Origin of the sequence: Pseudomonas sp. PB106 (assembly GCF_009764645.1) — a bacterium.
Taxonomy (GTDB): Bacteria; Pseudomonadota; Gammaproteobacteria; order Pseudomonadales; family Pseudomonadaceae; genus Aquipseudomonas.
In genome coordinates, this window is sequence record NZ_RWIM01000099.1 from 57,019 (window position 1) to 113,791 (window position 56,773).

The following is a 56,773-nucleotide window of genomic DNA, read 5'->3' on the forward strand; positions in this document are numbered from 1 at the left end:
AGCACCGCGCATGCCATCCACTCAGTGCGGTGCGCGCGGAATGGTTTTGATCAGGTCTTCGGGGCTGATGTGGCCGACCACGCTGCCCGGTTGCGGCAGGTTGAGGATGTGGCCTTTCATCTTGCCGATGATGTGCATCTCGCACGGCTTGCAATCGAACTTCAGCGTCAGCACTTCATCGCCGTGGATCAACTGCATCGGTGCGACTTTGGTGCGCACGCCGGTTACGCCTTTGGCCTGTTTCGGGCACAGGTTGAAGGAGAAGCGCAGGCAGTGCTTGGTGATCATCACCGGCACTTCGCCCGGCTCTTCGTGCGCTTCGTACGCGGCGTCGATCAGCTTCACGCCGTGACGGTGGTAGAAGTCGCGCGCCTTCTGGTTGTAGACGTTGGCGAGGAAGGTCAGGTGCGAATCCGGGTACACCGGCGGCGGGCTGGTTTCGGCTTTACGACCGCCACGCGGGTGAGCGGCAACACGGGCGGCGGTCAGGTTCTCGATCACTTCACGGCGCAGGGCTTTGAGCTGCGAGTTGGGGATGAAGAACGCCTCTGGCGCATCCAGTTTGATGTCGGTGGCGTGGTACTGCGTGGTGCCGAGCTGGCCGAGCAGATCGCGCAGCTGTTCCAGCGCTTGCTCAGGTTTGTTGGCCACACCGAACGGACCGGGCAGGGTGGTGCTGGCACTGATGCCTTCTTCACTGGTGGCGGTGACTTCCAGCTGTTCTTCACGCAAACGCGCGACCCAGCTCAGGGCCACGCGACGCTCGGACGAAGTCTTCTGCAGCGCCTGTTGCCAGTTGTGGTCGAGGTTGCGATTGAGCGGGTGGTTCGGGCGCAGCTTGAACAGGCCCTCGGGCATTTCGTTCGGCTCGACGCGGTAGCGGTAGCGCTTCTCGCCGTCTTCTTCGAACTCGCCTTTGGCTTCGGCGATGTTGGCGCGGAAACCCACGACTTCGCGTTTCACCAGTACGTTCAAGCCGTCGCCGTTGGACAGCGGCTCTTGGGTGACGACCTGCATGTCGCGTTTGCCGACTTTCTCGACGGTGCCGACTGGCAGACCGGTGAAGGTCGGCGAGTCGAAAGCGCCGATGTCGATCTTGCGATCAGTGACGAAGTAATCAGTGCTGCCACGGTGGAAAGTCTTTTCCGGGTCAGGCAGGAAGAAGTGCGCTGTGCGGCCGCTGGAAGCGCGGGCCAGGTCCGGGCGATCTTCCAGAACCTCGTCGAGGCGCTGGCGGTAATAGGCAGTGATGTTTTTCACATAGCCCATGTCCTTGTAGCGACCTTCGATCTTGAACGAACGCACACCGGCTTCGACCAGCGCGCGGATGTTGGCGCTCTGGTTGTTGTCTTTCATCGACAGCAGGTGTTTTTCGTAGGCGATCACGCCACCCTTTTCATCTTTAAGGGTGTACGGCAAACGGCAGGCCTGGGAGCAGTCGCCACGGTTGGCGCTGCGGCCGGTTTGCGCGTGGGAAATGTTGCACTGGCCGGAGAAGGCCACGCACAAAGCGCCATGGATGAAGAACTCGATGGCGGCGTCGGTTTCGTCGGCGATCGCACGGATTTCCTGCAGGTTCAGCTCTCGGGCCAGAACAAGCTGCGAGAAACCGGCCTGATCGAGGAACTTCGCTCGCTCAAGGGTGCGGATGTCGGTCTGGGTCGAGGCGTGCAGCTCGATCGGCGGAATGTCCAGTTCCATCACGCCCAGATCCTGAACGATCAGCGCGTCGACACCGGCGTCGTACAACTGATGGATCAGCTTGCGCGCCGGCTCCAGTTCGTTGTCATGCAGGATGGTGTTGATGGTGGTGAAGATGCGCGCGTGATACTTGCGGGCGAATTCGACCAGTTCGGCGATTTCGCCGACTTCGTTGCAGGCGTTGTGGCGCGCGCCGAAGCTTGGGCCGCCGATGTACACGGCGTCGGCGCCGTGCAGGATGGCCTCGCGGGCGATGGCGACATCGCGGGCAGGGCTGAGCAATTCCAGATGATGCTTGGGCAAGGACATAGTTTTTTTAGTCAGGCTGTCACGGTTAGGCGCGCATTCTACCCCCGAATCGCGCGCCCGGCACGCCTGTGCTGCCCGATGGCGCCTGACACCGCGCAACCCTGTGGGAGCGAGCTTGCTCGCGAAAGCGTCAGTTCAGTCTCCATTGATATTGAATGCCCTGCCGCCTTCGCGAGCAAGCTCGCTCCCACATTGGGTTGTGCAGTGAGTCTCAGGCCTTGGCCGCCATCGCAGTCACTTCCACGCGCATCCCTTCAACGGCCAGCGCGGCCACGCCGACGGCGGCGCGAACTGGCCACGGCTTGGCGAAGAAACGCTTGTACACCTCGTTGAACGCGGCGCGGTCAGCCATGTCGGTGAGGTAGATGGTCAGGTGCATGACGCGATCCATCGAACTGCCGGCGCGTTCCAGCGCGACTTTCAGTGCTTGCAGGGTGCATTCGCTTTGCAAGGTGATGTCGCCCAGTTCCAGGCTGCCGTCGGCGCGGGTTGGAATCTGCGTGGAAACCATGATCCCGTTGAAGGTCGTGACGTCGGAAGAAATCGAGTCGGCGTCCGGATCCGGGGTGAAAGTGATGTCTTGGTTAGCCATGCTGATCCCTTGTGTGAGCGAGTGAATTGCGCCGCAGTTTACATCACTACGGGCGGCTTCAACGCCGTCGCCTGATACACCAGCAACTGCCACTGCTCACCGGTCTTCTGCCACGCTGTCAGCGTTCGGTTGTGCAGGCGTTTTTTGACCCCGCCGGAGGTCACCGTGGTGATCAGTTCACCGAACGCGATAGCCAGCTCGCCCACCCGGGTGATTTTGTCGATCTGGTGATTGAGGGCGTGATAGATGAACTCCCCGGAGCGACATTTCTCCAGATAGCTTTTCAGGTCGTCGATTACGCCGCTCGAATGAATGTAGGTCAGGTCGGGATGAAACAGGTGGCTGAAAATGTCCAGATGACCACCGAGCATCGCGGCGCTGCGTTGGGCTTCGCAGGTACGGATCACCAGATCGATCTGATCGTTATGCGCCATCTGCCGATCCTCGCACCGCCGTAACGATGATTTCGATCAGTAATTTGCCGCCCAGATCGACGCCGTAACAGGCGCGTTGCGGCCAGTGCTGCGGGTCGTCGCCGATCCATTGCGCCCAGATTTCATCGACCAGAGGCTTGTCACGCATGTCGGCCAGCAGCACTTGGGCGGACAACATGCGGCGGTGGTCGGAATCCAGGCCTGCAAGACTGGCGCTCAGGGTGTTCAGGGCCTGATGGGTCTGGCCGGCGATGTCCAGTGAAGTGTCGGGGGAGGTTGCAACGGTCCAGATAAGGTCGGCGTATGCGCAGGAACGGCTACGTCCTGCGTGGCCGCTTGGGACGCGATCTATTGTCTGCATGGGATCTTCATCCAGTTGAAGTGGGCAGAAGCCAGGGAGGCCTGGCTTCTGACGGTCCGAAGTTAAACCGGCTGGGTGGCCTCTTCGGCGGCGATGGCGGCCTGTACGCTCGGGCGCGCTTCGACACGGGTCATGAACGAGCCCAGTTCCGGCCAGTCATTGACGTCGATGTTGAAGAACGGCAGCCACTTGAGCACGGTGAACAGGTAGGCGTCGGCCAGGCCGAAGGTGATAAGCAGGTAATCCTTGTTCACCAGTTTCTTGTTCAGGTAGTCCAGACGCTTGAACAGCTTCTGGCGGAAGATTTCCTTGGTCGGCTCGGGAATGTCGGCATTGAACAGCGGCGCGCTGCCACCGTGGACTTCGGAGGTGATGAAGTTCAACAGCTCTTGCAGGCGCGAACGTTCCCAAGTGCCGTTGGCAGGTGCGAGGGCGTTGCCCGGCACAAGATCAGCCAGATACTGGACGATGGCCGGGCCTTCGGTCAGCACCTCACCGTTGTCCAGTACCAGCGCGGCGACATAACCCTTGGGATTGATGTCGCGGAAATCGCGGCCGTCGGCGGTGCGTTTGGTCTTGTTGTTGACCCGGATCAGTTCGAAGTGCAGCCCCAGTTCACGCAGAACGATGTGCGGGGACAACGAGCAGGTCATCGGGGCGAAGTAGAGTTTCATGTGATCTCCTTATATACGGGTAGCGACTACCCGGATGTGGCGCCGTTCCGATGGCGATGAAACGGCTGTGAACCTTGGTTTAGACATACTGGTGCGCTGTAACCATTCGGTAAAATTACAATTTCATGCACCCGTCATTAGGGTGTCTTATGGTGTCTCAGGCGACTTTGGCCTCGGTGCTGCGCACGGTCATCGGAATCTCGGTGGTCAACGTCGACTTCCTGATTTCGTTCAAAAAGGCCTGCGCCGATGGCGTGCGTTCGCCGGCCTGAGAGCAGACCAGACCGAACTCGCGGTAAATCGGTTTGCTCAGCTCGAACACACGCATGCCGCGCCGATCCACCGGCAGCGTCGAGGCCGGCACGATTGAGATGCCCATGCCTTCACTGATCAGGGCGAATGCAGTGGTCCAGTCGCGCACGGTGATTTTGATGTCACTGAGGGAAAGGCCCTCACGCTCGACCAGCGACTGGCCGTGCAAATGACAGCCGCCGGTGGCGAGAATGAACGGCTCGTCCACCAGGTCTTTGAGGGCGATGGTGCTGGCGGAAGACTTGCGTGCCAGCGCGTGGCTCGCCGGCACCGCCGCCACCCACGAATCACGCCCCAGCAAAACAGCGCCGCGCGACGGGCAAGGGTTCATCACCACGCCAAGGTCGACGCTGCTGTTGTCCAGCCACTGTTCAACCTCTTCGTCAGTGCCCTCGAGTGAGACGATTTCGATCCCCGGATGCAGGCGGCTGAAACTTTGCAGCAACGGTGGCAACAACGAGGCAAACACCGAAGGGAAGCTCGCCAGTTTGATTCGCCCCAGATGACAGCCGCGCGACGCGTCGACGAGGTTCTGGATCGATTCGAATTCGCTGAGCATGCGCCGCGCGCGGTCGATGATCTGCTGGCCGATGGCGGTCGCGGTGGTCTGGCGGCGATCGCGCACGAAGACCTTCACGCCCAGCGCTTCCTCCATTTGCGTCAGGGCCTGGCTCGCGCCGGACTGGGTAATGCCATAACGCTCGGCGGCGCGGGATACGTTTTCAGCGTCGGCGACGGCGACCAGTAGTCGCCAGTGCATCAGGTTCATCATCTCAGTAGTTCCTCTTATGCTCGGGTAATCGATATTTAATTTTACGAAGCACCTGCACGCCCTCAGGATCGCCCCTGAATACACAGTGAGGTGTTGCCAAGTGAGTGAAGTCCAGTCAAAGGAGCTGACGGCCAGAACGGCCTCGGCGGTTCCTGTTCTCATCAGCGTGGCGGTGAGTTCGTTCATGGTTGCGCTGGATGTCACGGCGTTGAATGTGGCGCTGCCCAGCATCGGTCAGGACTTGTCGACCGGGATGGATCGCCTGCAATGGATTGCCGGTGCCTACACGTTGGTGTTCGCCAGTTTGCTGTTGTCAGCGGGCGCGTTGAGTGACCGCTTGGGTGCGCGCAAGGTGTTCGTGTTTGCGTTGTTGGTGTTCACCCTGGCATCGGTGGCCTGTGGACTGGCGCCCAACGTGGTCGCTCTGATCGGCGCCCGCGCGGTGCAAGGCATCGGTGCGGCATTGATGCTGCCGGGTTCCATGGCATTGCTGGTCGAAGCGTTCCCGGATGCCCAGCGTCGGGCGCGGGCCGTGGCTCTGTGGGGCGGTATTTCGGCATTAGCGTTGGTGGCCGGGCCGTTGCTCGGTGGGGCGCTGGTGGAATGGTTGAACTGGCGCTCGATTTTTTATCTGAACGTACCGTTTTGTCTGTTGGCGCTGGCCTGCTGCCTATCGCGTAGAAGTGCCTTGGCGGTGCAGCCGCGATCCATCGATTGGGCAGGGCAAACGCTGTCGGCACTGGCGTTGGTGTCATTGATCTTTGCCCTGATCGAGGGGCCTGTGTGGGGCTGGCAACATCCTTGGGTGGTGGCGACGTTGCTGGCCGCGCTGGCGTTGGCGGTAGCTTTCATTTATTCGCAGAAAAAACAGCGTGAACCGATGTTGCCGTTGAGCCTGTTTGCCTCGAGGACGTTTTCCGCCGCGATCGGTGCGGGGTTCCTGCAAACCCTGGCGTATTACGGCAGCCTGTTCGTGCTGCCGTTTGCCTTGCAAGGGCAGGGGCGCAGCCCGGTCGAGGTCGGTGTGGCGATGATCCCGATGACCATTGCGACCGGCGTGATGGCCAGTCTGTCGGGGCGTCTGTCGAATCTGTTCGGTGCGCGGACGGTCGGTGCCGCTGGCATGTTGTGTGGCGCGCTGGGCGCGGCGTTGTTGGCGTTGTATGGCCTGGATCGGCTCAGCCTGTTGATCGGTGGCCTGTTGATCGGCCTCGGTGGCGCGACGTTGCCGGTGATTGTCGGCGCATGCCTGGCCAGCGTGCCGAGCGGCAAGGTCGGGGTCGGCTCGGGCGTACTCAACGCCGCGCGGCAATGTGGCGGCGTGACCGGCATTGCTTTGCTGGGGGCCGCCCTTGAGGGGGCGGGACGTTCCAGTGGTGCGTTGTCGATCATTGCCCTGGCGTTTCTCGCTGCCGGCCTGTTGACGGTGTTGCGGTTGTACACCGTCGAGGTCGATACGGTGAGTGAATGCTGAGCGGTACAGGACCGCGGAGTGTTCGAATGGGTCAACGATGGGTTGCCGGGTCGCGAGTGTGCGAGCAGGCAACCCATCGTTGCGATGTAGCGTTCGATTGTGAAAGAGCGGTTTCGGCAGGGGCTAAAGCGTCCCTGCCAAAGGTGTTTCATAAAACGTTGTTCAGGCTCGAATCAGCGGGTTACTCACCAGCATCCAGCGTGTTGTCGAATGCAGTAATGGCAGGTGCTTCACCGGACAAGCCGAGGTTGCTCCAGCGCTCACGAACACGTTCGTAAACGGATTCGCGCAGCAATGTGCGGGTCGGGAAATTACGGATGTTGCGGTAATCCTTGCAGGCGTTGATCAGCGCTTTGGAGCCGAAGAAACGCTTTTCCGGAGGGTTCTGCGCCGGGTCCAGCGGTGAGCCTCGGGTATTGCGCAGAATATCGATGTCATCGCTGGGCGTGGCGCGGGTCGCCATGGCCCAGAGCACCTGGTTCATGTCGGTCGGATCGACGTCCTCATCCACCGCGACAATCCATTTGGTGATGTAGGCCCCGCCTGGCACCTGACCGGCGAGTGCCAACGCCTGGGCGGCGTGGCCGGCGTATTTCTGTTCCAGACTGATCACGATCATGCCGAATGCACCGGCAGCCGCCGGCGGGCAATACACGCCCTTGATACCTTGAATGCCGAGCTTGTCGAGGTCATTCCAGATCTTCGCCGAACGGATTGTCGAGAAAAACGCGCTCTGCTCGTTCGACGGGAAATCCGCCATTAACGCGTTGGTCAGGATGGGCCGGGTGCGGTAGTGCAGGGCGGTGACTTCGATCAGCGGGCAATCGATGTCCTTGTAGCCGTAGTAGCCGGTGAATTCGCCAAACGGCCCTTCTTCGCGAGTCGAACCTGGACGAATCACGCCTTCAATGACGATCTCCGCCGCCGCCGGAATCAACAGGTCCGAGTGTTGGGCGCGCACCACTTCAATCGGCTTGCCTTTGATGCCCCCGGCGAAATCGAACTCCGATACACCCGGTGGCAACGATTGCGAGCCCACCACCATCATCAAGGGGTCGACGCCCCACGCGGCGGCGACGGGCAAGGCTTCGCCGCGCGCCCAGGCCTGATGAATGTGGCGCAGCGCATCCTTGCCCGGTGCCAGCGACAGGCCGACTTCGCGCGGGCCCTGAATCATCATGCGATAGGTGCCGACGTTGAGGTAGCCGGATTCCAGGTCGCGGGTGAACACGGCATCTGCGGTGCCGGCATAAGCGCCGCCGTCCCGTGGCCAGTGCTTGGGGATCGGCAAACGGGTCAGGTCGATGTCGTTGCCGGTCAGGGTGTTCTGGTAGATCGGAGCCTCGTCGGCGCGCACTTCAAGCGGGGCGATGCTGTTTTTCAATTTATCCTTGGTGCGCCGGATCAACTCCATGGTTGGCGTATCCGTTGGCTGCTCAAGGGTGATCGCGGTGCGCGCGACACTCGGCCCGAAGATGTTCCATAAATGTCGCAAGCCCAGCGGCGAGTCGGCCTGCTCGAACAACACGGCGGGTGAGGCGGGCTGACGGGCGACCAGATAGGTGATCGCGCTCATTTCCTCTTCAGGGTCGACGGGTTGGGTGATGGTCTGCAATTCGCCGATTTTTTCGGCGCGGGCCAACCAGTCGCGAAGGTCGGCAACGGGTTCAATTTGCTCATTCATTGTGTGTATCCACTGGAAACGGAAAAAGCGGCGCGCGGATGACTCCGCGCGCCGCTGCAAGGATCAACGTTTGTCGAACGAGTACTTCCCGGGGCCCAACAGGCAGAGGAAAAGGAAACCGCCGGCAATGCTCACGTTCTTGAAAAAATGCACGAACAGCGTGTGATGGTCGGCCGGGTTGGATGCGTTCCAGAACGCATGCCCGATGATTCCCGTGCCAATCGTGTAGACCACGAAAATCGCCGCGATGGGCCGGGTCCAGAAACCGAACAGCAGCGCCAGGCCACCAAAGAATTCGACGAGGGTCGCCACGATTGCGGTGAACTCGGGAATCGGCGCATCCACCGATTTCAGGTAGGTGACGAAGCTGCCGTGGTCAGTCACGTAGGTGAAGCCGAAGTAGCCGTAGAGGATCAGAATCATGATCCGCGCCAGCAGAATCATCACATCGCGTTGGTCGTCGAAGAGTTGATAACGTAGGTACATTCCATTGCTCACTATCAGATTGGAAAAGGGATGGTGCTGGCCGGGGCCGTGACCGGCTTGCGCGCCGCAAACTCAAACACTTGCGGGTTCACCGCGTTGTCTGGATTCGGCTGACCATCGAACACATCGAGAAGGTTGCCGGCTGCCAGCACGGCCATGCGCGTCACGGCCTCACGGGAAACACCGGCCAGGTGCGGCGAGCAGATCACGTTGTCGAGGCTCGGCAGACCGCTGGCGTGCGGCGGTGGTTCGGGCAGGAACACGTCCAGGGCCGCGCCGGCGATGCGTTTCTCGACCAGCAACTGATACAGCGCCTGCTCGTTGACAATGCCGCCGCGCGCGGTGTTGATCAGGTAGGCATGGGGTTGCAGCAGGGCCAGCCGCTGCGCCGACAACAGCCCGACGGTTTGCGGCGTTTTTGGGCAATGCACGCTGATGTAGTCCGCCGACGCCAGACCAGCCTCCAGTTGTGCCACGGGTTGCACGCCGAGGGGCAGATCCTGCACGTCGATATACGGGTCGTAGACCTTGACGCGCATGCCGAACGCCAGGCACAGCGTGGCCACCCGACTGCCGATCCGCCCGCAGCCGATCAACAGCACTTCACGACCTTCCAGTTCACTGGGCAGGTAGTCGTAGCGCTGATGCCAGTCACCGCCGCGCACCAGGCCGGTCAACGCTTCGGTGCGTTTGGCCAAGGCAAGCATGAAACTCAGGGTGTGTTCGGCGACGGCACGGTGATTGGCATCGGCGCAGACCATCACCGGGATGTGTGCATCGGACATCGCCGCAATATCGACAGCGTCAAATCCGACACCAATACGCGACACCACTTGCAGTCCGCGCGCCAGGGCCAGTTCGGTGGCGCCGAAACGGGTCAGTCCAAGCACCACGCCGTGCACGGCATCGTAGCTGTCGAGCAACGCCTGGAACTGGCTCTGCTCCAAGGTGTTGTGAAACTCGACCACTTCGATGTCGTCGCGCTCATGCAGCATCCGTTTGCCTTCGGCCCCCAGGATATGGGCGATCAATACGCGTTTTTTGCTCATGCGACATGCTCCTGTGCCACGTCGGGTGCGAAGAACGCACCGTCGTTGACGCCGATGCGAAACATCACCCGTTGCGCATCACGCGGCAGTGCCGTGGCGCAGTGCAGTACCGAACGGTTGTCCCAGATCAACAGATCGTTGGCTTCCCACTGATAGTTGAAGACCCGTTCGGAAGTCAGGGCAAAGGCAAAAATCTCGTCGAGCAGGGCCCGGCTTTGTTCTTGTGAATATCCGTTGATATGCGTGGTGTAGCCGGGGTTGACGTACAGGCTTTCACGCTGAGTGCGCGGGTGGATGGCGACCGTTGGGTGGGTACTGGCGGGGAAGGTCTGTGCCAGGCGACTGAAAATCTCCTGGATCGATTCGCCGACATCGTCTGCCTTGACTTTGTAGGTCCAGCGCACGTCATGGACGGCCTGGCGATTTTTCACCCGCTCGTAGAGATCCTTGGGCAGATCGTCGTACACCGATTGCATGTCGACGAACAAGGTATCGCCACCGGCCTCGGGGATCTGCTGGGCATGCAGCATCGTCAATGGCAGTGGTTCGGCCAGGTAACTGGAGTCGCTGTGCCACATGTTGCCGAGTTTGCGTGCGCCCACCGCACCGTCGCCGTTACGGTTGTTGATCACCAGGATGTTCGGGTACGCCGGATCGTGATAACTCTTGAGCTTGAACTGCTCAAGCTCACCGAAGCAGGCGGCGAACTGTTGATAGCCCTCGCGGGTCAACGTCTGGTTTTTCACCGCCACTACTTTACGTTCGTAAACCAGCTCCTGAAGGGCACGGATGTCGCTCAGAGAGGCTGTATTGATGTCGAAGTCCGTCACCGCCGTGACGAAGCTGTCTGCTAGATCCGTTCGCTTCACGCTGAATATCTCCCCGGATACGTCGATCAGATGGTCAACGCGGCAGCGGCTTGACCCGCCGACACGAGGCCTGCGTGATCACTGCTTTTGAGCATCAGACTCAGGTCGAGGATGTCCGCCGGGTTGTGCGCCGAGGTAATTGCCATGCGCAGTGCGGCCTGACCGCGCGGTACGGTCGGGAAGAACACCACCGAGGTGTAATGACCCTGCTGCAACAGGTATTCACCTTTGGCAATCGCTTCCACTTCGTTGCCGATGCGTACGATGCGGATCGGCAGTTCGCTGCCGCTGGTTTCGGTCGGGATCAGGCTGTCGAACAGCTGGATGTTGTTGCGCAGCGAACGCTGCAACTTGTGCAACTCAGGGGTGGCATGGATCTCGGCCGACGCCAGGGCAGCACCGACCGCCGCCATGTTTGGCGCGCAGGAGAAACCGTAAGTCGGGGCGTAGCGACGGATCGAGTTCTCGATGTGCTTGCTGCCCAGCATCAGCAGGCCGCCGGCAGCGCCATAACCCTTGCCCAGCGAAGCGGCGACGATGGTTTTCTCGTCCAGACCGTCCAGTTGCGAACGTACGAAGCCCTCACCGTGCTGGCCAACCACGGAGATGCCATGGGCGTCGTCGAGGTAGACGAACAGGCCGTATTTGTCTTGCAGGGCGCGCAGTTCACGCACGGGTGCAGCGCCGCCCATCGAATAGGCACCGTCGCCGACATAGGCCACTTTGCGGCCGCTCTGGCAAAGACGCTCAAGGTGTTCGAGATCGTTGTGTTCAATCACGATCACCTCGGTTTCTTCGCGCAATACCGGGATGTGATACTGCAGAGTGACGTGGGCGAAGCGGTCGAACGCGATCAGCGGTTTCTCGCCATCGGTAAACAGGCCGGCGGCGAGCAGAGGAAGGGCGCCCATGTTGGCGGCGGCAACCGTCGGGAAAACCACCACGCCATTGACGTCGAACAGCTTGGCCAGCGTATGTTCCAGGCGCACCAGCGGCTCAGCCGAGAGGCGGGTACGTGCGACCGAGAAGTGCACCGACGGGATTTCATCCATCGAGGCCTTGGCGGCGGCGAGTACTTTCGGGTGGCTGTCGAGATTGAGGTAACCGCAACGGGTGTAGTCGATCACTTCCTTGCCGCTGGTGGCGATTTCGATGCGACGGTTATCGAGGACTCGGCAAGACACCCCCATCAGACCTTTTTCGTACGCAGCGTCGAAATGCGGGCGGCTGATTTCAGCCATGCGCGAGGCATTGCGTGCTTTCAGTTGTGGGGCTTTTTCGTCCTGGCTTTTGTTCAAATCAACTGCGTTATTCACGGCGATCTCATCCTATGAGTGGGCGTTTTCGTAGCCGTTATGGCCCGAAAGCGTCGCTAGGATCCTCGACCCTTGAAACATTTTGCAAAGGACTTCTTGGGTGCTACCTTATGACAAAATCTCATGAGCATTAGCCCGTCTTATGGTCGCCAGAATTCCTTCCCTCAATGGATTGAGAGCATTTGAATCGGCTGCTCGCCATATGAGTTTTACCAAAGCAGCCGAAGAGCTGAACGTCACCCAGACCGCGATCAGCCACCAGATCCGCCGGCTGGAAGACGAACTCGGAATCCGCCTGTTTCTGCGCCTCAAGGATGGTCTGGCGTTGACCACAGAGGGGCATGCTTATCTGCCCGGCATCCGCTCGGCCTTCCATGAGCTGCGTTACTCCACGGAAATGCTCCGCGAGTCGACCAACAACAGCGTGTTGACCATCAGCACACTGGTGTCATTGGCCTCCAAATGGCTGCTGCCGCGTCTGGCCTCGTTTCAGGACGCGTTTCCCAATATCGACGTGCGCGTAACCGCATCCACCGACCTGGTGGACTTTCGCAAGGGCGGTATCGACGCTGCGATTCGCTATGGGTTTGGCGACTGGAAGGGGCTGCGCGCGGACTGGCTGATGTCCGATGAGATTTTTCCGGTGTGCAGCCCCAAATTGCTCACCGGCCCCAAAGCCTTGAAGAAGCCGGTGGATCTGGCCAATCACACGTTGCTGCAAGTCAGCGGCATGACCAGCAATGACTGGAACATGTGGCTCAGCGCCGCCGGGCAACCGAAAAAACTGGCTGAAGGCACGCGGCTGACTTTCGACCTCGCCATGATGGCCGTGCAGGCTGCCATCGACGGTCTGGGCGTTTGTATCGGTCGTTCGACCTATGTCGATGATGATTTGAAGGCCGGAAAACTGGTGGCGCCGTTCAACCTCAAGCTGAAATCCGACCTGGGCTTTTATCTGGTGACACCACTGGAAATTGCCGAGTCGAAAAAGGTTGTTGCGTTCAGAACCTGGCTGATCGATCTGGTGCAAAACGCTGACATTGCGTCCCTGCCGCAAACCGCGCCATGACGCGCAGCGTGTATCGGCCTGTATCAGGCAGGTCGCGCGACACACTGGCTCGATAAACCCTGGCATCTCGACACAGTGCGCTTACACGCAGCGCTCAACGTAGTGACTCCCATCACGACTGCTCTGAGGGCTGCATCATGCAACGTACTCTGTTAATCGCCACCGCCACCGGAATGCTGACACTCGCCGGTTTGGTTCACGCCGCGCAAACGCCGTCCATGAACTGGCAGCAAGGGCTCAGCCGCACGGATCTGGTCCATCAGGATCTCGGCGCGGCTGACCGCGAAGTGCTGCAAGCCCGTGTCGATTTCGATCCGGGGGTGACCTCGCCAAAACATTCTCACCCGGGCGTAGAGATCGCTTATGTCATCAGCGGCACCTTCGAATATCAACTGGAAGGCCGGGCGCCGGTGACGCTGAAAGCCGGGGACTCGCTGTTCATCCCGGCCGGCGTGGCTCATGTGGCGAGGAATGTCGGCAGCGAAAAAGGTTCGGAACTGGCGACCTATATCGTCGAAAAGCAGCGACCATTGCTGCAGTTGCAGCAGTAATAGTTAGCGGGTGTAATCACGGTGCCATCATCGCGGGCGAATTTGTTTATTGCGCCCGCGTGACGCCCGCGCCAGTCTATTTCGACACTGCACAATCCCAGGGTGAGCCTGCACCCTGGTCAAGGAGAACGCGTGAAGGATTCAAATGATTGCATGGGCACGGAGTACCGCCGTTTTCGTCAGCGGATCCTGAAAGACTGCCCGTCCTGGCGCGACGACAGCGCCACCCGGTGGACTCACCCCGACACTGAGGTGGTGCCGCGGTTTCGCACGTTACGCAGACTGATTCGCGAGTTTCGCGGCAAGGTGCGAGACCGCGTCCGTGCCTTGATGGTGGAGAACCCCGATCACGAGCCATTGATCCGGCGTGCGCTGGCCATCCCGGCGCCCATTCCCTTGCTCGTCGAGCGCTGGTCCTGCTTCCGTAAATTGGGACAGATCCTTGTACCTCTGTTCATTTCATGGCGCGAGGTTCAACGGCGGATGAATGAGGTCGGCACCTTTGAAGGGCGTCAGTACCTGTTCGATAGCCGGTACAAACGTATGCTGGGCGTCGATATTCCGCTGTTCGATAGCGGTGTCGATTTGGCGTTGCGTCGACTGCCGCTTCCGTCTTTCGCGCAATTGCAGACATTGCGCTCGCTGAGCCCGGAGTGGGTGCACGCCTGTTTTCGAGTGGGTATGCGTAGCCTGGCCGAGATGGAACCGTACGCGCGGTATGGCCATTATGAGGTGTCCGGCGAATTGGCCCTGATACTCATCGAAGAGGGCGTAATTACTCGCAAGGAAGAGTTTTCCTGGATCAAGTCAAAGTACGAATGGCGAGTCCTGCAGGAGCATTGCCGCGATGGCCTGCTGTGGAAATCACGCCAATTGGTTCGCGTACTGCGCGATCACGGTATTGAGCGCCAAAGCATCGCAAGCGTTTTCCAGTTTTACATCGAGCGTTTCAACGCCCGGCGTTGCGCGGCGAATCTGGCGGTGTTGCGGGGCGCCGGGTTTGAAGACCTGACTGCGCTCTATGCGGTGTACGGCGATAAACTCTGGGACACACCAACGGCGGGTTGGTCGTTTGTCGTCGACACCCTCGGCGCACGCAATGTGGAGGATGTGGAGTCATTTCGCCGCTTGATCGACAGTCACCATCCGCTGTCCAGCGAGTACGTCGAGGCATTGAAAAATATCGGTGCCGGGATCAAGGAGTTGGCTCAATGCCAGTCGCTGATCCTGCAGGCCAGTCAAAAGGAAAGCCCGACGAGTTCCATAATCGGCATCAATGTGCTCGCCGGTGCGCCGCATTCACTGACGATCCAGCAACTGACGCAGTGTGGCGGCTACCTGTCGAATCCGGAAAAACTGCCTGAATATCTGGCGATTCTGGCCCGATACGGATACGGCTCTGCCGTAGCGGTACTGGAGTTTCAAAAGTGCTACAAGAACACCTCGACGCATCTTCTGGAGTATCTGCTGAAGCTGCTCGGCGAGCGCAAAGCGGTGTTGACCGACGTGGTCGACTGGGTCCAGCAGGCCAGTAAAAGCGTCGATACAGATGCCTACGATTACTTGCTGAGCGTGATGGAGCTTCCGCATTTCGTGCACCTGCAACAGGTACTGTCCATTGCCTGGCTCGGACGGCGATTGCTGACCTTCCTCGTCGAGCGCAAGGGCTTGCGCAGCATTGACCTGCTACACGATTGGTACTACGACGAGGTCAAAGGCATTCAGGGGTTTCGCTGGTGGGGACGCATGGATGACGCTTATCTTCTGCTGCTGGACGATGCTTACGCGCGGAACAATTTCAGCGTGGTCACAGGCAACCAGAGCGCGGTGCACGACGTTGTCCGCTCGCGTTGCCTGGCTGTGCTGGGTGAGCGATTCGTCGCGCGCGACGAGGCGTCCAGAGCTCTCTATGACGAGGCCTACGCAACACTGTTTGCCCAGGAACTCGGCAGTCTGATCACCGTGCTGCCAAAGATTCTCCACCGCACCGCAGGTGTCGTGCTGAAAAGCATTCTGCGCAATGCCTGGGAGCCTTCTCACGTCATCGAAGATCAATTGGCGGCGCTCAATCCGCTGATCGACCAACTGTTGACCGGGCGCGGCCCGGCAGATGCAGTGTTGGATGAAATGCAGGCCGATGCCATTTCCATGGTCTACCGGACGTCGGTTGGCACCGTGCTCGAAACCTGGCCTGAGGTGCGCGGGCGAGAGGCTGATCTCGCCGCGCTGACCCTGCAGGCCCACTATGCGATGACGTGGGAAAAAGCCTTTCGGCGTCTTGACGGTTTGCTTGAGCGCAGAAGTTTGAATGGGCTGGACCGCGCAGCGGCTTATGCCATGCGCTTTCACGAACGGGGAGATCAGGACATTGCCCAGACGTGCAAAGGGCTTCGCGCCAAGCGTTTGGAGGATGCTGCGCGTGATCCATGGTCCCTGGCCGAACATCTTGGCGTGATGCTCGCGGCAGCTCGCGAGGACACAGCAGTGGCGCAGTGGGTCAAGCAAGATTTGCAAAATGTCGCGCAGATGGCCGGAGAGGGAGCCCAGGCGTTTGAACGATTCGAGCAGTTGAAAAAGTTGTTCAACAGCACGTTACCGGACGCACTGAATGAACATGCCGAGCGTTTTCTTGCAGGATTCAGCGAAACGGACGCGGCGATTTTTGCCCGCCGTCTCGTAGTGACCGCACAGTGGTTGCCCGGTAGCGGGCGCGAGCAACTGCGCGAAGCGTTCAGACAGGTCAGGGAAAATGTCCTGGAGACGTGCTTGCGCTGGGTCGCCAGGGAGCACGCCAAGTTCGTCAAGGTCAAGACTGAAAACCTGTCCACGGCGCTGGAAGCGACGCTGTCAAAACATCCCGCTGCGTATTTCGCCAAGCACGCCGCGGTGCTCTGCTCTCGACACAATACGCAAATGTGGCAGGATTCCAGGCAGGCCCATCTGCTGGTGTTTGACCCAGCGCAACGGCGTCTGGCCGGCATGGCGCTGGTGTGCCTGGAACCGATCCCGGCATTGCACCCAACCGGCCTGTGCCTGATTGTCCGCGCGATCAATCCAATGGATGACATGCTCGCGGCGCATACGGCGTCATCCATTGTCGAGACGTTTTTTGAGGTCGCCATTCAAATCGCTGAACAGAACTCGCTCGTAGCTGTTGCTTTCCCGTCCCACAATGGCGCTCATTTGCTCTCGAATCAAAAGTCGATTGAGGACGATATCGTTGCGCGATACATGAATAAGGCGACGACCAGTATCGGTGATCTGGCTGATGCTGACGGCGCGAAAATCAGGGCGCATTGGCGCAGAAATCCGCTGCGCGTCAGGATGAAATTTTATGCCTACGAAGTCGGGCAAGAGGAAGTCAATGACGTCTTCGTCCTCTGGCAGGGCGATTTGCCGCCAGCCCGCGCCGACCGGCCGGCCTACGCGGAACTGGACATGGATTGACCGCTTTGAGGCGGGTACGCAGAGGTTGCGTATCCGCCTGATTCACTCAGGGCGTCACTCACTGGCGCTGCCAGACCCGCACATAATCGACCCGAAACGTCGACGGCAAGTCGGCATCGTCGACCACGCCAAACCAGTCCCACATCGCCTCGCTGTCGAAGACGATTTGCATCGGGAAGTGCCAGTGAGTGTTCTTCGCCTCCCTGACCAGCACGCCATCGACGTACCAGCGCAGCGTCTCGGGTTGCCAGTCGAAACCGTAGACATGAAAAGTGTTCGCCAGACGCCACGGTGCTATCCAGGTGCTGCCGGCGCTCAGGTGTTCGTTGCTCTGCGGTGTGGCCCAGACGTGGGCATTCATGTTGTAGAGGCGGTCGAACGCTTCGTTTTTGGTCTTGCCGCCGATTTCGAAAATATCGATTTCGGTGGCGTTGTCCGGCAGGCCGGTCCAGGCCAGCCAGAAGGCGCTGGAACCGGCGGAGTTCATCGGCTTGGCGCGGGCTTCGTAGTAGCCGTAGAGGCCGCGTTCTTCAGTGCGCACCATGGCTGAGCTGTAATCCTTGTAGCCCAGGCGCACGTATTTGTCGGGCAACGTCTGTTTACGGAAGGTGATGTTGAGGTTGCCGCTGCCGACCTTGGCGTTCTCCGGCAGAAACAGCGCGGGTTTTCGACCCAGTGAATCGGTGCCGGTGGCATCGTTGACGTGCCAGCGAGCGGCGTCGAGTGTGGTGCCATTGAACTCGTCGGACAGCCGCGTATCGCGCTGCCAGCGCCCGACGTTGGCTTGATCCGACAGCGGCAGATCAGCGTGGGTCGGCGTCGGCGTGGGGCCGAGTGCGCCGACGCGGGTCCAGGCATCGGCCTGTGGCGGGATGGCGATTGCCCATTTCTTCGCCAGGTATTCGAACACGCTGCGGCGCTCATCCTGGCTGCTGAACGGGCGGTCATACACCAGCACTTCGGCGATGTCGCCACGGAGGATTTCCGAGGTGCCGACGACATTGCGCGCCACCGCGAACGGGCCAATCGGTACATCCTGGCTCTCCAGAAAGGCCAGGGTCGGCTCGTACGCCGTGGTCTGTTGCACGCTGATGCCGAAGTTCGGCGCGACATTGTCGTTGTCGGCCAATTGCGGTCGCGAACTGAACAACCGTTGCCAGGCCTTGCCGCCGGCCTGCTCGGGCAAACGACGCGAAACGACGAACACCGTGACCGGGCCTTTGGCGGCTCGAATTGCCTTGCCGAGAAAAGCCGCCGTGCCATTGAAACGCACGACGGCTCGACCGTTGAGGGCATCGCTCACGCGCTGCGGCAAGGTTGCGGCCTTGGGATTATCGACCTCAACGTCGTTGCCCTTGGCCGACTTGTCGCGCCAGCGCACGATCTGATTCTGCGCGTCGAGGGTCATGCCTGCCGGGTCGTCAGCATCCAGCCACAGCACCAGACCAGCGGCGGTCGGTGGTTCAAGCGCCGCGTGCGCACCCGTGCTCAGCACAATCAAGACCAGCAGCCACCACGGTAATCTGCTCATAAGTCATTTCATGCCGACGGCGAGCAGCGGCGCCGGTTGCGCGCTGTAGCCCCGAGGGTTGTTGGATTGCCAGCGCCAACTGTCGATCAACATCTGCGTCAGATCACGCTGGGCGCTCCAGCCCAATTCGCGCTCGGCCTTGCCGGCGTCGGCCCAGCATTCGGCAACGTCACCGGCGCGGCGCTCGGCAAAGTGATAGGGAATGCTGATGCCGGTGACGTCTTCAAAACCGCTGATGATTTGCAGCACGCTGTAGCCAATGCCGGTGCCGAGGTTCCAGATGTGCAGGCCTGGCTCAGCCTGCAACACTTGCAGCGCCTTGAGATGCCCTTCAGCCAGATCGAGCACATGAATGTAATCGCGAACGCAGGTGCCGTCCGCCGTTGGATAGTCGTTGCCGTACACGGTCAGCGCGGACGACAGGCCCATCGCGACCTGCGTCAGGCAGGGCAGCAAATTGGCTGGCTGACCGTTGGGCGCTTCGCCGAGCTGGCCGCTGGGATGGGCGCCGATCGGATTGAAATAGCGCAGCACCGCGATGTGCCAACGCGAATCCGCAAGCGTCAGGTCAGTCAGCAATTCTTCGATCATCAACTTCGAACGTCCATACGGGTTGGCCGGTTTGCCGGTGCCCAAGGCCTCGACAATGGGCGTCGTCGCGGGCTCGCCGTACACCGTCGCCGAGGAACTGAACACCAGATTGAACACGTGAGCCCGGGCCATTGCCTGACACAGGTTGAGGGTGCCGACGACGTTATTGGCGTAATACTCCATCGGCCGTCGTACGCTTTGCGCCACCGCTTTAAGCCCAGCGAAATGCAGCACCGCATCGATGTCGTACGTGCTGAAAATCTCGTCGAGCAGCGCCGCGTCGCGAATATCGCCTTCGATGAAATCGATGTTCGAGTGACTCAACTGCGCCAGCCGCGCAATCGACTCGCGACAGCTGTTGCTCAGGTTGTCGAGGATCACAACCGAACGCCCGGCCTCGACCAGTTGCAGGGCCGTGTGCGAACCGATGTAACCGGCTCCACCAGTGATCAGAGTGGTTTTGCGCATGACGACGTGCTCCAGTGTGGAAAAGGCAGGTCAGCGGGCGGTGAACACCAACTTGAATTCTTGCGGCCAGCGCGGGTGCAACAGGCTGTAGGCCAACGCGTAGGTCAGCGTGCCGACAGCGATGTCGCCGGCCAGATGCAGGTAACCGGACAAGCCAGAATGTGCGGACGTCCAGACCACGGCCAGCGCCATCACCGAAGAGGCAACCATGCTGCGGTAACCGGATGCGAAACAGGTGCGCCAGTGATAGCCGATCGCGGCGTGCAGGCCGCGAATCTGCAACGGCGTAATCAGCAGCATGCGCAGCAGCAGTGCCCATGCCGCCGCGATGCCGCCAAACTGCCCACCGAACAGGTACACCAGCGCCAGCGCCAGCAGCGTGGTGAAGACCTCGGCTTTAAGCGTCAGATGCGTGCGGTTGACCGCCACCAGCGCGGTGGTCGCATACAGCGCCAGATTGCCCAGGGCTGCGGTGCAGGCCAGCACTTGCAGCATCGGGATCGCGTCGGCCCACTTGGCCCCGAAGATCAACAGAATGATGTCGTTGGCGGTCAGGGCGATGCCGAAAAACAGCGGCGTGAGGACAAAACCGCTGATCGCCGTGGAGTCGCCGATCACCCCGATCAACCGCGCGGGCTCGGCACTGCGTCGGGCAAACACCGGCAAGGCGTAGCTCATCAAACCGTTGTAGATCGCCGAGCGCGGCAGGTCGATGATGCGCATCGCCAGGTTGAACATGCCCACCGCATGGGCGCCGGCGGTGATGCCCAAAATCACGTTGACCCCACGTTGCAGCGTCTGCGAACTCATGACGTTGATCGCCACCGGCGTGCCGGCGCGCAGCAGTTCACCCAGCACCTGACGGTCGATGTGCAAGGGGATGCGCTGGCGGGCGTTGCGCATCAGCACTACGGTCGAGATGCAATCCATGATCAAGGCCTGGGCGATCACTGCCCATGGCCCGAAACCCAGCAGTGCGACAGCCACGCCACCCACGCCGCCAGCGATTTTGCCGAGCAAGGTGCGCGAGGCCAGCAACTTGAAGTTGCCGCTGCGGCGCATCTGCGCCACATAGACCCGCGCCATCAGCGTGAACAGTATCTTCACCGACGCCACCACCGTCATCCAGCGCAGCTCGGTGGACGTGGTGTAGAGCAGGGCGCCCAGCGCGATCAGCAGAATCGACGCAAAACTGACCAGCACCGCGAACCAGAACACACTGCTGACGTGTTTTTCTTCCAGGCGCTGCAAGCGCACCAGCGGATCCTCCAGCATCGACGAGAACAGAATGCCGACCACTTCGACGATGGCGATGATCACCGTGCCGACGCCCAACTCCGTGGGGGTCAACAAATGCGCGTAGACGACAAAGGTGATCATCGAGAGGAAAATCAGGCCGAACTTTTCGGTGAAGATCCAGATCAGCGTCATCAAGCGGTGATTGGCCATGGGCAAGACCTGTGCGAAAGGACGGTGGCTTCAGGCGTTTCTGCGCAAGGTTTTCACCCGTGCGTAGAGGTAGCGCAGGGTCGGTTTGCCATGGGCCAACAGCAACGTCTGCCATGAATGCGCAAGCATCTGCCGGAACACCTGGATGACCCGCGCATGGTCGCCGCGCCGGGAAAACGCATTGAGGAATTCGGCGTGATTGCTCAGCACGAAATGAATGCGTTGCTGCTGGCTCAGCCGCGCGCCGTAGCGGCTCAGGTACAGTTCGATAAAGCGGATCTTGTGCGGGTAATACTTTTCCGGCTGCGCGGTGATGTTGGTGCTGCTGACGGCCCGCCAATGCAGGATTTGCGGCACGGTGTGAATCTCGCGCAGCTCGGCAATCCGCGTCCACAACAGGCGATCCTCAGCAAAGCGCAGGCGCTGGTCGAAGCCGCCGATGGTGACCACGGTTTCGCGCAGTGCCAACACGCCCGAGGTGCCATTGATCATGTTCTCGCGCATGAAATCGACAAAGTGATCACCGTGCTTGCGGCGATCTTCCAGTTGTCGTTTACCGTCATCGAATTCACTCATCTGATAGCAATCGATCAGGCCGACCTGATGACCTTTGCGGGTCAGTTCGGCGTACAGCGCCAATTGCTTTTCCAGCTTCTGCGGGTGCCAGCGGTCGTCGGCGTCGAGGAAGGCAATGAAGGTTTCCTGCGCCGCGAAAATCCCGCGATTGCGCGCCGTGGCCGGGCCCTGATTGGCCTGCTGCAACAGCAGCAACGGGAACGGCGCCACATAGTCTTTGACGATTTGCGCGCCGGCATCGCTGGAGCCGTCATCGACGACGATGACTTTGTCCGGCAAGCGGGTTTGCCCGCACACCGAATCCAGCGTGCGGACAATGCTCGCGGCGGCGTTGTACAGCGGAATCACCACGCACACCGTGATGGGCGTCTCCGGGCGTTCGTTCAGCATGGTCGTTGCTCCTTGAAGGCGCTGCGCAGTGGGCGGACATCGATGGCGGCGGGGCGCTGGGCCGGGCGTTTGATCCGGTGATGACGGAACGTCAGGCTCAACACGCAAAACAGCAGAAACTCGCCCGAGCGGTAGTTGGGGATCACATAGGCGACGTAGTTGGTGACCACGAACAGGCCGATGATCACCAGCGCGCAGGCCTGGTAGCGGGCGGATTGATCGGCGGTGGTGATGGCGCGATAGCGTTTGACCAGGGCTTGGGCAAACAGCAGCAGCAACGCGATGAGCTGAATCAGCCCGCCGTTGAGCAGCGTTTCGACGTAGCCGCTGTGCGCGTTGCCGATGTAGCCCCAGCGGTTGATGAACGCGTCGGCATCGGCACTGGCCCAGAACGCACCAAAGCCGTAGCCCTTGATAAAGCGGTCATCGATCAACGGCTGCAGCAATTCCCAGATCAGCGTGCGGTCGGTGAGCGACGGGTCACGCCCGACCAGTTCCAGCAGCAGCGCGTAATTGGCATAGAGCAGCAGGCACAGCAGAAAGAACACGATCGTCGCGGCGAACAGCGCGGCCATCGAGCGGTTGATGCGCAAGCGGATCAACAGCAGAAAATAGCCATAGCTGACGCCGCCCGCGACGATCAGCGCAATCGCCGTCGCCGATTGCGCCAGGCCAATGGCAATCAACGCGCATAAGCCATAGAACATCGCCAACGGGTTGCGTTGGCGGATCATCGGTAGCAGCAACAGGATCGCGATGGCATTGAGGCGTGCCCCGGCATTCTTTTCCGCGAAGATCCCGCGAAAGGCGCCATCACGAATGCCGCCGGCAATGAAGGCGAAGTCCGGTCGAATCAGGGCAAAAATCAGCCCGACCAACGCCGCCGCGCCAATCACGCAACCGAACAGGAAAGCAATGCGCTCCAGGCTGTAGCGGTAGGCAATGAAACCGGCAAAGAACACCACGCTGAGCAGGGCCACAAAACGCTTGAAACTGAGCATCGGCTCACTCGACCAACTGATCGAAGCCGCGACGCAGGCGAGAAACAGGAGGAGGAAGAAATTCTGTCGATAGAAGCTTTTGCTCAGGAAGATTTTCTGGCGGACGAAGAAGAACAGTGGCACCAGCAACGTCAACAACCCGCAAATCTGATTGGCGACGTTGCCTTCCAGATCCTGCTGCGCATCGTCCAGCACACTGACGTTACCCAGGCGCAAGAAGAAGCTGATCACCTGGGTGTAAAACAACACGCCGAACAAGGTGAATGCATCGCCCAGCGTTGAGTAACGCACTTGCAGCCGGTTCATTTCAGCGGCCTCCCAAGCAATGCCCGCAGGTACGTTTGCACGGCGCGCGCGTTGACGAAACGGGCAGCGGCGTCGATTCGCCGTTGTTGATTCAGCGCCCGATGAGTCGCCAGTTGCGCGTTGATGGCTTCGGCGAGTGCCACCGGATCATCGACGTCAACCAAGGGCGCGACGCGGCCATCGGCAAGGATTTCCTGCGGGCCGTACGGGCAACGTGTCGCCACCACCGGCGTGCCCGTCGACAGGGCTTCGACCAACGCATTGGGGCTGCCTTCGAAGCGTGACGACAAAACAAAGCAATCGGCCCGGGCGATTTCGGCGATGGGGTCGGCGGCGTAGCCGGGCAGGTCGAAACGTTGCGCCACGCCCAGCGCCGTGGCCCGTGCGAGCAAATCACTGCACAGCGAGCCTTCGCCAAAAATGATCAGGCGCACCGTGGGATCCGGCAGACGCGCAAAGGCGTCGAGCAGGGTGTCGAAGCCTTTCTGCCGGGCCAATCGTCCCACCGCGACGATCACTGGCGTCGATTTGTCGTTCAGCCACGGATGGCGGGCAGCGGCGGGCGGGCGCTCGCGAAAATCGTTGTCGAGCACCGGGTTGTCGGCGGTGGTCACGTCTCGCGGGCGGGCGATGGTGCTGTCGACAAGATCCTGAGCGACGCCCTGTGAAACGCAGATCACCGGGTTGGGAATCAACCGATACAGCCACGGCGCCAGCCAATAGGCGAACCGCACCGACAGGGCCGGGTTGACATGTTTGTCTCGGGAGAACGCGTTGCGCTCGCTGACGTGCAGGCGTTTCAGCGTGCCGGATAACGTTGCGGCGGCGATGGCCACCACGTTGACGTGGGTGAGTGCGGCCAGTTGCGCATCGAAACGGTTGGCGCGCAGGAAGCGTGTTAGCGCCGGCACGGCAGCGGCGCTGCGGGGACTTTGCAAGCGCACTTGCCGCACCCGTGGATCGAGTGCAGCGAGATTAACGCCATCGCCGGTGAGCATCAGCAGCGTCACTTCATTGCCGGCCTCGACCAATGCGCTGGCCAGACGCACCATCATTTTCTCCGCGCCGCCAGCGCCGAGGTCTTGAAGAATGATCAGCAGATTTTTCATCGCTGCCACACCTGATAGTAGGCCTCGGCGGCGTATTGGCTGGTGTAGGGGCGGATCGCCTCGCTGACGGAATGCCGCGCGGGTGCGGCGTTGTCGAGGCTGTCGAGCAGCGCCTCGGCCAGCGCCGGCACATCATCGACGTTGACCAAACGCCCGAGGCGACCGTTATCGAGCAGCTCACGCGGGCCGCTGCCGCAATCGGTCGAAACCACCGGCGTGCCCAGCGCCAGCGCCTCAACGAGCACTGTCGGCAAGCCTTCGTGCAGCGAGCTGAGAATCAGCAGGCGCGCCTGACGAATCAGCGGATAAGGATTGCGCAGATGCCCGGTGAAGTGCACCTGGCGTTCGATGCCGAGGCTGACAGCCTGTTCTTCGAGCGCGGCGCGCATCGGGCCGTCGCCGGCAATCACCAGATATGGCAGGGCCCGCTGCTTCGCCGCCCGCGCATAGGCTTCCAGCAACAAATGAAAACCCTTGGGTTGCACCAGCCGACCGATGCCTAGCCAAAAATGATGCGGCACGCCGCCGGGTAACGGCGCTTGCGCGGCCCGCAACAATTGCTCGGTGATCACCGCATTCGGGCAGTAACGAATGCGCGGCTGGCCCCACGGCATCAGCCGTGTCAGCGATTGGCGCAAACCCTGCGACACTGCGACGACCTTGCCGCTGCCGCACAGGTACAGCGCGTACAACAGGCGCAGGCTGGCGAGGCCGGTTTTCTGCTCGGCACAATCGAGCGCGGCGTGGCGGCTGTAAATGACTTTGCAGGGGCTGCCAAGCGTGGCGAACCACGTGCACAGATTCGCTTGCTCCTTGGCGCCGATCAGGTGCGTCACGCCTTCGCGGCGAATCAATCGGCGGAGCAACACAATCGAGCTGAGCAATCCACGCAAGCCGCTGCCGCCGCCGGCACTGCTCGGTGCGCCGTCGACATCGGGTGAATCGCCGTTCATGACGAAGAAGCTCACGCGCCGGCCATCCTGCAAAAACTGTTCGGCCAGGCGTTGCTGCACGCACTCGACCCCGCCGCCAGTCTGGTAATCCTTGAGGGTGAACAGAATATGCATCGGCGTGATCCTCACGGGGCAGTGACATCGATGGCGACCTGACGACGCAAAATCAACTCGGCCAGGCGCAGCGCGTTGCTCGGGTAATCGAGCAGGTAGCGTTTGATCGTGTGGGGCTCGCGGTACATGCGATAGAACGCGCGCAGGTGCAGGCGGTTGATGGCGTCGGGGTAGTAGCGCTCGCTGGCGTCGGCTTCCTGGCGAATGAATCCGCCGCAGGTAAACGCCACACCGCTGAAACCGCCTTGCAGGGCTTGCAGCACAAAGCGTTCCTGCAGCCCGGCGCCGAGGCCGACCAGCAGCACGTTGGTGCGACAACGGCGAATGTCGGCCTGCAGCGCCACAGCTTGTTCGGCGTCGAAATAGCCGTTGTGCGTGCCGACCAGTTGCAGGCGCGGGTACTGCTTGCCGAGTTTTTCGACGAAGCGTTCGAGTTCCGCCTGACGAGCGCCGACGAGGTAGACCCGCTTGCCGCGTTGCTCGCACTCGCGCAGCACCGGATCGGCAATGGAGGTGAAGTCGAAACTGACCCGTTCCACCGCACGACCGGTGATGCGCGACATGAAACCGGACATCAGCATGCCGTCGCAAAAGTACGCCAGCGACTGCGCGGGCTGGTGCATGAAGCTGCCGATGGAGGCGAAATTGATAAACGAAAAGGCCCGGTTCGAATCCAGCAAGGCCGGCGAATAATGGTCCACCAGTTCCAGGCGGATCATGATGCGAGGCCTTGCGCCTGGGCGTCGTGGGTCGGGCGACCGACGCTGATATAGGTGAAACCGCGGCTGCTCAGACGCTGCGGATCAAACAGGTTGCGCCCGTCGAAGATCAGCGGTTGTTTGAGCAAGCGCGCGAGCAGTTCGAAATCCGGTGCGCGAAACGACGACCATTCGGTGACGATGACCAGCGCATCGGCGTTTTTCAGCGCGGCTTCTTTGGTCCCGGCCAACGTCAGGTCTTCACGGGCGCCGTACAGTTGCTGGGTCTGTTCCATCGCCTTGGGGTCGAACGCCTGCACGCTGGCGCCGGCACGCCACAGCGCTTCCATCAACACGCGACTGGGCGCCTCGCGCATGTCATCGGTGTTGGGTTTGAAACTCAGCCCCCACACGGCAAACGTCTTGCCTTCCAGCGCGCCGTTAAAGTGATCGGCGATCTTGTGAAACAGCGTGGTCTTCTGCTCGTTATTGCGCGACTCGACCGCTTTGAGCATGCGTGCATCGATGTCGACGCCCTGGGCCGCATGGATCAGCGCCCGAACATCCTTGGGAAAACATGAGCCGCCATAGCCGACGCCGGGGTAGATGAACTGATAGCCGATGCGCGGATCCGAGCCAATGCCGTGGCGAACCATTTCGATGTCAGCGCCGAGCTTTTCGGCGAGCCCGGCCATCTCGTTCATGAAGCTGATCTTGGTCGCGAGCATGCAGTTGGCCGCGTACTTGGTCAGTTCCGCGCTGCGCACATCCATGACGATGATTTTTTCGCGGTTGCGATTGAACGGCTCGTACAACTCGCGCATCACTGCTTCGGCGTGCGGGCTGTCGGTGCCGATGATGATCCGGTCCGGACGCAGGCAGTCTTCGACCGCACAGCCTTCCTTGAGGAATTCCGGGTTGGAGACCACATCGAACGTCAGATCGCCCCGCCCGGACTCCAGCAGCACTTCATGGATGCAGTCGCGCACCCGATCCGCGGTGCCCACCGGCACCGTCGATTTGTCGACGATGATCTGCTCGCCGCGCAGGTGTTGGCCGATGGTGCGGGCGACACTGAGGACGTGTTTGAGGTCAGCCGAGCCGTCCTCGTCCGGCGGTGTGCCGACGGCAATCAGCAGCACCTCGCCGTGAGCGACGGCGCTGGCCAGATCGCTGCCAAATTGCAGGCGCCCGCTCTGGTGATTGTCGCGCACCAGGCTTTTCAGTCCCGGCTCGTACAAGGGCAGGGTGCCGTCGTTCAGGGCCTGGACCTTGGCGCTGTCGACATCCACGCAGAGCACGTTGTGGCCGACCTCGGCCAGCGCGGCGCCCTGGACCAGTCCGACATAACCGATACCGAATACACTCACATTCATGGGAAAACCTCATGCGCGGTGGGGCGGGCCAGCGAGGTGGCCGCTGTCAGTAGATGTTTTTCGAGAACAGGGTGAAGGGCGTCTTCAGCAGGATCTTGATGTCCAGCCACAGTGACCATTGGTTGATGTAGTTGAGGTCTTGGGCGACCCGCCGCTGCATCTTGTCGAGGGTCTCGGTTTCACCCCGGTGGCCAGTGATCTGCGCCAGACCGGTGATGCCGGGTTTGAGGCGGTGACGCGCCATGTAGGCGTGCACCTTGCCGGTGTAGTAGATGTTGTGGGTGACGGCGTGGGGCCGTGGCCCGACCAGCGCCATGTGGCCGAACAGCACGTTGAACAGTTGCGGCAGTTCATCGATGGAACTGCGCCGCAGAAAGCGCCCGAGCGGCGTCACGCGGTCATCGTCGCGAGTGGCCTGGCGCACTTGCTGATCGTCGTGCTGGCGCATCGAGCGGAATTTCCACACCCGGATCACTTCGCCGTCGCAGCCGTGGCGGTTCTGCTTGAACAGCACCGGGCCCGGCGAGGTCAGCTTGATCGCGATGGCGACGCCCAGCAGCAACGGGCTGAGCAGGATGATCGCCACGGCAGCCACGCTGCGTTCGAACAAGTCCTTGCAGAACAGGCTGCCGGGGTGCGAGGTGAGCAGGCTTTCGTTGAGGTAGATCGCCGGCATCCGCTCGATCTCCGAGATCGAGTGATTGAGCAGCACCATGCTGCCCAGATCCGGAATCCACACCACGTCGACGTTCATGTCGAGCAGGTTGATGTACAGCGCTTCGATCGTCGCCGCCTCGGCCATCGGCAAGACGATGTAGACCCGGCGTGCCTGCAGGCGAGTGAGGATCTCGCGGATGTCTTCGACTTGGCCGAGCAACGGCAAAATACTCGGCGCCGGTCCGCTGTCTGCCGTGCCGACGAAGCCGAGCAACATCGGCCGTTCCGGATCGAAGAGTTTCCTCGCCAGTTCATGGGAGGTCGGGCAGGTGCCGATGATCACGGCACGGCGCTCGTGACAGATCTTGCGCGTGTACAACCGCACGAAAAGATGCAACGGTAGAAAACTTGCGGCCTGAACCAGAAACCCCGCGACTGCCCAGACGATGATCACCTGGCGGGAGAACAGTGCGCTGGTTTGCGTCACGAAGGCGATGCTCATCAGCAAGCCCAGCAGGATCAGCCAGCCAGCGAGCAAACGACTTAGGCCGATCAGTAAACCGTGGCGCTTGTGATAGACCTGCACCAGGCTGTAGACCGGCAGCGAGCCGAGCACCGTCAGGCTCATCAGCACCCGGTATTCACTGGGCAAGTCACCGACGCGCCAGTGCACCAGCACAATCAGCAACAGGTTGACCAAAGTCATCGCGCACAACCATTGCCCCCAGAACGTGAGGCCACGGCGTTGTGCCATTTGCGCGGAATATTGCGACGTCATCGGCTCGATCTCCGATTCGACAGAAGGGGGAATGCGGCGTTGGCGGGCGGCACGGCCCGCGAGATCAGCGCGCTGCGAAGTCGTATTCGTAGAAGGATCGGGAGTGGCCGTGGCCGTACTTGCGCGCCTTGCGCAGATCGACCTGATTGAGCACCACGCCGAACAGCGGCGCCTGGCTCTGCTGGAGCACGGCGATGCTTTTGCGCACCTGGCCGACCGGGGTGCTTTGCGCCTTGACCACGTAGATCACCGCGTCCGAGTGCTTGGCCAGCAGCAGTGCGTCGCTGACGATTTCCGCCGGTGGCGAATCGATGATGATGTGGCGATAGCGGGTCTTCAGCACTTCGAGCATGCGGCCCAGTCGTGGCGAACTGAGCAAGTCCTGCGCCGGCGGTTGAGCAACGGCGTAGCGTCCGCCGCTCGGCGATCTCAGGCGTGGGGTGTCAAACGGATCGAGTGCCGAAGGCGTCAGGCAACCCGCCGGGAGCATGTCGAGATTGCCGACGGTGCGGATGCAGTCTTCGAGGCGCGCGGTGCCGGCCATCAGGTTGGCCAGCCCGGGATTTTCCGCCGGGAAATCGAAGTTCAGCGACAGCGTCGGCTGGCGCATGTCGGCGTCAATCAACAACACGCGTTCAAGCGACGCAAGGGAGCAGGCGAGGTTGTTGGCGATGGTGCTTTTGCCTTCGCCTGATACCGAGGACGTCACCAGCACCACTTGCGACGGCGCCTCGCTGCTTTGCAGCATCAACCAGGTGCGCAGGTTGCGAATCGTCTCGCAAAACCTCGGATGATCGTTGTCCTCGAACAGCCGGGCCAACTGGCGACGGCTTTTTTTCACCACCAGCGGCACTACGCTGAGCAGCGGCACGTTGAGCAGGCTCTCGACGGTGTCATCGGTTTTGAAGGTGTTGCTCAGGGTATCGAAGAGGAAGGCGAGGGCGATGCCTACCACGGCGGCGACCAGTGCAACGATCGCGACGATCAGGGTTTTGCGCGGTTTGCTCGCTTCCAGCGGCATGATCGCCGGATCGACGATGCGCGCTTTGGCTGAGTCCATGTCAGAGGTAGCGGCGGTTTCTTTCAGGCGGGTGACGAAGGTTTCGTACAGCGCGCGGTTGCTGTCGACTTCGCGCTGGAACTCGCGCAGTTGGAATTCCTTGCGCGAAATGTCCTGAATCTGCGCCTTGTTGCTGTTGAACGATTTGCGCAGGGCGTCCTCGCTGGCCACCGACAATTGATATTGGCGCTCGATGCCGGCCACCACTTGCTGCACTTGCAGACGCAGGCTGTTGGCGGCGGTGCGCTGTTCGGAGCGGGCGGAAATCAGCGCCGGGTGTTTCGGCCCATAACGGCCCGACAACTCTTCGACCTTGGCCTGCGCTTTGGCCAGATCGGCCTGGAACTGCTGAATCAAAGGATTGCTCAGCACCGCCGGGACGCTGGACAGGCGACTGATATCGCCATTGCTCAGGGACTGCGCCTGACGGAACTGGCTCTCGGCCTCGGCGCGGTCGCGCCGCGCATCGATCATGCGGTTGCCGGTCATTTGCAGTTCGTTGGCGCTGATGGTGGCGACGCCGTCGACGTCCACCAGGCCTTGCTCTTCGCGGTACGCCTGCAGTTTGTTCTCGGCGACGCGCAGGTTGTCGCGCAGCTCGACCAAGCGGGTGTTCATCCAACTGGTGTTGTTCTGCGAGGACTTCAGGCTGGTGTCCTGCTGGCTATCGATAAAGCCTTGGGCGAGGGCATTGGCGGCAGCGGCGGCGAGGGCCGGCTCGGGCAGTTCGACGTCGATTTCCAGCAGTTGGCTCTTGCCGACGAATTTGACGCTGGTGTGCAGCATGAGGTTTTGCGTGACGTCATTGAACACGTCCTCCTCGGTCGGCGCTGGCTTGGGCGGCGGCAACAGATCCAGCCACGGCAGCCACTGACCGGCGTTGAGGTCCGCCAGCCACTGGCGCGGCGCGAACCAGCGTTTCGGTTGTTGGCGCGGGTCGGTCAACGGATGGGTGGTCAGGCCAAGTTTGCGCACGGCGCGTTCAGCCAGATCCCGCGATTGCAGGAGTGCCTGCTGGGTTTGCAAGTAATCCGTGGTGGTGCCGCCGTCCCTGGAATCGGCGGCCTGCTGAAAGCTGAGCACCGGCGGCGTCTTGTCCTTGATCAACAAGGTCGCGCTGCCGACGTATTGCGGCGTGACGAAGGACAGAATCACCACGGCGAGTGCACAACTGATCAGCACCAGCCACGCAATGTTCCACTTGGCGGACCAGACGACGCGCCACAATTGCAGGAGATCAAGGGTGTCCGACTCGTCACCGGACGCTTGCGCCTGGTGTGTCTGGAGTGGACGTTCGAGGTAGGTGCTAGGGCTGTTGTCCATGATCAGAAAAAGCCTTGTGCAATGGAAATGGTGTCGCCGGGGGCGATGACGGTGGTGCGTGAAATGTTCTCGGTGACCGGCGGCCCGCCGCTGCCACGCAGGATCGTTACGCGTTTCATCGAGGCGCGTTCGGTGAGGCCGCCGCCCAGCGCAATGGCTTTTTCCAAGGTCAGGCCCGGTTGGAAGGGATAGCTGCCGGGTTTCTGCACCTCGCCATTGATGTAGAAGGGGCGGTATTCGATCTGGGCGAGGCTGACCTTCGGATCGATCAGATAGCCTTGCTTGAGGCCGTCGACGATTTTCTGTTCGACCTGATTGGGCGTCAGGCCCATGGCAACGATTTCGCCTAAAAACGGGTAAGAGAAGGTCCCGGAATCATTCAGGCGGATCTTCTTGAAACTCAACTCGGGCTCGCCGAACACGGTAATGCGCAAGACATCACCGGCGGCCAAACGGTAATTGGTGCCGGGGTCTGCGGCCTCGACAGTCGGTGTGATCCATAGCAATAACAGCAGCAACATCAGGCGCGCGTTCATGGCCCAACCCTCTTACAGACTGACGTCGAAAGTGATCTGGAACACATTGCGGGTGAAGCTTTCGTTTGCCGCATCGGAGTCGTTATCGCGGTGGCGATAGGCGGCTTCGATATCCAGCCAGCGGCGCATTTTGTAGATCACGCCGAGCTTGTAATCCTGCAGATCGTCGCTGCGGTTCTGGCCTTCGTAGACGTAATGGCCCATGCCGGCCTCGGCGACGGTGGTGATGCGCTCGGTCCAGCCATGGCGCCAGCCGATCTGGGTGAAGGTGGCTTTCACTGCGTCCGAGCCGTCATCGCCCTCGGCCATGGCTTGGCGGGCGAGAAACGAGAAGGTCGAGTAGGTGCGCGGTTTCCACGCCAGATCCACTTGCCAGGTCGGATTGCTCAGGTCATCCGAACCGCTTTCATCGAAGTTCTTGCGCTCGTAACCGACGCGCACCTTGCCGGTGGTTCTCGCCGTCAGGTCCCATTCGGCACCGGCGAGCACGGCATCGGAGCGGCTGCTGCGCGTGCTGTTGGATTGCAGATAGTCGAAGCGGGTGTGGTCGTATTCGAGCAAGCCACGGGTCTTGCTGCCGAGGCGGTGATACCAAGTGGTGCTCAGGTTGCTGGTGTTGCGTTCCTTGTCGTCATTGATGCCGTCGCCGTTGTCGTAGCGCAGTTGCGCGTAGTTGGCGCCAAAGTCGATCTGGTTGGCGGCGCTGCGGGCGCCGAAGGTGTAGACGCCACCGACACGCGTGCTCTCGATCTTGTCGTTGATGCCATCGACGGCGGTCGAGGTGGTGCGTTCGTATTTGCGGGCTTCGGCTTCAAGTTTCAGGCGATGGCGATCGGTGAACTCCATGATGCTGTCGGCCCGCAGACGCTGGGCGGTGTTGGAGGCATCGCTGGCCTGGTGATAGATGTAGCGGGTCGGCTCCCAGATCACCCGGGTGGCGCTGTTGCGATCCTCGGCCTTGAGCTCGAAAGCGGGGGCAAGGCGGGTGACCATGGTCGACTCGACGTCGTGTTCCACTTCGCGAAAATTGTCGTCGTAGCTTTCCGACAACGCGAAGGTCGGCGTGAAGTCGAAGCCATACACGTTGATGGCTTGCGGGTCCGTGCTCCACGCCGCTTCGGGAAACAAACAGGCCACGAACAGCGCGGCGGGACAGCGAGACTTCAGGGCCATTGGCGGCTGCTCCTGAACGGGGATGTCGATGTCAGGCTTGGCGGGGTTGGAGGCTATTGCCGCTGACGTTCGAGGTGTCTCAGCGGTACGCAGACATGCTGCTGCCGGTTGAGAAACTGCAGCAGGAGCATCACGCGCTCGTCGCCCTGCATGGACATGAACACGCCTTCCAGCGGCGACAGCGGGCCCTGGACGATTTGCAGCGGCTCACCGGGTTCAAGGGCCTGATCGGCAGGAAAGCCAATCGACTCCAGGCTGCGGTCACGCAAATGCGCGATCACCTGTTCCTCGACCATGGCGGGGACGTGATTGAACTCGACAATGCGGCTCACCCCCCGTGTAGAACGGATCGGCGCCCAATTGTCATCGCGGCTCAACTGAATAAAAACATAACCGGGAAACAGCGATTCAAGCACCCGGTGACGTTTGCCACGGACACTTCGTTCGCTCATCAGCTGCGGACGAAAGGTCATGTAGTTTTGTTGCTGTAAGTTGAGTTGTGCCCGTTCATCCTGGCGGGGCTTGCACTGCAATAAGTACCAGTTAGAACCGTTGCGGCAAACTGTTAGCATGCTGGAGTACTCCATACATAGCGATCGTTTCAGCAGGACAGCCGATAACTTTTGACGTGCTGTCGTGCTGGCTAGTAGGTAGTAGGCTGATCAAGGCAAATTGGCCAAGCCAGATGCATCAATGTCTTTATTGGCAGGGGAAGTGTTTCAAATATGAATCACTTGAGGCGCATTATTGTTATATGTTGCAGTATTTCGGGTATTAACCCACAGCGGTTTTTGTTTAAGCAAAGCTACCGCACGGTCCGCGTTCGCGACCTTGAAGATTTTTGGTTACATAAGTTGCCCAATGTTGGGGGACATGAACAGGTGTGTCTGCACTGTCTCCCGTGAGCAGGAAGTAGTTATCGGCCAGTCTTCGCGAGCTGTCAATTAATAACAGTCAAAAAGATTGCCTTTTATCCATTTTTTAATCGCTATGCACTTAACGTATTGTATTTACTTAATAAAAAAATATGTTTTTAACATTTAAACTTTTTCAGTATTCGGTGGTCGGTGCGAGTTAGTTGCTACAAATGATATCAAATTAGTTGCATTGTCAGTGGTGGGTGTCACTTGCTGTAGTGCGCGCAACGCGTTGTTATGCTTGCGCTATTGGCCGATTGCGCAACTAGAGAAGCACTGATAGTTGTCTTGTCACAGAAGTAGGTCCAAGCTTCATGCGCCAACGCCGTTGCCGAGATTAATCACCGCGTGCGTATCCGGTTGCTGGCAATGCAGCTTCTATTCACCGATATGGTGTCGAACGGGAGTTTCTGTGATGACCCTTCTGGTAACGGGCGCGGCTGGATTCATTGGATATCACACGGCCAAGCGTTTATGTCGCGAAGGGCTGCAAGTCGTCGGCATCGACAACCTCAACCACTACTACGATGTGACGTTGAAACAGGCTCGTCTGCAAACATTGCGGGCGATGGACAACTTTCACTTTTACCCGATCGACATCGTCGACAAGCCCGCACTCGCGGCGCTGTTCCAACGGTACAACTTCGATCACGTCATCCATCTGGCTGCACAGGCTGGCGTGCGTTATTCCCTCGACAACCCCGATGCCTACGCGCAATCCAATCTGCTGGGGTTTCTGAACATTCTGGAAGCCTGCCGACAGTTTGCGCCAGCGCACCTGATTTACGCCTCGAGCAGCTCGGTGTACGGCGCCAATCACCAGATGCCGTTCCGTGAGAGCGACCAGGTCGACTCGCCGGTTTCGCTGTACGCCGCGACCAAGCGCGCCAACGAACTGCTCGCTCACAGCTACTGCCATCTGTACGGATTAAGCGCGACGGGCCTGCGCTTTTTCACCGTCTACGGCCCGTGGGGACGGCCCGACATGGCGCTGTTCAAATTCACCGCAGCAATGCTCGAGGGCCGCGCCATCGACCTGTTCAATCAGGGCGAGATGTCGCGGGATTTCACCTACATCGACGACATCGTCGAAGCCATTTATCGATTGCACGACCAACCGCCGGCGCTTAGCGGCGAGCGCGGGACGAATCGCATCTTCAATATCGGTCGTGGCAGCCCCGTGGCTTTGCTGAGCTTTGTCGAGTGCCTGGAAGAGGCGCTGGGCATCAAGGCGCAGCGGCGGTATTTACCGATGCAGGAAGGCGACGTGCTCAAGACCTGGGCCGACGTTTCCGCGCTTTCGGACTGCATCGGTTTCAGCCCGCAAGTGCCGGTCGAGCAGGGGGTGAAGGCGTTCGTGGATTGGTATCGCGGTTTTTACTGAGTCTGAATCTGGCGCCTCAATGCAGCGTGACGACCCGCCGGCTTTCGCCAATGCGGATTCGGTCGAGCGCGTGGTTCAGTGCGTCCAGCGCATCGATCAGAGCCTTGGCTTCTGCTTCCCGACCTTCGCCCCAGAGGCGCTCGGCCATTTTGTTCAAGGCCTGGATGGAGCGTTCGATGTCGGCGGCGGTGGCGGGGGCTTCGTTGGGTGGCGATTTTCTGGGCATTGAAAGACCTGTAAGTGAAAGGGATGGATGGCTGAAAAAGTGGCTAAGTGCTAGCATTCGCGACTTCGTTGGAATTTACACTCTCAAGGACCTTTGAATGACTTATCTGCGCCTGCTGTTAGCTGCTGCCCTGATCGCCCTTTGCACTGGCTGTGCCACGTCCGCTCAAATCTCCGGCATGACGGTTGCGGCCGATCAAGACAAGGCAAACACCTATGATGCACAACTAAAGAATAACGTGCGGGTTTCAGAGGTAAATGGCGGGGATAAAACCAATCCGCTATGGACTTCGGAAATCGACAGCCCTGACTTCGGCGCTGCACTCAAGCAATCGCTCGCTAACGCTGATCTGCTTGGCAACGAATCTGCCTCTTATGCGCTACGGGCGAATTTGCTGCGCGTTGACCAGCCCCTGTTCGGCCTGAACTTCGAGGTCACCAGCGAGGTGGAATACACGTTGGTGGAAGCCGTGACCAACAAGGTTGTGCTGCGTGAAATTATCCGTACGCCTTTTACAGCGGGTTTCGGTGATTCCGTCATTGGCGTCAAGCGTCTGCGCCTGGCCAACGAGGGCTCCGCTCGCGTGAACATCATCGCCATGCTCAAGCGCCTCAGCGACCTGAAAATGGAAGCCAAACAGGTTTCGTTGAAGAACTAGGCGATTCCGCAATGGCAGGATGGGCAGCTTGCCGGTTGCGGGTTGATGCGCACGGCACGGTTGTTGTTCGACGGCTTCGTGTGCATTCCTTCGGCGGTGTGGAGCGCTGCAGCAGTGGGTTGATGCCTGGTTGGGAACAGGCAAACCTCAGAAACGCCAAAGCCCCGAATAAGCGGGGCTTTGTCGTAGATGCTATCGGGTGATTCTCAGGCCGCAGCTTTGGCATCCGCCTTGATAGCTGTTTTGCGATACGTCAGCAGCACGATGCCGGTCACCACAATCACCCCGCCGAGAATCTGCCCCGCACCGAGCATTTGATCCAGCACGATCCAGCCCATCAGCAACGTCGCCAATGGCTCGATGTTCATGACCGGCGCGTTGCGAGGCATGTCCAGGCGGGGCACGGAAATGAACAGCACGATAAAACCGGTGCCGTAGAGCACCACCAACGTGGCGAGGGCCAGCCATCCGGTTGAGCTTGCGGGCAGATTCAGGCCGCCGGGCAGGGCGCCGGTCAGTCCCGCCAGATTGACGCTGCTGAAGACGATGAAAATGGTCAAGAGGCTGCGCGCCGTACCCCGTACCTGCGACAACTTGTGGTCGGTGATCCACAGTGCGCAGGCGAACACGCTGGCGGCGCAAAACGCGAGCGCGATGCCCAGCCACCATTGCGCGCCGACCTGGGTCGCGCTCGCCAGACGCCCGGGGACATCCAGCACAAACACCAATCCCAGCAGAATCAAACCCATCAATGCCGCGGTGCGCGCGGTCGGTCTCGGGCCGCCCGTCGCCCAAGTGAGCAACGCCAGCAGGATGGGAAACACGTTGGCCACCAACAGCGCCACCGCCACCGGAACGCGAGCGACGGCGGAATACAGGCACAGGCTCTGCGCGGTAATCAGCAAACCCAACAGCAATTGCCAGCGCCAGGCGCCTGCTGGCAAGCGCAGGCTTTGTCTTTGCCACAGCACGAGGATGGCGAGCACCAGCAAGGTCCCGCCAGAACGCAGCAAAATCGCCAGCAACACACCGGCGCCATCATCAAAAGCGACTCGCGCCGCGACATGATTGCCGGCGAACGCACAGCCCATGCATAAAAGAATGATCACCGCGAGGTGACGGGGGAACGGCGGCGGTACGGTTTGCGCAACGGTAGGACGGGACATGGCAGTTCTCAAGCAGTGCCAGGCCATGCGGCATGGCGGAGGAATTTTTATTATGTTGTCGTACAACTGCGCCCGTTTTTACCGCATTGGGCACCGGCGGGCAAGTCAGGTTTTGATGGCGAGGCCGGAAGAAGGCGTGTTGAGGGCGTTTGCAGGGGGGGCAGATTTAGGTATGGAGATCGTATGACTGTGCACGCGTGCGCGGCGAGCCAGCCCTGCGCTCTGCGCAGGGCTGGTTTCTTTACGGCGCTGTCTAACGCATGTGCAAGATGATCGGGCTGCTGCTGGCCGGATCGGTGTGCTCGCGCAGTTTGCCAACTGCCTGTGCCTCGACCGCACTGCCGTGATTGCCCCAGGTGCTGCGCATGAAGGTCAGGACTTCGGCGATCTGCTGATCCGACAATTGCTCGCGGAATGCCGGCATGCGGTAGGCGTCCGGCACACCGGCAGCCACGATACGCTGCGAACCATTGAGGGTGATGTTGATCGCCGAGGCGCTCTCCTTGGCCAATGCCGAGGTCGCGCCGGCCAGCGGCGGCATCCATTCTGATTGACCTTTGCCGTCCAGCCCGTGGCAAGAGGCACAGCGTGTCACGTAGGTGTGCCCACCCGGTGAATCCAGACGCGTCGCTGCCGAAGCCTCCTGGTATTGCCACGGCTGGCCGTCGCGCTGCGAGTCGCCGGGCAACGACTTCAGATAGCGGGCAATGGCCGTCAGGTCTTCGTCGCTCATGAACTGCGTGGAGTTGTTGAACGCTTCGGTCATCGAGCCGTAGACCACCGCATGTTTGTTGCGTCCGGTCTGGAGGAACTGCACGATCTCCGGCTCGCTCCAGCGACCCAAGCCGGTGTTGTGGTCATCGCGCAGGCTCGGCGCGTACCAGCCATCGAGGAGGGCACCCGCGAGGAATGGTGTGCCGGATTCGTCCAGTGCTTTTTCGTTGAACGCCAGACCCCGCGGCGTATGACAACTGCCGCAGTGCCCGGCGCCCTGCACGAGGTAAGCGCCCCGATTCCACAAGGGGTCCTGCGACGACGTGGCCACATAAGGCTCGGCGTCGACAAACACGCCGTTCCACAAAGCAATCGGCCAACGCAGATTCAACGGCCAGGGAATTGCACTCGGGATGTTCGCCTGCTTCACCGGCGCCACGCCTTTCATGAAGAATGCATACAGCGCACGCACGTCGTCGTCACTGAGTTTGGCATAGGAAGGATAGGGCATCGCCGGGTACAAACGGCGACTCTCGGGTGCTACGCCATGGCGCACGGCACGGTCAAAGTCCGCCAGGCTGTAGGCGCCAATCCCGGTTTCAGTGTCCGGTGTGATGTTGGTCGCGTGGATCGCGCCCAACGGTGTGGCCATCTCCAGCCCACCGGCGAATGGGGCGCTGCCCGGCACGCTGTGGCAGGCCACACAATCGCTGAGACGGGCAACGTATTCGCCGCGCGCGATCAGCGCCGGGTCGATGTCGGCCGCAGTCAACGTGTTCTCTTCAAAATGCGAGACAGGCTCGCGCGTGACATACCAGGCCAGCAGGCCTGCCGCGACCAGGCACGGCACCGCCAGCCAGCCAGCGGTTCTTGCGAATCGGCTGTTATTCATGGACGCTCCGGCGCTGATCAGGTGAATGTGTGTCGGCTCAGGGGCAGGCTGCGAACCCGTTGTCCCGTCAGTGTCGCCACCGCGTTCGCGACAGCGGGGGCGACCGCTGGCAACGGTGGTTCGCCGATGCCGCCCATTTTTTCCCCGCTCTCGACGACACGCACATGAACCCGTGCCATCCGCGCAGGCGGCAGGATCTGATACAAGTCGTAGTTGCGCGCCCGAGGCTTGCCATCAATCCACACGGCTTCTTCCACGAGTGTCTGGGACAGACCCAGCGCCACGGCGCCATTGACCTGCGCCTCGACAATCGCCGGGTTGACGATGCTGCCGGGGTCAATCGCCTGCCAGATGTCGTGCACCTTGACCTGTCCGTTCTCGATCGACACCTCGGCGATCACCGCGGTCTCCGTACCGAACGGCGAAGCCATCGCCACGCCTCTTGCACGTCGGCTGCCATCCTCGGCGGTAAACGGCCCACGCTTCCAGCCCCCTGACAACTCAGCCACCGCCTGCAACAGCGTGGTCAGGCGCTGGTTGTCGCGCAGCAAATGCAGGCGCAGTTCTAAGGGGTCCTTGCTGCCCTTGTCGGCCAGTTCGTCGAGGAACGATTCATAGAAGAAGTCGTTGAGCGAATTACCCACCGACCGCCAGTAACCGAGCATCGCCGGACCTTTCACATAGATCTGCGCGATACGCTTGTTAGGGATCGCGTAGGACTTGCCCGACAAGCCTTCAAGCGCCGTGGGGTCGAGCTTCTCACCCTGTTTGCCGGCGATGGCCTCGGTCGGACCTTCGGTGGCACTGATCGCTTCGATTGCCAGCGGCCAGCCGTCCTTGTCCAGCGCCGCGCGGAAGTTCACCGCAGCAACCGGACGGAGCACATCACGCAAAAACTCTTCCTCGCGACTCCAGATCATTTTGACCGGGCGGCCAACGGCCTTGGACAGCTCGATCGCCTGCGGATAGGGACTGGCTGAATCGTAGAGGAAATGCCGCCCGAAGAACCCGCCCAGTAACGGCGAATGCAGGGTAATGCGCGATGGATCCAGACCCGTGCGTTTGGCGATGTCCGCGCGGTACATGTCCGGCGCCTGATTGGGCAGCCAGACTTCCAGCGAACCGTCCGGATTGAATCGGGCCAGCGCCGAAGGCGGTTCCAGCTGCCCGTGGTTCAAGTACTGGTTGTGGTAAGTGGCGTCGATTCGGGACTTGGCATCACCGAGCAGCGCAGCGACGTTGCCCTCATTCTCGTCATCCCTGGCTGGGCCCTTGTGTGCGGCGAGTTGCTTGAGCCAGTCATCGCTGGAAAAGTCTGCCGGCATCGGCCGCACTTTGCTCTCGCTCGTGGGTGCCTGCCAGTCGACCTGAATCGCTTCGACCGCACGTTTCGCATGCCACCAGCGCTCGGCGACCACCGCCACCGCGCCCTGCAGGCGATGCACCGAATGCACGCCTTTCATCGCCTTGACCTGATCTTCGTTGCGCAAGTTGCCCACCGTCATACCCAAACGCGGGGCATGTTGAACCGCCGCATGCAGCATGCCGTCGACCTTCAGGTCGATGCTGTAAAGCGCCTTGCCCGTGGACTTGTCGTAGGCATCGAGACGCTTCACCGGTTTGCCGATCCAGCGGAACTGACTCGGATCCCGCAGTTGCACGCTGGCTGGATCGGGAACCGGTAGATCCATCGCGCGCTCGGCCAATTCACCGTAGGCCAACGAGCGGCCCGACGCGGCATGCACGACTTTGCCGGGTTCGGTGGTCAGTTCGCTCACCGGCACCCCCAGCTGCTGCGCGCCAGCCTGCAGCAGCATGGCGCGGGCGAGCGCACCGAGGCGGCGCATGACCGGGTAACTCATGCGCACCGACATGCTGCCACCGGTGATGCGCATGCCGTTGTCCATCACCACATAAGCTTCGCCGGGCGGCGCGGCTTCGACCAGAAACGTCGATGGGTCGGCGTCCAGTTCTTCACCGACGATTTGTGCCATCGCGGTGAACGTACCTTGGCCGCCTTCCATGAACGGGCAAAGCAGACGCACGCGGTTGTCCGGACGGATCTCCAGAAACGCCGGCACCTGCGTGCCGCGCTCGGCGCTGGCTGCTGCAGTCGCCGCCGCTTGCACGCGTGTCGAACCGAGTGGCAGACCGAAGCCAAGGACCAATGCGCCCACGGCAGTTCCGGTCAGAAAACGTCGGCGCGACACGTTGACCGGATCGTGCAGTGCGAACGCGGAGGCCTCGTGGGAAGGATCGAGACGGACGCTCATCACGCGTTCCCCTTGCCGGCCAGCTCATGCACGGCGGCATGAATGGCGTTGTAAGTACCGCAGCGACACAGATTGACCATCGCGGCCTCGATCTGCGCATCACTCGGCGCAGGGTTTTGCTTGAGCAAAGCCGTAGCGGCCATCACCTGCCCGGACTGGCAGTAACCGCACTGGGCGACTTGCAGATCGACCCAGGTCGAGACAACGCGTTTGCCCACTTCATCGTCTTCGATGGCCTCAATGGTGGTGATCTCGCGGCCGACCACACCGGCCACCGGCGTGACGCACGAACGCACCACATTGCCGTCCACCAGTACCGAGCAGGCGCCGCATTGCGCCAGACCGCAGCCGTACTTGGTGCCGGTCATGCCCAGATCATCGCGGATCACCCACAACAAGGGCGTATCCGCATCGGCATCGACCTGATAGGTCTTTTGGTTGATTTTCAGTTCCATGGCTCACCCGCTTGATCATCGGTTGACTTGCATTGTTATGAGCGGTGACACGCGGCGAGGCGCATCAGCGTTTTTCGTTCAATTCGCTACTGTGCTGAGCGCTTCTGGCTCGAGTGGCTGCCCGCGCATCAGGGCGATGTCGCGACTCGGCGCGGTGCCGAACAGGCGGCCATATTCGCGGCTGAACTGCGAAGGACTTTCATAGCCGACAGCAAACGCCGCGCGTGATACGTCCAGGCGTTCCATCAACATCAATCGCCGCGCCTCGTTCAGGCGCATCCATTTCTGGTACTGCAGCGGACTCATGCCGGTGAGCTGGCGGAAATGATGGTGAAAGGTCGGCGCACTCATTTGCACCCGCGCGGCCAGATCGTCGATGCGCAGTGCGCCGGTGTAGTTGACCTTGAGCCAGTCGATGGCTTTGGCGATGCGATAACCCTGGCCATCGACGGCAGTGATCTGCCGCAGCCGTGCGCCTTGATCGGTATTGAGCAGTCGATAATGGATTTCTCGCAGAATCAGCGGCGCCAGCACCGCGATCCCCTCCGGTTCATCGAGTAACGTCAGCAGCCGGTCGAGCGCGCCTTCCAGTGCGCAGGACATTTGGCCAATGCCTGCGCCCGTGCCCGTTGATTGCTGGCGCTTCGCAGGCAAGCCGCTCTGGGTGATGACTTCGGCAAGCATGCCGACATCCAGTTTCAGTACGAGGCCGACGCAGGGCTGATCGGGGCTGGCAAGCACCACTTCCGAGTTGGCGGGCAGATCCAGTGAAGTGACCAGAAAACGCGAAGGCTCGTAGCAATAGCCCTCACCAGCGACCCACAAGCGCTTTTGCCCACGGGCCACCAGAATCAGGCTCGGTTCGATCATGCACACAGCGGGGGGCGCTGGCTGGTCGCGACGAAACAGCGACAGGCCGGGAATGGATGTCGCGAAGTCACCCGGTGCGCTCACGCGCGGGTCGATGTTCAGCGGCAACGGTGATTCCTGGCGCGGGGAGGTATGAATCATGGTGGGTGGCTCCTGTTGAGCGAACTCTAATCCGCCGGTCAGACGTTTCATATCCATCACCCTGCATCCTCAGAGGATCAGGCAAGCATTCAAGAGGAATGCGCTAGAGCGGGGGCAGATCGACCGGGAGAATGTGTCTATCTGTTACAGGGGCAGTGCCGGCAAGACGACAAGTTGCCCAAGCCCCTGCGCATCACGCCCCCACGCTTTCGCATCACAGGTAATTTCCATGACTGTTTCATCTACAGACCTTTCTTCAGAAAAACGCGGCTGGAGCGCGGTGCTGGCCATGTCGTTGGCCGCATTCGCTTTGGTCGCCTCCGAATTCATGCCCGTCAGTCTGCTGACGCCCATCGCGGCCGATCTGCACATCACCGAGGGCCAGGCAGGGCAGGGCATTTCCGTGTCCGGTGCCTTTGCATTGATCACCAGCCTGGTGATTGCATCGATTGCCGCGCGCGTCGAACGCAAGAAACTACTGCTGTCTCTGACCTTGCTGATGATCGTGTCAGGCACAGTCGTCGCCCTCGCGCCGGGCTACCCTTCATTCATGGTCGGACGTGCTTTGATCGGCATCGCGATCGGTGGTTTCTGGTCACTGTCGGCGGCGACCGCCATGCGCCTGGTGCCGAGTGATCAAGTCCCCCGAGCGTTGGCCCTGGTCAACGGCGGTAATGCGCTCGCCACGGTCATCGCCGCTCCAGCCGGGGCCTTTCTGGGCTCGTTGATAGGCTGGCGCGGCGCGTTTTTCTGCGTGGTTCCAGTCGCCGCGTTAGCAGCCGTTTGGCTGATGATCAGTCTTCCGTCCTTCAAGGACGAACGCCCAGCGCGCAGCGGCAACGCCTTGCAGCTGATGAAGCGTTTGCCGATCGCGTTGGGAATGATCGCCGTCAGCGCGTTTTTCATGGGCCAGTTCATGCTGTTCACCTACCTGCGCCCGTTTCTTGAGGGCGTCACGGGCGTCAGCGTTTCAACACTGTCGTTCATGCTGCTGGGGCTGGGACTTGCCGGTTTTATCGGCACCTTTCTGATCGAGCGCTTTATGGGCAACGGCCTCTATCGCACGCTGACCATCATCCCTCTGATCATGGCGGTGATAGCGCTCGCGTTAGTCAACTTTGGCGCGTCGCCGCTGCTGACTGCCGTGCTGCTCGGGCTGTGGGGACTGGTCGCGACGGCTGCTCCGGTCGGATGGTGGACGTGGCTGGCGCAAACTCTGCCCGACGATGCTGAAGCTGGTGGCGGCATGCTCGTCGCCATTGTCCAGCTGGCTATCGCAGGCGGCGCAATCGTGGGTGGTCTGGCATTTGATTTGAGCGGTTACAAGGCGACATTCGAGCTCAGCGCGGCGGTGTTGGTGGCTGCGTCTTTGCTCGCGTGGCTGGCGGGGCGCAGTGCCAGTGAGGTTCATCTTGTCGAGTCGAACGTGACGGCTTGATGACATTCCAGCTTATGGCCAATGGACATTCGTCACGAACGACTGCTTACGGCCATAAGCAGCTATTGGTATGTGGTCGTTGTCTACCCATTGCTGTCGCTCGCAAGGGGCGGCTATCAGTAGCAGACAATAACTCGAGGGTGCCCCACGAGCCCAAGGACGACTCCGTCACAGACGGTCTGGAAACTGAGCTGGTTATGGTCACCGAGCTTGGGTTTTTGACAAAACGGGACGGGTCTCTAAACCGCAGTTGCCACGACGACTTCGCATGTTTGGCCACCCGTTTGCTTCAATCGAGTGTCCGTAGTGTTTCAACGATAAGTGAACGCACCCAGCGATGGCCTGCGTCTCGCTGAGTTCGTTCATGCCAGACCAGGATTTTTCTGAAGCCTGGAATTTCAACAGGCGGCTTTACTGATGTGAGCCCGATGTTGTTCACTGCCAATCGACGCGGCACGACAGCGATTATGTCGCTGTACATTAGAATCTCTGGAAGTACCAGAAAGCTGGTCACCGACACTGTCACTCGGCGTGATCTTCCAAGTTTTTCCAGCGCATCATCCGTCACTCCATGAAAACCGCCCCCTGCCGGGGAAACCAAGGCGTGATCCAATGCGCAGAATCGATCCAGTGAAAGCTTGCCATTCAGCGCATCCGGGTGATCAGCGCGCATCACGCATACATAGCTTTCATCAAAGAGTGCCATCGCATGCAATCCTGGTGTTACCGCTTCAGGGGTAACCAATGCGAGATCGATCTCACCTCGATCCAGCTGATTTTGAAGCTCTTGATGATCCACGGGCTGGACACTAACGCGGATGTTCGGCGCTTGTATCCTTAGCGCGCTGAGAAACGATACGACCACGGCACGCAATGCATAGTCGGTTGAAGCAATCCTTATCGTCATGCTCGCCGTCAACGGATCAAAGCTTTGCGGCTGAAGCATGCCTTCAATATCTGCCAGCAATTTCTTAACCGGTGTTGCAAGTTGCTCAGCGCGCAACGTTGGCACGATGCCGCGTTGGGCGCGCACGAACAGCGGATCGGCGAAGCTTTCTCGGAGCCTGTTAAGCATGCCGCTCACAGCAGGCTGGGTGAGCGATAGTCGATTAGCGGCTCGCGTAACACTACGTTCGTCAAGCAACGCATCCAGTGCTTTAAGCAGGTTGAGATCGAGAGTTCTGATATAAGGATTCATTATGCGCAGAATAAAATATAGCGATTGGTCTTATTTCTAGCCTACACCCATCATGGTCTCAATTCATCAACTGAGCGCTGCATTACCATGAACCAGATCATTTGGCCTGAGGGCTACCTGCCAGGTTTTACCGAAAACTTTGTCTCTAACGAGGTCATCATCGCGGGATTGAGTGCCGCACAGGTATGGCCTCTGCTCAGCCAGGCGCAGAGATGGCCCTCGTACTACGCCAACTCGGCAAACATTCAGTTTCATGATCACATCGGGCCGGATCTGCAAGACGGGGTATCTTTCTACTTTGAAACGTTCGGCTTTCCGGTCGAAGCTTTATGCAATGAGTACGTGCCGCCAACCCCAACCTCTCCAGGACGAATTGCGTGGCATGGATGGTCGGGTGAGGGTGATTCTCGGCTGGACGTTCACCATGCCTGGCTGATTGAAGACCTCTCTGGTGGACGAGTGCGCATCCTGACTCAGGAAACACAGAAGGGTAAACCAGCGGAGGATCTCGCCAAGGCCAAACCCAATCCGATGATCAACGGTCACCAGGACTGGCTGGACGGCTTGGTGGGCGCGGCACGCTTGTCTCCCGGCATGTAACCTCTGAATTGAGTCTTTAGCCGTGGGCTTCAGAGGCGGTCAGATCAGGCATTCCAAGTGCGGCCCCAAGGCATCCGTATCTCAGCTTTGGGGCGATTCGACAAAAGCCTGACGGCTTCCCTACGTTATCCGCAATATTTGAACTTCATTCCAACGGCAGCGGACGATCAATGATCACGTGCTTCATCACCAACGTCGATGTCAGACGCTGTACGTTGGGTAACCTCGACAGTTCCTCATCGTAGAGTTTTTGAAATGCAGGAAGATCTGCTGTCACCACCATCAGCAGGTAATCAGGATCGCCGAAAAGTCTCTGAGCTTGGACGATGTAAGGAATTCGCGGTAAAGCATCTTCAAAATCAGTTACTGCTTTTTGGTGTCCCTCTCTAAGCGTCACGAATATCAGGGACGAGAAATTGAGTCCCAACTCAGTTGCGGATAGTTGAGCTCGATAACCCTTGATCACTCCCAGATCTTCCATCGCCCGAACGCGTCGATGGCATGGAGACAAACTGAGACCTACGCGGTCGGCCAGCTCCGTCAGTGACTGACGACCATCTTGCTGCAGTTGCGCAAGAATCTTCTTGTCCATGCGATCCATTAGGTAAAACCTTCTAATTTGGCGAGCTTCGACAGGTATCTTCGAAAGATAATACCACCTCGCTTTCATTATCCTTCTACCACGGTTTTTCAGGGCCACGCGGCGCTTTGAATTGATGGAAGAGGAAGGATTTGATCGTGACTGTTTCTCTGATTATGGCGTTTTGGGCCGTATCATTTTTGTTTGTTATCACGCCCGGGGTCGACTGGGCCTACGCGATATCGGCAGGTTTGCGAGGCCGCGTCTTACCCGCCGTAGTCGGCATGGTTTCCGGCCATCTTGTGGCCACGCTGATCGTCGCCGCAGGTGTGGGGGGAGTGCTGGTCAAAATTCCCTATGCATTGCTGACGTTAACGCTGATGGGGGCCGCTTATCTCTTATGGCTCGGCCTTAACATGTTGTTCAAGCCTTCGCTGCCGGCTCAAGGAGCATCCCGCGATGAAGGTGCCGGGATGGCCTGGGCGATAAAGGGACTATGCGTCAGCGGTCTCAACCCGAAAGTCCTATTGTTGTTCCTGGCGCTGCTACCTCAGTTCACTGATGCGTCAGCCGCATGGCCAGTAGGGGCTCAGATTGTCGCTCTAGGTCTGATTCATGGTGTCAGTTGCGGTGTCGTCTATCTCGCGGTCGGCTATGGCGCTGGTGCGGTGCTTGCTTCACGACCAGCAGCGGCAATCAATGTGAGTCGGATATCGGGAGCCGCCATGATCGTAATCGCTGTGGTTCTAGCTGCCGAGCGGCTGGCCATTTGAATTGAGGAAGCGAAATGTCTGATCAAAATATTGCCCCCTATAACAGCCCGCGTCGCGGTAGGGTACGAATTCCACATTTACAGGACATGAAGGTACAGGGTCAGAAATGGGCCATGTTGACGGCTTATGACATGTACGCAGCGTCGGTGTTTGAGGCGGCAGGAATTCCAGTGCTGCTCGTAGGCGATTCCGCTGCCAACAACGTGTTTGGACATAACTCGACGTTGGCAATAACAGTTGACGAGATGCTTCCTCTTGTCAGAGCGGTTTCGAGTGCTACCGAACGGGCGTTGGTCATTGCCGATTTGCCCTTTGGCTCTTATCAGGGATCGCCTGAGCAATGCTTCCATACCGCAGTGCGCTTCATGAAGGAAGGCGGCGCTCATGCGGTAAAGCTCGAAGGAGGGATCGAGATGCTTGCGCAGGTAGAGATGTTGGTAGCCGCTGGCATACCAGTTATGGCCCATATCGGTTTTACCCCACAGGCAGAACATCAGCTGGGCGGATACCGCATCCAGGGCAAAGGCGAAGACGCGCAGCGGTTGATTGACTTGAGCGTTGCCTTCGAGCGTGCTGGGGCGTTTGGCCTGCTGATAGAGATGGTGCCAGGCGATGTAGCAACGAGGATCACCGAGACAGTCTCCATCCCTACCGTAGGAATTGGTGCCGGGAATGGCTGCGATGCACAGGTGCTTGTCTGGCAGGACATGGCAGGGCTAAGGGATGGTCAGTTGCCGCGATTCGTCAAGCAGTATGCGGATATGAGAAAGGTGATGAGTGACGCTGCTCAAGCCTTCGCTAAAGATGTCGAATCGGGCTCATTCCCTGGGCCAGAACATACTTTTTAGAGCATCGGAGATCGCAATGAGCACACTGCGCCAGAAGGCGATAGAAGGCCTCGAGGAAGGTGACACTTTTGAAATCAAACGCACTTTTTCGGACGCAGACATCGCCCAGTTTGAAGCGCTATCGCGCGATCACAACCCAGTGCATTCCGATGCGATGTATGCAGAGGCCAAAGGCTTTGATGGTGTCATCGCTCATGGCTTGCTGACGGCGACATTGATCACAGAGATCGGAGGGCAGTTGGGGTGGTTGGCTACCTCCATGAATTTGCGCTTCAAGCGCCCCGTTTATATCGGGGATGAGCTTACCTGCGTGTGGAAAATTATGGCGATCGATGAGGGCAATCGGGCTCAAGCCGAGGTAATCGTGACCAACAGTTGCGGCCTGGCTGTCTTGCTCGCGGAGACGACAGGGCTAATTCCCAATGACGCCGAGAGAAAACTACTCGCATCAATGATGGTTGATGAGATCTAGGTAGTGGGGCCGTCTGATCGGTGCAATCAATCAAAGACCTGCTAAATGATTCCCCCTTTAATGGGCACTTTTATGAATCGCACATGACCGCTTTTGGCAAATAGTGGCCGCTCACGAACGTCCGATTCCGGCCCATGGCTGCCTTTCGTAACTGGCTGAAATCGACCGCAAGCGAGTTGTCAGGAGGCAGCCTTAAGTAGCCGTCAGTTGACTTACATGGCCAGCTCACTTTCCTTGATATTCGCAATAGGGCCTAAAATCGACGCGTCAAACGCTACCAGAGGACGGCGGGTGGCAAGGCGGTTGGGGTAGTCTGGGTTTGCCAGCGCTGCCTTTCCGATAGCCAGGATATCTGCCCCATCGGCCCGCACGGCGTCGAAGTGTTCCTCGTCATGCAGGCCGCCGTTTGCAATCAACACGACCCCGGGCGCATGACGACGTGCCAACGCAACCAGGCTTTCTGTGCTGCTGAGAAAAGCAGGTTGCCACACCTCGTATTCGGTCACATGGATGTAGTCGACCCCGGCGTCCTTGAGGGAGCCAAAAATGACTTCGGCATCGTGTTCGCCGTTCGACCACTTGTGCCCGAAATCATTGACCTTGCCTTGAGATATCCGAACGCCGACGGGAACAGCCCCCAAGGTTTCCCGGACGGCTTTGATGACTTCCAGAATCAACCCGATGCGTTGTTGCGTGTTGCCACCCCAGCGGTCATTGCGGTGATTGGTGTAATCGGTGAGGAATTGGTCAAGCAAGTAACCATTCGCTCCATGTATCTCGACACCATCGAAGCCCGCATCCAGCACTGAACGCTTCGCAGCCTGAGCGAAGCCAGCAATGGCATCGGCGATGTTTTCGTCCGTCATCGCAGTGGGCACCGGATACTTGCCTTCTCCATAGTAGAACCGCATTTGCTCGCCTTTGGGACGAGTCGCCGACGGCGCGGCGGTTTGCTGGGTGAAGCGATTTCCCTGGCTCAGCGCCCCGGCATGCATGAGTTGCGCGAAAATAGCCGTTTCTTGAGCGTGGACTCGGTCTGTGATCGTTCTCCATGCGAGGGTTTGTTCCGCGTCCGTCAGGCCCGGCTGGAAGGGGTAGCCTTGGGAAAAGCGTTGGTCAGTGTAGATCCCTTCGGTAATGACTAATCCAAACCCGCCTTCGGCAAAGCGTTCGTAATAGCGCGCCATTGTGTCGGTCACCACGCCGGTTTGCGTGGCGCTGACGCGAGTCATGGGAGCGACCGCCAAGCGATTGCGGAGGGTGAGATTCTTGATATCGTATGGCGTTAAAATCGATGGGGTCGAGTGGTTCATGGCTGCACCTCGTTTCTAAGCGTACCAGGGCGTAATTGCCTGCTGTCGTGGATAGTACGGCGGTGCTTGGGCTCGACCAAGCCAGCTTTGCGTGAAGCCGGCATAACGAAAAAGGATGTAATCATGCTGACAACTGACCTGCGCATTTTTCTTGCAGTCGCGACTGCGCGCAGCCTTTCGGATGCGGCGCGCAGAATGGATGTGATGCCCATGCAGGTGTCACGGCGGATCAGTGCGCTTGAGCAGGAATTAGGTGTGCGGCTGCTTCAACGCACCACCAGGGCAGTGTCGCTCACTGCCGAGGGGGAAGCATTCCTGCCCTATGCCCATACCATGATCGAGGCCGAGGAGAGTGCGCTGCGGGAGTTACAGCCTTCGTCGAGCCGGGTGACAGGGGTGCTGCGGATGACGGCACCCAGTGTTTTCGGTCAATCCATCGTCTTGCCCATGCTGCCGAAACTGCTGCAGCGATACCCTGATCTACAGGTGGAACTCGACGTTTCCGATACAGTAGTCGATCTGGTGGGGCGCGGATTTGACCTCGCGCTGCGCGTTGCACCTCTGGCCGATTCCGAACTGGTTGCCAGGCGTATCGCACCCAATCCCCGCGTTCTCTGTGCGGCCCCCCATTATCTGCGAGAGCACGGCACGCCCTCCACCGTAGCGGAGCTTGATCAGCACCCGTGCATTGTTCTTCAAGCTGTACCGAAATGGCCTTTTGTGGTGAACGGCGAGATCGATCGGCGGCGAGTACAGGGGCGGGTGATGATCAGTAGCGTTGGCGCCGTACGCGATGCTGCAATTGAAGGCCTGGGCGTTGCGATGCTGACGTACTGGGACGTTCTGCCCCAATTGCGAGACGGTTCTCTGGAGGAAATCCAGTTGACTGACGGGAGCATGGAACAGTTGTCTGTCTGGGCCGTCACCCCGACCCGCCAGTATGTTCCTGCCAGGGTGAAAGTTTTCCTGCAGATGCTCGAAGCTGATATGACTTCGCGGATTCAGAGCGTCTAACCGCTGTCTTGAATGTCCGCTTGTGGCCAATAGCTGAAGGTCACGATTGACCCCTTTTAGCCGAAAGCTGCTCAAGGACCGCAGTCAATGCAACCAACGCGCAGTGCTTGGTTTAATTTGATTCACGTGAACGTAACGGTGTAAGAACGACAGGGCTGCGGAAATGGTCGAAAAGATGCGGAAATGACACACAGTGAGAGGAGCCAATTCCTAAACGCCAGAAACGACAAAGCCCTGAATAATCAGGGCTTTGTCGGTACAAAATATGGCGGAGGCGATGGGATTCGAACTCATGGACCTGTTACAGTCGACGGTTTTCAAGACCGTTGCCTTAAACCACTCGGCCACACCTCCGTTGCGTTGCGGGCGCCATAATACCTGAATGAAACACACTGTCAAACTCTCTGCATGGCTTGTTACAGAGCGTCTGTTATGATCTTTGCGACTGAACGTTTCAAACCAACAGGAGTGTCGCCATGCGCGAACAGGATTACGCAGTTAATAACAGCGTGCAGGCTGAGCAGCTAGAGGTTAGCCGCGTCCTGCGCAACACTTACGGCCTACTGGCTCTGACCCTCGCATTCAGCGGCGTGATGGCTTTCGTGGCTCAGCAGATGCGCGTCGGCTATCCGAACATTTTCGTCGTGCTGATCGGCTTCTACGGGCTGTTCTTCCTCACCAACAAACTCCGTGATTCCGCGTGGGGCCTGGTGTCCGCGTTCGCGCTGACCGGTTTCATGGGTTTCCTGCTCGGCCCGATCCTCAACCGTTACCTGGGCATGCAGGGCGGCGCTGAAGTCGTCAGTTCGGCATTCGCCATGACCGCGCTGGTGTTCGGTGGTCTGTCGGCTTACGTGCTGATTACCCGCAAGGACATGAGCTTCCTCGGTGGTTTCATCACCGCCGGTTTCTTCGTCCTGCTGGGTGCAACGCTGGCGAGCTTCTTCTTCCAGATCAGCGGCCTGCAACTGGCGATCAGCGCAGGTTTCGTGCTGTTCTCGTCGGTGTGCATCCTGTTCCAGACCAGCGCCATCATCCACGGTGGCGAGCGTAACTACATCATGGCGACCATCAGCCTGTATGTATCGATCTACAACCTGTTCATCAGCTTGTTGCAGATCTTCGGCATCATGAGCCGCGACGACTGATAGTCCCGCGTTTCAACAAAAAACCCGCTACGGCGGGTTTTTTGTTGTCTGGCGAAAAGCGTAGTGGCCTTTTACCGACAAAATGATCTGAAAATAGTGGCGTCTTTGTGGAATTCACCTACACCTAATCATCAAGGAAGAGCAGTAGCCTGATCGACAGGAGTCGGTAAGCAGTACCTCTCGTGCAATCCCTCGTCCCTCGCATTCACTTCCCTTGCTCTAGATCGCCTGACCCTTAGGTCGGGGGCGACCGCATCCGTTCGTCCAGTGAAAACCAGGAGGTGATCCACGTCAAACCCATGCAACCGTGAGCATATCCCGGCGAACGACCGGGACTCTGATACCAGAAAAATAATGGAGGTCCTGCATCAGCAGGCGTTGTCCCAATCAAGGAGATCATCGATGAACCAGCCCCAAGGAAAACTGGCTGTACTGGCCGTCACCACTGCGCTGTTCAGCGCGTCGACCCTCGCCGGCGTCTATCCGGACTTCGGCTATCAACCGCCTTCCAGTCAATACTCCGGCCCACTGTTTCAGTTGAGCCAGGATTACCCGGTCAAAGCGCCGCAAGTACCGCTACCGGCGTTTTTCAAGAAACTGCCAACCAAGCCGAGCAACGACTTTGAAACCTGGCGCGCATACATGGAGGAGGTCAAGACCTATTGCCTTGAGGGCAACGTCGAGGTCGATTGGAATGTGCAGAAGAACAAGCTGCGGCAGTGGTATCACATGCCGTGGCAGCATTACGGCCCGCTGGGACGTGAAGGGATTCACGGCTTGACCAAAGAGGCGCAGATCCAGGTCAAGCAACTGGCCGCCACGCAGACCGCCACCGGCCAGACCTACGCCGTGGGCATCTATAACGACATCGGTGCCTTCACCATCGGAGAGGTCTGGAAAGACCCGAACAACCCCGATCCTCAATTCACCTCGGCACCCAACAGCTTCCCCGACGGCACGGTGGTCTGCAAAGCACTGTTCGCCGATATCGATCGCAGCACCGTGCCGTTTCTGGTTAACCCGGTGTTGTGGAAGGGCTACATCACCGAAACCTTCACGTCGGCCAATCGCAAGGTCAAGGACGTCGCTTTGATCCAGATGGACATCGCTGTGCGCGATAAGCGCATGAGCGACACTGGCTGGATCTTCGGCACCTTTCAGTACAACGGCGCGAAAACCGGCAAGCCTGGCTGGGACAATCTCGTCCCGGTGGGGATCATGTGGGGCAATGATCCGCAAAACACCGGCAATGACCACACCAATCCGCAGCCGACGGTGACCAAGATCAACACCGGCCTGAACCAAACTGCGATCAACGCCAACACCCAAGAACTGCCGCCTACGCACTTGGGCTGGAACGGTCGCCTCAATGGTCCGGTGGACAACCCCAATAGCTCTTGCCTGAGCTGCCATGCCACCGCCGAGACGCCGCAAGTGGCGATCATGAACCCGACGTTCCAGAAAAACGCCCCGCAGCCGGGTACACCGGAGTGGATGAAGTGGTTCCAGAACATTCCGGCCGGCCATGCCTTTACTCCGGGGGCGCAAAGCACCGACTACAGCCTGCAATTGTCGGGCGGACTGGTGAATTACTTTGACTGGAAGTGCGACATGAGCGGGATCTACGCCGACGGCAAGAATGCCTGCAGCAAAGCGTCGGACATGAAGCTGAAAATGCTCAAGTCCACCAACAACGCCACGCCGCAGCCAATGCAGAAAGTCATGCGTGACCCTAGCCTGCAGCAACTGCTGGAGTAAAAAGCAAAAAGCCTGCGCACGTTTCGGCGTGCGCAGGCTTTTTTCAATTGATCACGATGCTGCCTTCAGTGTGTTGTTTGTAAACGGTGTAGGGCAGCAACAGTGTGTCGAGCGCCCCGGAGACTACGGCGTCGATCAACACCACCGGTATCGCGGCGTTTTTGTAATCGTCGGCATCCACGCCTTTGGCCAGAGGGGCATGCAGACTGCAAAAGTCGTAGGCGAGGCCGCTGTAGATTCTTGGCACCGCCCCGCAGTAACTCTTCTGCTCCTTGAGGCTGTCCACCGCGACCTGATCATTGCGCACCACGGTCTGTACCGTCCCGCAACCGCCGAGCATCAGCGCCGCGAGCACCATTACCTGAATTCTCATTACCGCCAATCCTTCGCCGGAAAAACCTCAATCTACGCCGAACTTGCGAGAAAAGCACTCAGGCCATGGGTGGCAAACGGCGTTTGACCGGGGTCTTCTTGACGATCGCGGTATTGGTCTCCGCCAGGGTGTTGAGGCGGTCGAGCAGGGTGTCCAACTGTTCCATCGAGCGCACATGCAAGCGAGCGATAAAGCAGTCCTCGCCGGTGACCTTGTCGCATTCGGTGAACTCGGGAATCGCCATGATCTGCCGCTCGACTTCCTGCAGTTGCCCCGGCAGCGGGCGAACCCGGACGATGGCCTGCAACTGATAGCCAAAGAACTTCGGATCGATCTCCACCGTGTAACCCTTGAGCACACCGCGTTCCTCCAATCGGCGCAAACGCTCGGCCACACTCGGCGACGACAAGCCGCTGATTTGTGCCAGCGCCTTGAGCGAGCGCCGCGAATCCTCCATCAATGCGCCGATGAGAATCTGGTCAATGTCGTCGGTCATGAGAAATCTCCAGTATTAGGCGATTCATGAAAATCACCCTCGATAAAAAAGGCAGAAGCCGAGTTTAGCCTGCTTTTAGCGCTGGTAGGCCCCTGCGACAGATCGGCATACTTTTGTCACAAAGACAGGAGATCAATGATGGACAAGACACTGCGCCACGGCTCGTTTGAAATGACCGCCGCCATGCTGATATCCGGGACAATCGGCTGGTTTGTGCTGGTCTCCGGGCAACCGGTGCTGGACGTGGTGTTCTGGCGCTGCGTGTTCGGCGCCGGCACCTTATTGCTGATTTGTGCGGCATTCGGATTTCTGCGTCCGGGCATTCTGACCCGCACGACGTTTCTGCTCGCGGTGCTCAGCGGGATGGCGATTGTCGGCAACTGGGTGTTGCTGTTCGCCTCGTATTCGCGGGCGTCGATTGCCATCGGCACCGCGGTGTACAACGTGCAGCCGTTCATGCTGGTGGGATTGGCAGCGTTGTTTCTTGGCGAAAAAATCACTTTGCAGAAACTGTTCTGGCTGGCGATTTCCTTCCTGGGCATGTTGGCCATCGTCAGTGCTCATGGAACGCAGGGTGAGAGCGGCAACGATTATCTGCTGGGCATTGCCCTGGCCTTGGGCGCAGCGTTTCTGTATGCGATCGCGGCGTTGATCATCAAACGCCTGACTAGCACACCGCCGCACCTGATCGCGTTGATTCAGGTGTGCACCGGCATCCTGTTGCTGGCGCCGTTCGCGCACTTCAGTGCATTGCCGCAAACACCAAGTGCCTGGGCCAGCCTGCTCACCCTGGGCATCGTCCACACCGGTTTGATGTACGTGCTGCTGTACGGCGCGATCCAGAAACTGCCGACCGCGTTGACCGGTGCACTGTCGTTCATCTACCCGATTGCAGCGATTTTCGTCGACTGGTTCGCCTTCGGCCATCGTCTGGAAACCCTGCAGTGGGTGGGTGTGGCGGCGATTTTGCTGGCGGCTGCCGGGATGCAACAGGGCTGGGGCTTCAAAGCGCGGCGACTGGCCGCGCAGTGACCTTCAGATATTCCAGCGAGGCGAGGTTTTCGCCAAACGTTGACGCATCTCTGCGATATTCGCTGCCAGTTGTCGAGTCAACAACCGGTAGCCGTCCAGTGCGCTGTATACCGGTGCATCGAGACTGGCGTCCGGTAAATCGAGCGGCCGGTCGAGGCGTTGCACTGCACCGGTTTTCAAGGCGCGGGCCATGCCGATCAACTGCACGCGAATCTGCCGGTGCTCGGCTTTCAGCGCGGATTGCAAATGGGCCATGGCCTCTGGGTCATTGGCATCCGGTCGCGTGTTGCCGAGGATCTCCAGCGTGCTGATGCACATGCGCAAGTTACGCTGGATCGCGTCCAGTTCGGTCATGGAAATCTTCACTTCCTTGGACACCGACGGCATCAGCGAACGCAGTTGCACCATCACCGCGCCGAGGCGGCTCATTAGCTTCAAGTGCTCATCGGCGCTGACAGGCTGACCGCTGATGATCCGTCCGTACACCGTGGCGCAGTCACGCAAGGCGTCGGCGAGGTTGTAGCGCCACGAATAGACCGCATACAGCGGCAAGGCGAAAGAGAAGGCCAAGGCCAGGGCGATGCCGATCAGGATGTCGACGCCGCGCCACAAACCATCGGTGATCGGGTTGTCGCCATGCCCGGCGACGATGAACACGGTGATCGCCGAGAGCAGGGCGGTGTAACCACCCTTGCCGATGGCGTGATAGGAAAAGAATCCGCAGACCACCGCCATCGCAAAGTAAGTCAGCCAGGGCATGCCAAGCCAAGCCTGCTGCGCCACCAACAAAAGCCCGACACCGGCACCGATCAGGGTGCCGGTGGCGCGTTCGGCGGCTTTCTTGC

52 protein-coding genes and 1 tRNA gene (1 of these 53 cut by a window edge) are annotated in these 56,773 nt (G+C 59.8%); 15 read left to right on the forward strand and 38 right to left on the reverse strand.

Annotation, left to right across the window (positions count from 1 at the left end; translation table 11 throughout):
• Positions 1-21: 21 nt before the first annotated feature.
• The 6 genes from EJA71_RS12780 to EJA71_RS12805 all read right to left on the reverse strand — a co-directional run bounded on the left by EJA71_RS12780 (position 22) and on the right by EJA71_RS12805 (position 5,155).
• Entirely contained in the window at positions 22-2,010 is a 1,989-nt protein-coding gene (locus EJA71_RS12780; RefSeq protein WP_158957312.1) for a U32 family peptidase, read from the reverse strand.
• Positions 2,011-2,221: 211 nt separating this feature from the next.
• Positions 2,222-2,602: a RidA family protein gene (locus EJA71_RS12785; RefSeq protein ID WP_158957314.1), complete on the reverse strand. Its 381-nt coding sequence runs from the start codon at positions 2,600-2,602 to the stop codon at positions 2,222-2,224.
• Positions 2,603-2,640: 38 nt separating this feature from the next.
• Complete coding sequence (locus tag EJA71_RS12790) at positions 2,641-3,036, reverse strand: nuclear transport factor 2 family protein (protein ID WP_158957316.1); 396 nt, start codon at positions 3,034-3,036, stop codon at positions 2,641-2,643.
• Positions 3,026-3,397 carry a Rid family hydrolase gene (locus EJA71_RS12795; protein ID WP_158957318.1) on the reverse strand — a complete coding sequence of 124 codons (372 nt, stop codon included), beginning with the start codon at positions 3,395-3,397 and terminating at the stop codon, positions 3,026-3,028. The genes EJA71_RS12790 and EJA71_RS12795 overlap by 11 nt, the downstream gene beginning before the upstream one ends.
• A gap of 62 nt (positions 3,398-3,459) precedes the next feature.
• Positions 3,460-4,071, reverse strand: a complete 612-nt coding sequence (gene gstA / locus EJA71_RS12800; protein ID WP_158957320.1) for a glutathione transferase GstA — start codon at positions 4,069-4,071, stop codon at positions 3,460-3,462.
• Positions 4,072-4,228: 157 nt separating this feature from the next.
• Positions 4,229-5,155, reverse strand: a complete 927-nt coding sequence (locus tag EJA71_RS12805; protein WP_178113688.1) for a LysR family transcriptional regulator — start codon at positions 5,153-5,155, stop codon at positions 4,229-4,231.
• Positions 5,156-5,255: 100 nt separating this feature from the next.
• Here EJA71_RS12805 and EJA71_RS12810 point away from each other — a divergent pair, with 100 nt between their 5' ends.
• Positions 5,256-6,629, forward strand: a complete 1,374-nt coding sequence (locus tag EJA71_RS12810) for an MFS transporter (protein ID WP_158957322.1) — start codon at positions 5,256-5,258, stop codon at positions 6,627-6,629.
• 181 nt (positions 6,630-6,810) lie between these two features.
• Here EJA71_RS12810 and EJA71_RS12815 read toward each other — a convergent pair whose 3' ends face one another.
• The 5 genes from EJA71_RS12815 to EJA71_RS12835 form a co-directional block, all read right to left on the reverse strand.
• Entirely contained in the window at positions 6,811-8,313 is a 1,503-nt protein-coding gene (locus EJA71_RS12815) for a UbiD family decarboxylase (RefSeq protein ID WP_158957339.1), read from the reverse strand.
• A 63-nt stretch (positions 8,314-8,376) separates the two neighbouring features.
• On the reverse strand, positions 8,377-8,799 hold the full coding sequence (locus EJA71_RS12820; RefSeq protein ID WP_158957341.1) for a DoxX family protein: 423 nt from the start codon (positions 8,797-8,799) through the stop codon (positions 8,377-8,379).
• A gap of 14 nt (positions 8,800-8,813) precedes the next feature.
• On the reverse strand, positions 8,814-9,848 hold the full coding sequence (locus EJA71_RS12825; protein WP_158957343.1) for a hydroxyacid dehydrogenase: 1,035 nt from the start codon (positions 9,846-9,848) through the stop codon (positions 8,814-8,816).
• Positions 9,845-10,717 (reverse strand): TauD/TfdA family dioxygenase, encoded by an 873-nt coding sequence (locus EJA71_RS12830; protein ID WP_158957345.1) that lies wholly within the window; start codon positions 10,715-10,717, stop codon positions 9,845-9,847. The genes EJA71_RS12825 and EJA71_RS12830 overlap by 4 nt, the downstream gene beginning before the upstream one ends.
• A 26-nt stretch (positions 10,718-10,743) precedes the next feature.
• The gene (locus EJA71_RS12835) at positions 10,744-12,033 is read right to left on the reverse strand and encodes an aminotransferase class I/II-fold pyridoxal phosphate-dependent enzyme (protein WP_218576484.1); all 1,290 of its coding nucleotides are present in this window, start codon (positions 12,031-12,033) and stop codon (positions 10,744-10,746) included.
• 142 nt (positions 12,034-12,175) lie between these two features.
• On the opposite strand from EJA71_RS12835, the gene EJA71_RS12840 reads away from it, so the two are divergent.
• From EJA71_RS12840 to EJA71_RS12850, 3 genes are all read left to right on the forward strand, one after another.
• Complete coding sequence (locus tag EJA71_RS12840; RefSeq protein ID WP_158957347.1) at positions 12,176-13,102, forward strand: transcriptional regulator GcvA; 927 nt, start codon at positions 12,176-12,178, stop codon at positions 13,100-13,102.
• Positions 13,103-13,239: 137 nt separating this feature from the next.
• On the forward strand, positions 13,240-13,653 hold the full coding sequence (locus tag EJA71_RS12845) for a cupin domain-containing protein (RefSeq protein WP_158957349.1): 414 nt from the start codon (positions 13,240-13,242) through the stop codon (positions 13,651-13,653).
• A gap of 132 nt (positions 13,654-13,785) precedes the next feature.
• Complete coding sequence (locus EJA71_RS12850) at positions 13,786-17,100, forward strand: hypothetical protein (RefSeq protein WP_158957351.1); 3,315 nt, start codon at positions 13,786-13,788, stop codon at positions 17,098-17,100.
• A 58-nt stretch (positions 17,101-17,158) separates the two neighbouring features.
• Here EJA71_RS12850 and EJA71_RS12855 read toward each other — a convergent pair whose 3' ends face one another.
• The 14 genes from EJA71_RS12855 to rfaH all read right to left on the reverse strand — a co-directional run bounded on the left by EJA71_RS12855 (position 17,159) and on the right by rfaH (position 33,776).
• Positions 17,159-18,631, reverse strand: coding sequence for a family 16 glycosylhydrolase (locus tag EJA71_RS12855; RefSeq protein WP_158957353.1), 1,473 nt, complete (start codon positions 18,629-18,631; stop codon positions 17,159-17,161).
• Positions 18,632-18,634: 3 nt separating this feature from the next.
• Positions 18,635-19,690: a UDP-glucose 4-epimerase GalE gene (galE, locus tag EJA71_RS12860; protein ID WP_158957355.1), complete on the reverse strand. Its 1,056-nt coding sequence runs from the start codon at positions 19,688-19,690 to the stop codon at positions 18,635-18,637.
• Positions 19,691-19,720: 30 nt separating this feature from the next.
• The gene (locus EJA71_RS12865) at positions 19,721-21,139 is read right to left on the reverse strand and encodes an oligosaccharide flippase family protein (RefSeq protein WP_158957357.1); all 1,419 of its coding nucleotides are present in this window, start codon (positions 21,137-21,139) and stop codon (positions 19,721-19,723) included.
• Positions 21,140-21,169: 30 nt separating this feature from the next.
• On the reverse strand, positions 21,170-22,105 hold the full coding sequence (locus tag EJA71_RS12870) for a glycosyltransferase family 2 protein (RefSeq protein ID WP_158957359.1): 936 nt from the start codon (positions 22,103-22,105) through the stop codon (positions 21,170-21,172).
• Positions 22,099-23,412, reverse strand: a complete 1,314-nt coding sequence (locus EJA71_RS12875) for an O-antigen ligase (RefSeq protein WP_158957361.1) — start codon at positions 23,410-23,412, stop codon at positions 22,099-22,101. Before EJA71_RS12875 ends, EJA71_RS12870 begins: the two co-directional genes overlap by 7 nt.
• Positions 23,409-24,521: a glycosyltransferase gene (locus EJA71_RS12880; RefSeq protein WP_158957363.1), complete on the reverse strand. Its 1,113-nt coding sequence runs from the start codon at positions 24,519-24,521 to the stop codon at positions 23,409-23,411. Before EJA71_RS12880 ends, EJA71_RS12875 begins: the two co-directional genes overlap by 4 nt.
• Positions 24,518-25,588, reverse strand: a complete 1,071-nt coding sequence (locus EJA71_RS12885) for a glycosyltransferase (RefSeq protein WP_158957365.1) — start codon at positions 25,586-25,588, stop codon at positions 24,518-24,520. Before EJA71_RS12885 ends, EJA71_RS12880 begins: the two co-directional genes overlap by 4 nt.
• 11 nt (positions 25,589-25,599) lie before the next feature.
• Positions 25,600-26,307 carry a WecB/TagA/CpsF family glycosyltransferase gene (locus EJA71_RS12890; protein WP_158957367.1) on the reverse strand — a complete coding sequence of 236 codons (708 nt, stop codon included), beginning with the start codon at positions 26,305-26,307 and terminating at the stop codon, positions 25,600-25,602.
• Positions 26,304-27,662 (reverse strand): UDP-glucose/GDP-mannose dehydrogenase family protein, encoded by a 1,359-nt coding sequence (locus tag EJA71_RS12895; protein ID WP_158957369.1) that lies wholly within the window; start codon positions 27,660-27,662, stop codon positions 26,304-26,306. Before EJA71_RS12895 ends, EJA71_RS12890 begins: the two co-directional genes overlap by 4 nt.
• Positions 27,663-27,708: 46 nt before the next feature.
• Entirely contained in the window at positions 27,709-29,097 is a 1,389-nt protein-coding gene (locus tag EJA71_RS12900) for an undecaprenyl-phosphate glucose phosphotransferase (RefSeq protein WP_158957371.1), read from the reverse strand.
• Positions 29,098-29,161: 64 nt separating this feature from the next.
• Positions 29,162-31,480: a GNVR domain-containing protein gene (locus tag EJA71_RS12905; RefSeq protein WP_158957373.1), complete on the reverse strand. Its 2,319-nt coding sequence runs from the start codon at positions 31,478-31,480 to the stop codon at positions 29,162-29,164.
• A 2-nt stretch (positions 31,481-31,482) separates the two neighbouring features.
• Positions 31,483-32,016, reverse strand: a complete 534-nt coding sequence (locus tag EJA71_RS12910; RefSeq protein ID WP_158957374.1) for a polysaccharide biosynthesis/export family protein — start codon at positions 32,014-32,016, stop codon at positions 31,483-31,485.
• A gap of 12 nt (positions 32,017-32,028) precedes the next feature.
• Positions 32,029-33,189 (reverse strand): outer membrane beta-barrel protein, encoded by a 1,161-nt coding sequence (locus EJA71_RS12915; protein ID WP_158957376.1) that lies wholly within the window; start codon positions 33,187-33,189, stop codon positions 32,029-32,031.
• A 53-nt stretch (positions 33,190-33,242) separates the two neighbouring features.
• Positions 33,243-33,776, reverse strand: a complete 534-nt coding sequence (gene rfaH / locus EJA71_RS12920; RefSeq protein ID WP_256671723.1) for a transcription/translation regulatory transformer protein RfaH — start codon at positions 33,774-33,776, stop codon at positions 33,243-33,245.
• Between the two features lie 745 nt (positions 33,777-34,521).
• Here rfaH and EJA71_RS12925 point away from each other — a divergent pair.
• Positions 34,522-35,490, forward strand: a complete 969-nt coding sequence (locus EJA71_RS12925; protein WP_158957378.1) for an SDR family NAD(P)-dependent oxidoreductase — start codon at positions 34,522-34,524, stop codon at positions 35,488-35,490.
• A gap of 16 nt (positions 35,491-35,506) precedes the next feature.
• Here the strand turns inward: EJA71_RS12925 and EJA71_RS12930 are convergent, their stop codons facing one another.
• Positions 35,507-35,716: a hypothetical protein gene (locus EJA71_RS12930; protein WP_158957380.1), complete on the reverse strand. Its 210-nt coding sequence runs from the start codon at positions 35,714-35,716 to the stop codon at positions 35,507-35,509.
• Positions 35,717-35,813: 97 nt separating this feature from the next.
• Here EJA71_RS12930 and EJA71_RS12935 point away from each other — a divergent pair, with 97 nt between their 5' ends.
• Positions 35,814-36,374: a hypothetical protein gene (locus EJA71_RS12935; protein WP_256671724.1), complete on the forward strand. Its 561-nt coding sequence runs from the start codon at positions 35,814-35,816 to the stop codon at positions 36,372-36,374.
• A 206-nt stretch (positions 36,375-36,580) separates the two neighbouring features.
• Here EJA71_RS12935 and EJA71_RS12940 read toward each other — a convergent pair whose 3' ends face one another.
• The 5 genes from EJA71_RS12940 to EJA71_RS12960 all read right to left on the reverse strand — a co-directional run bounded on the left by EJA71_RS12940 (position 36,581) and on the right by EJA71_RS12960 (position 42,885).
• On the reverse strand, positions 36,581-37,540 hold the full coding sequence (locus EJA71_RS12940) for an EamA family transporter (RefSeq protein ID WP_158957382.1): 960 nt from the start codon (positions 37,538-37,540) through the stop codon (positions 36,581-36,583).
• Between the two features lie 253 nt (positions 37,541-37,793).
• Entirely contained in the window at positions 37,794-39,146 is a 1,353-nt protein-coding gene (locus tag EJA71_RS12945) for a cytochrome c (RefSeq protein ID WP_158957384.1), read from the reverse strand.
• A gap of 17 nt (positions 39,147-39,163) precedes the next feature.
• Positions 39,164-41,419 (reverse strand): xanthine dehydrogenase family protein molybdopterin-binding subunit, encoded by a 2,256-nt coding sequence (locus tag EJA71_RS12950; protein WP_158957387.1) that lies wholly within the window; start codon positions 41,417-41,419, stop codon positions 39,164-39,166.
• Positions 41,419-41,874 carry a (2Fe-2S)-binding protein gene (locus tag EJA71_RS12955; protein ID WP_158957389.1) on the reverse strand — a complete coding sequence of 152 codons (456 nt, stop codon included), beginning with the start codon at positions 41,872-41,874 and terminating at the stop codon, positions 41,419-41,421. Before EJA71_RS12955 ends, EJA71_RS12950 begins: the two co-directional genes overlap by 1 nt.
• Positions 41,875-41,952: 78 nt before the next feature.
• Positions 41,953-42,885, reverse strand: a complete 933-nt coding sequence (locus tag EJA71_RS12960; protein WP_158957391.1) for an AraC family transcriptional regulator — start codon at positions 42,883-42,885, stop codon at positions 41,953-41,955.
• Between the two features lie 229 nt (positions 42,886-43,114).
• On the opposite strand from EJA71_RS12960, the gene EJA71_RS12965 reads away from it, so the two are divergent.
• Positions 43,115-44,323 (forward strand): MFS transporter, encoded by a 1,209-nt coding sequence (locus tag EJA71_RS12965; RefSeq protein WP_158957392.1) that lies wholly within the window; start codon positions 43,115-43,117, stop codon positions 44,321-44,323.
• A gap of 289 nt (positions 44,324-44,612) precedes the next feature.
• On the opposite strand, the gene EJA71_RS12970 is transcribed toward EJA71_RS12965, so the two are convergent.
• Positions 44,613-45,521, reverse strand: coding sequence for a LysR family transcriptional regulator (locus tag EJA71_RS12970; protein WP_158957394.1), 909 nt, complete (start codon positions 45,519-45,521; stop codon positions 44,613-44,615).
• An 87-nt stretch (positions 45,522-45,608) separates the two neighbouring features.
• Between EJA71_RS12970 and EJA71_RS12975 the strand changes: the two genes are divergently transcribed.
• A complete protein-coding gene (locus tag EJA71_RS12975; RefSeq protein ID WP_158957401.1) occupies positions 45,609-46,121 on the forward strand; it encodes an SRPBCC domain-containing protein in 513 nt (170 codons plus the stop codon).
• Positions 46,122-46,266: 145 nt separating this feature from the next.
• On the opposite strand, the gene EJA71_RS12980 is transcribed toward EJA71_RS12975, so the two are convergent.
• Positions 46,267-46,722 carry an Lrp/AsnC family transcriptional regulator gene (locus tag EJA71_RS12980; protein WP_158957403.1) on the reverse strand — a complete coding sequence of 152 codons (456 nt, stop codon included), beginning with the start codon at positions 46,720-46,722 and terminating at the stop codon, positions 46,267-46,269.
• Positions 46,723-46,853: 131 nt separating this feature from the next.
• Here EJA71_RS12980 and EJA71_RS12985 point away from each other — a divergent pair, with 131 nt between their 5' ends.
• Genes EJA71_RS12985 through EJA71_RS12995 form a run of 3 tightly spaced genes read left to right on the forward strand, consistent with a single transcriptional unit; the run spans position 46,854 to position 48,794 of the window.
• Positions 46,854-47,474, forward strand: coding sequence for a LysE family translocator (locus EJA71_RS12985; protein ID WP_158957405.1), 621 nt, complete (start codon positions 46,854-46,856; stop codon positions 47,472-47,474).
• A gap of 14 nt (positions 47,475-47,488) precedes the next feature.
• Entirely contained in the window at positions 47,489-48,322 is an 834-nt protein-coding gene (gene panB, locus EJA71_RS12990) for a 3-methyl-2-oxobutanoate hydroxymethyltransferase (RefSeq protein ID WP_158957407.1), read from the forward strand.
• 16 nt (positions 48,323-48,338) lie between these two features.
• Positions 48,339-48,794 carry a MaoC family dehydratase gene (locus EJA71_RS12995; RefSeq protein ID WP_158957409.1) on the forward strand — a complete coding sequence of 152 codons (456 nt, stop codon included), beginning with the start codon at positions 48,339-48,341 and terminating at the stop codon, positions 48,792-48,794.
• Between the two features lie 212 nt (positions 48,795-49,006).
• Here the strand turns inward: EJA71_RS12995 and EJA71_RS13000 are convergent, their stop codons facing one another.
• Complete coding sequence (locus tag EJA71_RS13000) at positions 49,007-50,107, reverse strand: NADH:flavin oxidoreductase (protein WP_158957411.1); 1,101 nt, start codon at positions 50,105-50,107, stop codon at positions 49,007-49,009.
• Between the two features lie 123 nt (positions 50,108-50,230).
• Between EJA71_RS13000 and EJA71_RS13005 the strand changes: the two genes are divergently transcribed.
• Positions 50,231-51,121 carry a LysR family transcriptional regulator gene (locus EJA71_RS13005; protein ID WP_158957413.1) on the forward strand — a complete coding sequence of 297 codons (891 nt, stop codon included), beginning with the start codon at positions 50,231-50,233 and terminating at the stop codon, positions 51,119-51,121.
• A 266-nt stretch (positions 51,122-51,387) separates the two neighbouring features.
• Here the strand turns inward: EJA71_RS13005 and EJA71_RS13010 are convergent.
• A tRNA-Ser gene (locus EJA71_RS13010) sits at positions 51,388-51,475 on the reverse strand.
• A 122-nt stretch (positions 51,476-51,597) separates the two neighbouring features.
• On the opposite strand from EJA71_RS13010, the gene EJA71_RS13015 reads away from it, so the two are divergent.
• On the forward strand, positions 51,598-52,269 hold the full coding sequence (locus EJA71_RS13015; RefSeq protein WP_008081508.1) for a Bax inhibitor-1/YccA family protein: 672 nt from the start codon (positions 51,598-51,600) through the stop codon (positions 52,267-52,269).
• Between the two features lie 402 nt (positions 52,270-52,671).
• Complete coding sequence (locus EJA71_RS13020) at positions 52,672-54,027, forward strand: hypothetical protein (protein WP_158957415.1); 1,356 nt, start codon at positions 52,672-52,674, stop codon at positions 54,025-54,027.
• A 43-nt stretch (positions 54,028-54,070) separates the two neighbouring features.
• On the opposite strand, the gene EJA71_RS13025 is transcribed toward EJA71_RS13020, so the two are convergent.
• Together EJA71_RS13025 and EJA71_RS13030 are read right to left on the reverse strand one after the other, a co-directional pair.
• The gene (locus EJA71_RS13025) at positions 54,071-54,400 is read right to left on the reverse strand and encodes a YceK/YidQ family lipoprotein (RefSeq protein WP_158957418.1); all 330 of its coding nucleotides are present in this window, start codon (positions 54,398-54,400) and stop codon (positions 54,071-54,073) included.
• 58 nt (positions 54,401-54,458) lie between these two features.
• Positions 54,459-54,896, reverse strand: coding sequence for an Lrp/AsnC family transcriptional regulator (locus EJA71_RS13030; RefSeq protein WP_158957420.1), 438 nt, complete (start codon positions 54,894-54,896; stop codon positions 54,459-54,461).
• 138 nt (positions 54,897-55,034) lie between these two features.
• Here EJA71_RS13030 and EJA71_RS13035 point away from each other — a divergent pair, with 138 nt between their 5' ends.
• Positions 55,035-55,928, forward strand: coding sequence for a DMT family transporter (locus tag EJA71_RS13035; RefSeq protein ID WP_158957422.1), 894 nt, complete (start codon positions 55,035-55,037; stop codon positions 55,926-55,928).
• A 3-nt stretch (positions 55,929-55,931) separates the two neighbouring features.
• Here the strand turns inward: EJA71_RS13035 and EJA71_RS13040 are convergent, their stop codons facing one another.
• Positions 55,932-56,773, reverse strand: partial view of an FUSC family protein gene (locus EJA71_RS13040; protein WP_178113689.1) — the 3' portion only. Its footprint extends 199 nt past the window's final position; the window shows 842 of its 1,041 coding nt (coding positions 200-1,041); its start codon lies off the right edge, out of view — the gene reads right to left on this strand; its stop codon occupies positions 55,932-55,934.

What these genes read in the sequence shown, in the direction of transcription:
- EJA71_RS12865 (WP_158957357.1), bottom strand. Translation starts at nt 21,139, where the DNA reads ATGGCCAATCACCGCTTGATGACGCTGATCTGGATCTTCACCGAAAAG.
- EJA71_RS12870 (WP_158957359.1), bottom strand. Translation starts at nt 22,105, where the DNA reads ATGCTGAACGAACGCCCGGAGACGCCCATCACGGTGTGCGTGGTGATT.
- EJA71_RS12845 (WP_158957349.1), top strand. Translation starts at nt 13,240, where the DNA reads ATGCAACGTACTCTGTTAATCGCCACCGCCACCGGAATGCTGACACTC.
- EJA71_RS13025 (WP_158957418.1), bottom strand. Translation starts at nt 54,400, where the DNA reads ATGAGAATTCAGGTAATGGTGCTCGCGGCGCTGATGCTCGGCGGTTGC.
- rfaH (WP_256671723.1), bottom strand. Translation starts at nt 33,776, where the DNA reads ATGGAGTACTCCAGCATGCTAACAGTTTGCCGCAACGGTTCTAACTGG.
- EJA71_RS13005 (WP_158957413.1), top strand. Translation starts at nt 50,231, where the DNA reads ATGCTGACAACTGACCTGCGCATTTTTCTTGCAGTCGCGACTGCGCGC.
- EJA71_RS12960 (WP_158957391.1), bottom strand. Translation starts at nt 42,885, where the DNA reads ATGATTCATACCTCCCCGCGCCAGGAATCACCGTTGCCGCTGAACATC.
- EJA71_RS12945 (WP_158957384.1), bottom strand. Translation starts at nt 39,146, where the DNA reads ATGAATAACAGCCGATTCGCAAGAACCGCTGGCTGGCTGGCGGTGCCG.
- EJA71_RS12785 (WP_158957314.1), bottom strand. Translation starts at nt 2,602, where the DNA reads ATGGCTAACCAAGACATCACTTTCACCCCGGATCCGGACGCCGACTCG.
- EJA71_RS12890 (WP_158957367.1), bottom strand. Translation starts at nt 26,307, where the DNA reads ATGATCCGCCTGGAACTGGTGGACCATTATTCGCCGGCCTTGCTGGAT.
- EJA71_RS12910 (WP_158957374.1), bottom strand. Translation starts at nt 32,016, where the DNA reads ATGAACGCGCGCCTGATGTTGCTGCTGTTATTGCTATGGATCACACCG.
- EJA71_RS13035 (WP_158957422.1), top strand. Translation starts at nt 55,035, where the DNA reads ATGGACAAGACACTGCGCCACGGCTCGTTTGAAATGACCGCCGCCATG.
- EJA71_RS12995 (WP_158957409.1), top strand. Translation starts at nt 48,339, where the DNA reads ATGAGCACACTGCGCCAGAAGGCGATAGAAGGCCTCGAGGAAGGTGAC.
- EJA71_RS12925 (WP_158957378.1), top strand. Translation starts at nt 34,522, where the DNA reads ATGACCCTTCTGGTAACGGGCGCGGCTGGATTCATTGGATATCACACG.
- EJA71_RS12970 (WP_158957394.1), bottom strand. Translation starts at nt 45,521, where the DNA reads ATGAATCCTTATATCAGAACTCTCGATCTCAACCTGCTTAAAGCACTG.
- panB (WP_158957407.1), top strand. Translation starts at nt 47,489, where the DNA reads ATGTCTGATCAAAATATTGCCCCCTATAACAGCCCGCGTCGCGGTAGG.
- EJA71_RS12895 (WP_158957369.1), bottom strand. Translation starts at nt 27,662, where the DNA reads ATGAATGTGAGTGTATTCGGTATCGGTTATGTCGGACTGGTCCAGGGC.
- EJA71_RS12820 (WP_158957341.1), bottom strand. Translation starts at nt 8,799, where the DNA reads ATGTACCTACGTTATCAACTCTTCGACGACCAACGCGATGTGATGATT.
- EJA71_RS12805 (WP_178113688.1), bottom strand. Translation starts at nt 5,155, where the DNA reads ATGATGAACCTGATGCACTGGCGACTACTGGTCGCCGTCGCCGACGCT.
- EJA71_RS12900 (WP_158957371.1), bottom strand. Translation starts at nt 29,097, where the DNA reads ATGACGTCGCAATATTCCGCGCAAATGGCACAACGCCGTGGCCTCACG.
- EJA71_RS12815 (WP_158957339.1), bottom strand. Translation starts at nt 8,313, where the DNA reads ATGAATGAGCAAATTGAACCCGTTGCCGACCTTCGCGACTGGTTGGCC.
- EJA71_RS12795 (WP_158957318.1), bottom strand. Translation starts at nt 3,397, where the DNA reads ATGCAGACAATAGATCGCGTCCCAAGCGGCCACGCAGGACGTAGCCGT.
- EJA71_RS13030 (WP_158957420.1), bottom strand. Translation starts at nt 54,896, where the DNA reads ATGACCGACGACATTGACCAGATTCTCATCGGCGCATTGATGGAGGAT.
- EJA71_RS12935 (WP_256671724.1), top strand. Translation starts at nt 35,814, where the DNA reads ATGACTTATCTGCGCCTGCTGTTAGCTGCTGCCCTGATCGCCCTTTGC.
- EJA71_RS13000 (WP_158957411.1), bottom strand. Translation starts at nt 50,107, where the DNA reads ATGAACCACTCGACCCCATCGATTTTAACGCCATACGATATCAAGAAT.
- EJA71_RS12780 (WP_158957312.1), bottom strand. Translation starts at nt 2,010, where the DNA reads ATGTCCTTGCCCAAGCATCATCTGGAATTGCTCAGCCCTGCCCGCGAT.
- EJA71_RS12915 (WP_158957376.1), bottom strand. Translation starts at nt 33,189, where the DNA reads ATGGCCCTGAAGTCTCGCTGTCCCGCCGCGCTGTTCGTGGCCTGTTTG.
- EJA71_RS12930 (WP_158957380.1), bottom strand. Translation starts at nt 35,716, where the DNA reads ATGCCCAGAAAATCGCCACCCAACGAAGCCCCCGCCACCGCCGCCGAC.
- EJA71_RS12905 (WP_158957373.1), bottom strand. Translation starts at nt 31,480, where the DNA reads ATGGACAACAGCCCTAGCACCTACCTCGAACGTCCACTCCAGACACAC.
- EJA71_RS12825 (WP_158957343.1), bottom strand. Translation starts at nt 9,848, where the DNA reads ATGAGCAAAAAACGCGTATTGATCGCCCATATCCTGGGGGCCGAAGGC.
- EJA71_RS12975 (WP_158957401.1), top strand. Translation starts at nt 45,609, where the DNA reads ATGAACCAGATCATTTGGCCTGAGGGCTACCTGCCAGGTTTTACCGAA.
- EJA71_RS12880 (WP_158957363.1), bottom strand. Translation starts at nt 24,521, where the DNA reads ATGAAAAATCTGCTGATCATTCTTCAAGACCTCGGCGCTGGCGGCGCG.
- EJA71_RS12885 (WP_158957365.1), bottom strand. Translation starts at nt 25,588, where the DNA reads ATGCATATTCTGTTCACCCTCAAGGATTACCAGACTGGCGGCGGGGTC.
- EJA71_RS12790 (WP_158957316.1), bottom strand. Translation starts at nt 3,036, where the DNA reads ATGGCGCATAACGATCAGATCGATCTGGTGATCCGTACCTGCGAAGCC.
- EJA71_RS12965 (WP_158957392.1), top strand. Translation starts at nt 43,115, where the DNA reads ATGACTGTTTCATCTACAGACCTTTCTTCAGAAAAACGCGGCTGGAGC.
- EJA71_RS12950 (WP_158957387.1), bottom strand. Translation starts at nt 41,419, where the DNA reads ATGAGCGTCCGTCTCGATCCTTCCCACGAGGCCTCCGCGTTCGCACTG.
- EJA71_RS12955 (WP_158957389.1), bottom strand. Translation starts at nt 41,874, where the DNA reads ATGGAACTGAAAATCAACCAAAAGACCTATCAGGTCGATGCCGATGCG.
- EJA71_RS12980 (WP_158957403.1), bottom strand. Translation starts at nt 46,722, where the DNA reads ATGGATCGCATGGACAAGAAGATTCTTGCGCAACTGCAGCAAGATGGT.
- gstA (WP_158957320.1), bottom strand. Translation starts at nt 4,071, where the DNA reads ATGAAACTCTACTTCGCCCCGATGACCTGCTCGTTGTCCCCGCACATC.
- EJA71_RS12855 (WP_158957353.1), bottom strand. Translation starts at nt 18,631, where the DNA reads ATGAGCAGATTACCGTGGTGGCTGCTGGTCTTGATTGTGCTGAGCACG.
- galE (WP_158957355.1), bottom strand. Translation starts at nt 19,690, where the DNA reads ATGCGCAAAACCACTCTGATCACTGGTGGAGCCGGTTACATCGGTTCG.
- EJA71_RS12840 (WP_158957347.1), top strand. Translation starts at nt 12,176, where the DNA reads ATGGTCGCCAGAATTCCTTCCCTCAATGGATTGAGAGCATTTGAATCG.
- EJA71_RS13015 (WP_008081508.1), top strand. Translation starts at nt 51,598, where the DNA reads ATGCGCGAACAGGATTACGCAGTTAATAACAGCGTGCAGGCTGAGCAG.
- EJA71_RS12875 (WP_158957361.1), bottom strand. Translation starts at nt 23,412, where the DNA reads ATGAACCGGCTGCAAGTGCGTTACTCAACGCTGGGCGATGCATTCACC.
- EJA71_RS12940 (WP_158957382.1), bottom strand. Translation starts at nt 37,540, where the DNA reads ATGTCCCGTCCTACCGTTGCGCAAACCGTACCGCCGCCGTTCCCCCGT.
- EJA71_RS13020 (WP_158957415.1), top strand. Translation starts at nt 52,672, where the DNA reads ATGAACCAGCCCCAAGGAAAACTGGCTGTACTGGCCGTCACCACTGCG.